This window comes from Aneurinibacillus sp. REN35 (genome assembly GCF_041379945.2).
Classification (GTDB): Bacteria; Bacillota; Bacilli; order Aneurinibacillales; family Aneurinibacillaceae; genus Aneurinibacillus.
The window spans coordinates 1-57,671 of the sequence record NZ_JBFTXJ020000006.1 but is presented as its reverse complement, the minus strand read 5'-3'; the positions used below and the strand labels follow the sequence as shown (position 1 = coordinate 57,671).

Here is a 57,671-nt window from a genome sequence, read left to right as displayed (position 1 = left end):
CGCTTCTGTACTTCTAGTGCCTGCTTCTGACGGTGCAAGCTAATCGCGATGACTAATTGGTTTTTCCAAAGCGGGACCGTCGTAAGGATGGACGACTGGATTTTCTCGACAAGCACCTGATTGTTGTTCTGTACAAGCCGGATTTGCGGAGCCGATTGTATCGTTACCGTACGGGTCAGTACCAGATCATGGATCTTTTTCTCCAGGCGATTAATAAGCTGCCCCATATCATTGAGTTCCTGTACATCCGCAGGGTCCTGCGACATCTCCGCCTTTCGCTGTAGCTTGGGCAGCACCTCTCTTTCCAGTTCCGCAAGCTTCATCTGTCCTGCCGCAATATATAAGTCAAGCTGATGCACGAATTCCCGATTTTTCTCATATAACGTGTCCAATAGAGAAACATCCTTCAGCAGTTGAATATTCGCCTTATCCAATTGCCGTGTAATGGACTCGATTTGTGTACCCATTTTTTCATATTGCGCCAAGAATTTTTTACCCGACTTCATAAAAGAACCGAGCACAGGAACCTTGGATAGGAAGCTTCCTTTCTTGCCTGAGAGCGTATCCGTGTCCACTTCTTTTACCTTAAGCATCAATTCAGTCAAAGCCTGTCCGACTTCACCGCTATCCTTGGCACGTACGTGATCAAGCACCGTATCAGAAAAGCGGGAAATCTCTCCCTGCAACCCTACACCATATTGGAGAATCGATCCGCTGTCTTTTACTTCGATCTGTTTAGCGATCTCTTGAATCCTCTTCTGATCTTCTTCCGGCAGCTTCGTAATATCTGTGCTCTCTAGCTTCTGCACCGGCGTCTCAGTCAATGAAAGCGGGTCTGAAGTCAAGCGATTGTTCGATGAGGTATCCATACATGTCGCCTCCTATATAAAAGTACAAATAACTGTTGCGCTGCTGTATGAGATGTGAACCAAATATCCTATTTTAGCTTTGTTATTATAAACGAAGCCATGTAAAAAAAGTTTCTTTTTCTACCTAAGTATATACCAAAAACTCAACCATTTACGCAAAAAAGCTGGGATTTCCCAGCTTCTCTACATTAATATGGGTGATAAAATTCATTGAGCATGACAGCAGCCGCAGCACGAGTAAGACTTCCCTTCGGATCAAAGCGGCCATTTGGGAGTCCTGACATGATTCCTTCTTTCACTACAGCGCCTACTAATCCCGGATTTTTAATGGAATCAGTATCACTGAAAAATAGACCTTCCTTATCAGGCGTAAGCTTTAAGGCACGTGCAACCATAATGGCAGCATCCTCCCTCGTAATGGCTTGCTGTCCGATAAAACGCTGCCCATAATACTCATTAGGATAAACAATCCGGTTCTGTACGGCAGCAGCAATATACGGAGCGGACCAATGCGTCGCCGCTATATCTCTAAAGCCCGTAGTTCCAGTATCAACAGGAATTTTAAGAGCGGAGACGAGCATTACTGTAAATTCTTCTCTACTCACCTGTTTTCTAGGAAGAAACGTACCATCGCTAAACCCCTGCACAACACCATAGGAAGCAAGTCGTTCAATTGCAGATTGCGCCCAGTGTCCCTGCACATCGGAAAATGACGCCGCTATACTTGGATTGTAGGAAGGAGCCGGTGGATATACAGTCGGCAGCCAGACTGAAGATGGCGTATCAGAATGCGTTAGTGAGAACGTTTGAATATATTTATTGTCGATATATAAGGAGTACGTCCGATTGTAATCCAAGTTATAAAAGCTCACTCTTTTCTCACTTGTCCACTTCTCTTCTACCTGGCTATCCCCACGCTTGATTACCGCTTTAACCGAACCGCTTGTTCCTTTCCATGTAACTTCTACAGAGCGGTTTGCCGTGTTTTTATTAATGGAAACATCGGACGCTTTGCTTGTCGTTTCCGTCCGAAATGCAGTCATATAGCGTCCGTCAATATAGACAGAGTATTGTGTGTCTGTCGAAAGATCGGTAAAGGTAGCGCTTCGATTCGCCCACTTGCCTTTTGTGTATCCGCTGTTATTCGGTTTTACCTCTACATATACGTTACTAGACGTCCCGCTCCAGGACATCTCGACTGATGTATCATCTTTATCGTCAATCGTAAAATTGCGGACGTATCTGTAATTATCATCTCTATCGTCATAATAATACCAGCGCCCATTGTAATAATATCCATCCTCATAGTAATAGCGATCATCATAATAATAATCGTCATAGTAATAGCGATTGTATCGATAGTCATTATAACGATCTCCACGTGTCCGGAATATAGCCACTGATTCCCCGCCAAAATACACCTCATACTCTGTATCAGATTTTAATCCAGAGACAGACACGTTACGATTTGTAACTTCTTTGTTGTATATAATCTCATTATTGCTGCGCTTTTTAATCTCCACACGTACTGTGTCCGCTGTACCCCGCCATTGGAATTCCGCCGCCGTATCCGTTAAACGGGTAAACCGTAAATCATGTACCTCGTCCATAGCAGCCGCATAAACTACCGCTTTAGAAAATGTGTTTGGTGCAATGGTCCCGAATATAGAACAACCTAGGGACACCACCATGAAGCCTGCGATCATTTTTTTCTTATTCATGTTCTCCCCCTATTTCTTTTCACCCTCTATATGATAAAAAGATGCCTTATGTACGTATGTATATTGTATTATATCGGAGAAAAAACATGGAAAAAAAAGAGGTATTTATACAAAACTATCTCTCTACTCCTGCGTCCATTTATATAGAAGAAAATCGTAAGGAAACGAGACAGACATGTAACCCTAACTGCCTACCTGTTTTGTTTGCTGCAACAAGGGAGAGAAGAAGATGAAAAGAATCACACTGCTCTTATTCGCCTTTCTGCTGGCGATTGGCACCTCTATTCTGCCTAATCAGGCAAAGGCGAGCGAATTCCGCTTAGGAAACGAAGTGTTTCTCGAAAAATACGCCTCATTACTTGATGGCAAGCGAGTGGGATTGATTACGAATCAGACCGGCGTTAACAGCAAAGGTATCAGCACCATCACAGTACTCTCGACATATCCGAATGCTTCATTGACTGCGCTGTACAGCCCGGAGCATGGCATTGATGGCAAAGCTAAAGCTGGAGCGTATGTAGAGTCAAGCATGCACCCAACCCTACATATTCCGATTTACAGCCTGTACGGCAAGACTAGAATGCCCTCTGCAAGCATGCTTGCAAACATCGATGTACTGGTCTTTGACATGCAGGATATCGGTGCCAGGTCCTATACGTATATGTCCACCTTGAATTACGCTATGAAAGCGGCTAAGCAAAATCAAAAACCTATCATTGTATTGGATCGACCAAATCCACTGGGCGGACTTATTGTGGACGGGCCTGTACTTGAAGACAAATATAAAACGTTTGTTGGGGTAGACAACCTGCCGATGACCCATGGCATGACAGCAGGCGAGTTGGCACAATTCTTTAACCGGCTTATCGGTGCCAAGCTGCATGTGATTCCAATGGAAGGCTATACGCGAAGCATGATTTATCAGGATACCGGATTACGTTGGGTGCAGAGTTCTCCGCTTATGCCCAATCTTCAATCTGTATTCGGCTATAATGCCACCGGACTTGGCGAAGGAACCGGAATTTTCCAAGCTGATGCATTTACGTGGATCGGTGGCAAAGGAATCAATTCACAAAAATACGCTGCTCTACTAAATAAAGCAAAGCTGCCAGGCGTTACCTTCCTTCCCGAGAAGCGCGGATCTGCAGGCGGAGTTCGGCTAAAAATTACAAATTACCGTACATTCAATCCTGCAAAAACGGGCATCTATGCTCTAGCCTATGCCCGTTCGCTGAACAAGTTCAAAGTGCCGAAGAGCGGTAAATCAATCGTTATGTTCGATAAGATTATGGGTACGAACAAAATCGGACTTTATCTATCCCAAGGCCTCAGCCCACAACAAATCGAAGCCAAATATGCTTTGCAGCTTTCCAAATTTAAACAAGAGCGAAAGCAATACCTTATCTACCAATAAACGTACTCAACAAAAAAGAGGAGCCGGATCTGGCTCCTCTTTTCTATACAAACCACTATACATCTATAGGGCAAAATACTGATCAATACGTTCTTCGCTCAAGCGATTGCCGACAATAAATGTACCGAATTCACCGAAGCGTGCACTCGCTTCATCAAAACGCATCTCATATACGAGCTTTTTGAACACAACCGGATCATCAGCGAATAATGTAACGCCCCATTCCCAATCGTCAAAGCCAACAGAACCTGTGATAATCTGTGTCACCCGTCCTGCATAGCTGCGGCCAATCATTCCGTGGCTGCGCATCATACCGCGACGCTCTTCCATCGACAGCATGTACCAGTTATCATTACCTTCACGCTTCTTATTCATCGGATAGAAGCATACATGCTTTGTCTTCGGCAGAGCCGGCTTTAAGCGTGCCTGAATGGCTGGATCTTCTTCTGGATTCTCAGCCTGTGACATGTAGCTGCTCAGCTCCACAACAGAAACATACGAATAATCTTGCAGTGTATACATCGCAAACAATGTCTTATTGAATTCAGTTTCCACCGCTTCAAGCTCTTCTAACGTCGGGCGCAGGTGCATAAAGGCAATATCAGCTTTATGTCCAACAACGGTAAAGACAGTGCTGCTTCCCTGCTTATTTGCTTCTACATCAGCCCACTTATTCATAAATCCATGCAGTTCTTCTAATGCTTGCTTGCGCTCCGCTTCCGGTGCGCTTGTCCATGCAGTCCAGTCGATAGAACGGAAATCGTGCAGGGCATACCAGCCCTCGAGTGTGCTTACTGCTTCACTCACAATTCGTCAACTCCTTATCGTTGCATTAAATATGTACTTCATTCTGCTATCATCCACCATTATAGCAAAAACTACAATGAAAAATCATATCACTTGTGAATTCCACACGAAACATACCGGGTAAGCATCATATCGCTTTCTTCTGCTTCCCAAAATACCAATGCAGCAGATGCAGACCGATAATACAAGCTGTCAGCCAAACACCGCCAATCGTAAACCCTGCGATCACATCACTTGCATAGTGCACACCAAGATAGATGCGACTGCAACCAATGGCAATGGCAAAGACCACAAGACATATTGGCGCAACCCAACGCCACATACCGCGCTTTCTGAGATAATACCAAGCTAAATAGGCAAGCATGCCATAAAAGATAAAGGAGACCATCGCATGCCCGCTCGGAAAGCTATAGCCTTCTGCGGTAACTAAATGCTCAAAGCTCGGACGGTCGCGGCGGAACAGCATTTTCAGACCATAATTAAACAAGCCTCCACCACCAAGCGCCAATGCTAACATCAGCACTTCAATACGCTGTCTGTGCCAAATCAAGATGCCCGCAACCAAAGCAAAAATAACGATAAGCGCGGGAGCTGCACCCATATCCGTTAAGAAAATAACATCTGCCGTAAACGAGTCGCTATGAAGACGATGAAACAAATCATAAGCGGCCCGGTCAAACCAATCAATTTCCTTCTCTAGAACCTCATCAATAATCATTGCCGAAACAAACAGCAGCAATAATGAAAGAATAAACCCGGCTAGAAGAATGGTACCAATTTTGCTAGATGGTCGAAATCTATGAAAAAGCTGATATAAAATACTCCTCACCTCTCCCTTTATGATCTGCTCTCTATAAACTTACTTGATAATTTTTTTATCGACTGCAGTCTTCGCTTTCTCCGCTTCAGCAAGCTTTCTAACAAAGGTTCCGAATAATTGTGTTGCTTGATTTACCCCTGACGTCGGCGCATCCTCTATAAGCACGGCAATCGCGTAACGCGGCTTCTCGCGTGGAATATAACCGACAAACCATTGATTGTTCCGAGGTTTTGCATCAACAACCGTCTGTGCAGTCCCGCTTTTACCTGCCGCCTTCCATGGCAGGTCTTTTAACATCATTGCTGTACCGTCTTCCACTACATCTTCCATAAATCTACGCAGTATCTGTGCTGTTACAGGCGAAATATCAGCACCGTCAAGCGGACGGTCTTCAAAGCGGTAAAACGTCGTTCCGTTCTGATAATTAATAGACTGGACGGCACGTACCTTTTGTTTACGGCCATCTCCTGCAATTACTGCCGCCATATTCGCTGCTTGAAGCGGGGTTAATTGCACGTCCCGCTGCCCAATACCTGTCTGAATCAAAATGCCTTCATCATTCTTCGGGAGATTATGAGCAAACACGCGTCCTTTTTCTTCGCCATCCAATTGTCTAAAAGTACCCAACTTATAAAAAGGGTATTTCTCCCATCCGATTTGCTGATTTAAACCCATTTGTACCGCATATTCCTGCAGCTTTTGCGCGCCGACTTTTTTGGCTACCTCAGCAAAGGTAATATTGCATGACTCCGCGAATGCTTCCTCAAACGTAACCTCCCCATGTCCACCTTCTTTCCAGCAGGAAAAGCCGTATTTGCCCAGCTTTCCTTGGCAGGTAAAACGATCGTCCGGCTTTACCACTCCCTCTTCAAGCGCTGCCGCTGCTACTACAATTTTAAAGATAGAACCTGGTACTGCCTGTTTAATCGCCCGATTCTTCCAGCTAGTAGAAGTAGCATCTGAGTGTTCTCGTGCAAGATTAGGGCGCGATACCATCGATAACACGTCACGTGATGCGACATCTAATACAACCGCTGCACCTTTTTTTATAGCATGTTCGTCAAATGCCGCTTCTATTTGTGCCTGTATACTGGCATCAATCGTCGTCATTAACGTAAGGGGATAAAAAGAATTTTCCGCTTCATGAAGCCGTACGTCAAGTCCATTCAGCGGATTTCCGCGGCCATCTACGAAATAAGACACGGATTTTTCTCCTACACCGGAGAGAAATGGCTGAAAGGACCGCTCAAGACCCAGCACGCCCACCTTGCTTGTGGAACGAAGCAATCCGGCATCAAGATCATCCCGATACTTCTCTTCGATCAGCTTTGCATTTTGTCCAATAAAGCCTACAATATGGCGAGCCAGCCCACTCTTCGGGTAACGTGTGGTTACTGGGAGCGCAACGACGCCGGCAATTTTTAACCCCTCAATCTGACGCGTCTGATCTTCATGCAGAGCGACCACTTCTCCGTTCCTATCTCGCCAGAACCCGGCTTGTTTTGCATTTTCAAGCAAGTGGTGGGTTTCCTCTTTTGTAATACCCAGTATCTCACTTAGTCTACCTATTTTTTCGTTATCACCAAGCGAATAACGAACCAGAGGAAAAATCGCTAAGCCCGTTTGTTCCTCCCCGGTTAGCGGTACACCGTTTCGGTCATATATCATCCCACGCCCGGTATCAAGCACAATCTTCTCCCTTCGCTGTGCTACAGAGCGTTCGATTAGATCTACTTTATGTGGTGAAAAAGAACGCGTATCAATAACCTGAATCCAGGCAAGACGCGTAATCATTCCTGTATACAAAAACGTGAACAGCAAGAGAACGACAAACATCCGGCGCTTCTTTCGATTTTGCGGCATCACGCACGCCCCTTCCAAGTAATCGACTATTTTTTCAGTCTTTCCTTGAACAAAAGGGGATAAACATATAAGCGCCAGCCCCGAATAAAGAGACTGGCGCTTGTAGTTACAGCGACTGTAGAACGGTGTTAATTTTCGTAGTAAGCAAATCTATCGCTACGCGATTCTGTCCGCCTTCCGGAACAATAATATCAGCATAACGCTTGGTTGGCTCGATAAACTGCATATGCATCGGCCGCACAACGGTTAAATACTGCTCGACAACCGACTCAATCGTACGTCCGCGGTCCGCGATGTCGCGCAGCATCCGACGGATGATCCGCACATCAGCATCTGTATCAACGAACACTTTAATATCCATCCGGTCACGCAACCTCGCATCTTCAAGAATGAGAATGCCTTCGAGAATGATGACATCTTTAGGCTCGACGTATACCGTATCTGCTGAACGAGTATGCAATGTATAATCATACACAGGCTTTTTGACTGCTTTATGAGCACGCAAACTATCCAACTGTTCGATCAGAAGATCATTATCAAACGCAAGCGGATGGTCATAATTTGTCTGTACCCTCTCTGCCATTGTTAAATGGGATTGGTCTTTGTAATAAGCATCCTGTTCTATCATGACAACGCTCATATTCTCAAACTGGCGGTAAATCTCACGGGCTACCGTCGTCTTGCCCGAGCCGGTACCACCTGCCACGCCAATAATAATGGGTGCTGTCATCGATTATTTTTTCTCCTTACGCATCATATCATGAGTTGCAACCGGATGATCCATGCGCACTTTCACAATCTGCATCGCATGCGGTGCAGACATAATCGGTTCGTCTTTTTCGTTCCACATCTCCGTTACGGTCTGTGCAAAACGTGAAATCGTCGGGCCGAAGAATTCAACCGTATCACCTATGCTAAACTTATTGCGCTGCTGGAGTGTTGCAATGCGGGACGCTTCATCATAATCAAGTACCAGACCGGCAAAATTATATTCCGGCATATCTTCATTTTCACCGTATAGCTGATCCTGCTCTGTCGGTACACCGTAGAAAAATCCAGTCGTCAATGAACGGTGAGACGCTTTGCGGATTTCTTCCATCCATTCTGGATTCAGCTTATAATTCTCAGGGTCCGCAAAATAAGCATCAATCGCACGACGGTACTGATTGGTTACTGTTGCAACATAGTGAATGCTTTTCATGCGTCCTTCGATTTTGAAGCTGTCCACACCTGCTTCAATCATATCCGGTAGGAAGCCAAGCATGCACATATCTTTGGAGCTCATCGTAAACTGCGGGTCCTGCTCACCGAACATAGGGAGTGATTTTTTGCCGATCTGCTCAAGCGATCCCTCGCTCTGCGGCAGTTCTTCAAACATATCGTACTGCCAGCGACAGGATTGCGAACATCCGCCGCGGTTGGAGTCACGAGCAGTAAAGTGATTGGATAGCACACAGCGTCCAGAATATGAGATGCACATCGCTCCGTGGATAAACGCTTCAATCTCAATATCTACATGCTTTTTGATTTCACGTATCTCACGTACGGATACTTCACGCGCAAGCACAACACGGCTTACCCCTTCTTCTTTCCAGAATTGAACAGTCTGCCAGTTTGTTGTGGAAGCCTGGGTGCTTAGATGCAGCTCTAAGTCCGGTGCCGCCTGCTTCGTTCGTTCGATAAGCGCCGGGTCCGCAACAATAATGGCATCGATTCCAGAGCGATACAGATTGCGCATGAAGTCATCCACTTGGTGCAAGTCTTCATTATGGGCAATAATGTTCGTGGCCACAAATACTTTGGAACCATGCGCATGAGCAAATTCGGTCGCTTCCTTCATCTCATCAAATGAAAAATTATCCGCATTGGCACGCAGGCCCAAACTTTGTCCTCCGATATACACCGCATCCGCACCGTAACGAACGGCGAATTTTAGCTTCTCAAGATTCCCTGCAGGAGCGAGAACTTCCGGCTTCTGCAGCAGCGGGCCGCGCGGTGTTATGATCTTCTTATTCGAAATGACGTTTGTCTCCGTCATAATAAATCACCTCATTAATAAACTTGCTCTTTAAAGAAGAAACCAGTGGTCAGTTCGCGAGAAGAAGGCTGGATAGCGTCAAGCTCTTGTCGCAATCCCCCTACAATCTCTTGGAACTCATCCGGGTTCTCAGCATATGCATCAATAGCCCGACGATAAATGGCCACTACTTTTGTATTGTACTCGCTATCCTTCATGATGCCTTCGATTTTAAAGCTGTCAATCTCTGCATCCATCAGCTCATCTAGATATTCTAGAATACAGATATCTTCCGCACTCATAATATGTGTGCCATTGCGGTCTTCAAAGATCGGATACTGGAGATCTTCTCGTTTCTCTTCCGTTATGAACAGCTTACGATCCATGCTTGCAGGTACTGCTTCTTTGTCTGTAAATTTCTCATAGTTTGTCACAAGGTCACGGCGAGAATGGAAAATACATGTGATGCCATGCACTTGTACCTGAATTTCTACCTCTGCATTCTCCTTGATTTCCACAATCGCATCCATATTCAGCTCACGGGCGACAAAAGCGCGTGTCGCGCCTTTTCTGCCCCAATAATTAATCGTTTCGTAATTGGTTGTGAGTACTTCTGCATTCCAATGCAGCGGTACCTGCAAATCAATCTGACGCGCGGCCATAACAACGGCTGTATCACCAAATACAATCCCATCTACTTCCGCGGCTTCAAGCGCCTTTAGATACGCAGGAAGACCCTTGAGATCATCATTATGAAACAGCGCATTTACTGATACATATACTTTGGCACCTCGTGCGTGCGCCAATTCTACCGCCTGGCGGATCTCGTCCAATTCAAAGTTACCCGCCACTCGCAGACCGTATTGTTCATGTCCGATGCTTATCGCATCGGCTCCGGCTTCGATAACCTGCACCAGCTCATCTAAATCAGCAGCCGTACAGAGCAATTCCGGTTTTTTCACGTTACTTCCCTCCGTTTTACACATAACGCCAGTCCGTCGCCGATCGAGACAAACGATGTCTCAAACGCCGGATGTTCCGCTAAAAATTGATTGAACGCGCGCAGCTTCACAATCATGCTGCGCTTGTTCTTTGGTATGTCCTCTTCGGCCACCATGCCGCGAAAAAACACATTATCACAAATTAACAGCCCGCCCTCTGCAAGATATGGAGCATATTGCTCAAAGAACACATGGTACTGACCTTTGGCTGCATCCAAAAATATACAGTCAAATGTATACTCTCCGGCTAAGCCGTCTCGTGCATCCTGATGCAGTACCGTAATCCGGTCGCTTACACCCGCTTCCACAAAATTGCGTCTCGCACGCGCAACCATCTCTTCTGAAATCTCAATTGATGTAATATGCGCATCGGGCGCTGCCTCAGCAAGCCAGATCGTAGAGTAGCCGATGGCCATGCCTACCTCTAGAATCCGCTTCGGCTTATGCATCGCAACTACGAAGCGAAGCAGCTGAGCGCTCGGAAGCTGAATGATCGGAATATGTTCCGCTTCCGCCTCCCGCTCCATCCGCGAAAGCAGCTCAGAACGCGCAGGGACTAGCGACTCCATATAACGTACAATATGGTCTGAGGTTATCATTTTATTTACACCTCGTTATTTTCTCATAAACTTCTCTATAATAGCACACTCATAGTGCAAAATCTATTTTTGATTCGTCTTGCTCTTATTGATGTTTTTCAAATGATCTTGATAGGTCGCCGCAAAATAATGCTGTCCGGTTCCATCCTTCTTCGTTACATAGAACAAATAGTCATGCTTCTCAGCATTGGCAACCGCGTGCAGCGCAGCTTCTCCCGGGCTTGCAATCGGCCCTGGCGGAAGTCCCTTTACTTTGTACGTATTGTATGGGCTATCCTGCTGTAGATCACTATGCATCACACGTTCCTTTTGTTTATCGAATAAATATTGCACGGTAGCATCTGCCTGCAGCGGCATCTGCTGAGCAATTCGATTGTAATACACACCGGCTACTTTCTGGCGTTCATCATCTGATCGTACTTCGCGCTCTACAATCGATGCCAGCGTAACAGCCTGATGCTTCGTTAGCGTATGCTGCTTGACCTTTGCATCCCAACTCTCATCCCACACTTTTTCGAAGCGCTCAAGCATTCTCTCAATGATCTGGTGCTCGGTCGTACCTTTTTTAAACTCGTACGTATCAGGGAAGAGGTAACCTTCAAGACGGTACTTAATCCGCTTATCCTGCGGAATGCTTTTAACAATTTCCTGCGGAAACTTCCCGTTGTTCACTTCCTGCAAAAACGTATCCTTTTTCCCCAATCCTTTTTGTTCGAGGCGTGCAGCAATCTGCACTACTGTATACCCTTCTGGAATGGTGACGGTAATCGTATCCTTATACACATCCCCTTCCGCCATTTTTTTAACCATCTCATCAATGGACTGTCCTGATGCAAGTTGATATTTACCCGCTTTGATGTCTGATCCGCTCCCCTTCATTTTTACATAAATGGAGAATAGACGCGCATCCTTAATCAGCTTGTTTTCTTCTAGGATCTGTCCCACTTTGCTTATGGATGAATTTGGCGGAATCTCAACAACCTTTGCCTGCCCACTTTCCGATTCAATCGGCTGTAGACCATTCCATACGTAATAAGCTGCACCGCCGATACCAAGTGCAAAAATCAGCAAAACAATAAACATAAACGTAATGGTCTTTCGTACAACGCTTCCTTTCTCATTCAGCATTCTTTCCCTACTCTCCTTTTGTCTACCGCTTTCCATCGATTTATTATACAACATTCCCTGTAGAAGGTGGATTGAAAAAAGAAGGCAGCCTAACGAAAAGCCGCTCTAGCAGAGCGGCTTAGTCGGTGTACTTATTCTTTTTGTGTAGTAATATTATCTAAAATTTTTCTGAAAATATGAATGATCGTCTCAATCTCTTCTTCTGACAATACACTGTAGCACTTTTGCATCGCCTTTTTTTTCTTTTCGTGTAAATCTCGAACAAACTCTTCCCCCTTTTCCGTAAGGACAAGGAGGACAATGCGCCGATCCGCATCCGCCCGTCTTCGCTCTACATATCCATGCAAGACAAGCTTGTCTGCTAACGCCGAGATAGAAGGAAGCGTGATCTCCATCCGATGAGCTAAATCCGAAATTTTCTGCGGCCCATCGACGCTCAATACTGCCAATATAAAAGCATGAGATCCTCTAATCTGACACGATGTATTCCGCTCAAACTGCTTTGAAGTTTCAGCCGCTACTTTTCTCGTCAGTTCCTGGAAAAGATTGCTAAGCACTAACAAATGCTGTTCCTCACTCATTATGCTCCCCCTCTTACACCACACGCCTACTGTAGGGCAGTGCCTGGTTCATCCGTGCGTGCTGGGGCAGGGAGTGCAATTCTCTCTTTAACCTTTTGTACCTGTTTTTTATCTTTTCGCACGTCACGCAAGAATACACTTAGCACTAGAGCTATCACCGAAAACCCGGTTGCCCAGAAGAACGCGTCATTAATTCCCATCACGGAAGCTTCTTTGCTAAGCTGTCCTAAAAGCAGTATGGTTGCTGCTTCCTGTGCCTGTGTTCCCTGCATTCCTGTAACGCCAGCTACAGACGTAGTGAACGATTGGAAAGATTGACTGAAAGAAGGGTCCATGATGTTGGCCTGTTCACTTAGTTTTCCTACATGAAAAGTAGTACGCATACTAAAAATGGTCGTAACGATACTAATCCCCATCGAGCCTGAAATCTGCCGTAAGGTATTCGACATGGCTGTACCGTGGCTGTTTTTATCCTGCGGAAGCTGATTCATCCCTGCAGTCATAATCGGCATCATCAAAAGAGCCATCCCAAACGAGCGAATCATATTAATAACAAGAATATGATTGTAGCTTGTATCAAGTGTCAGTCGTGAGAATTCATACGTAGTCACCGCTGTGATCAACATACCAACAATGGCCAGGGGACGTGGTCCCACTCTGTCAAATAAAGTTCCGGAGATGGGAGACATGATCCCCATGATCAGCGCACCCGGCAGCATAAGCAAGCCGGACTGAAGCGGTGTAAAGCCCCGCAAATTCTGTAAGTAAATCGGCAGCAGGAACATGCCCGCATACATCGCAATCGTTAAGACGATGCTAATAATATTCGAGAGTGTGAACATATCGTATTTGAAGACACGAAGATCAAGCATCGGATGGTCGGAACGCAGCTGAAGCATCGTAAATACCCCCAGCATAATAACACCAAACACCAGATTCGCGATAACAACCGGACTAGACCATCCGACCGTACCTGCTTCACTTAATCCATACAATAACGTTCCAACACCTAGGATGGATGTAATGGCTCCCCATACATCAAGCTTTGCGGTCTGATCTTTTCTCGTATCGCGCAGCAGAATGAACGAAAGAACAATCACCAGCACACCTAGTGGAACCATACCGTAAAACATAATACGCCAGCTATAATTCTGGATAACCCAGCCAGATAATGTTGGACCGACGGCTGGTGCGAACATCATACCAAGTCCAAAAATCCCCATTCCTTTCCCCCGAATTTCGGGAGGGAAGATTGAGAGAATAATCGTCATCACAAGCGGCATCATAATACCGCCGCCAACCGCCTGAATTAAACGACCAATCAGAATGACAGAAAACGATGGCGCGATACCACAGACAAGCGAGCCAATGGTAAAGAACAGCATGGCCGCCAAAAAAAGGCGTCGCGTTCCAAAGCGCTCAATCAAAAACGCGGATAATGGAATCAAAGCTCCGTTCACCAGCATATATCCTGTCAACAACCATTGTGCAGTCGTCGCCTCTACACCAAACTCATTAATGAGATGCGGAATGGCTACGTTCAATAGTGTTTGATTCAAGATGGCAAGAAATAACCCGAGCATCAATACAGAAAGCAAAGGGATGTGCTGTGCCATCCCCGGACGTGAGGTCCGTTCATTTTCTACTTCCATACGACAAGACCTCCTTTCTTCAATATCACATTTTACTTATGGATCTTTACCGTTGCATTCATCCCCGGAACAATCCCTGCTGGGAGATTATCCACAGAAATTTTGACGGGAATTCGCTGTACAACCTTCGTATAATCTCCGCTCGCGTTCTGCGTAGGCATAATCGAGAATAAAGAATTGGTTGCATATCCGACTGTTTCTACTTTCCCTGTAAACGTCGTATTCGTATCGGCATCAACGATGATATCCACGTCATAGCCTGCTTTTACATCTGCAATATCGGTTTCTTCAATGTTTGCCCGAACGTACAATTTATTCATATCCACCACTTGAGCTAACGGCTGTCCCGGGGTGACCATCTGCCCTTTGATTGCTGTGCTTTGTACAACTGTGCCGCTAACCGGTGTCGTAATAGAGGCGACTTGGTTGCCTGTGGTTACTTTGCCGATTGCCTGGTTCTGATCAATCGTACTGCCTTCTGTACCCTGCCACTCTGTTAACTTACCGGCAGACATAGAAGATACCGGCACTACATCTCCTGTTACGGTTGCATCATCGGTTGTGACATAATTCGTTGACTCATAATAGTAATAGTATCCGCCAATGCCCAAAGCAGCGATAACTAGCACAATGACAATATTGGTAAGTAAATAACGTGTTTTTCCCATGCTGTTGTTCTCCTTTTCCTAACTCGTTTACTTATGGATTTTTATGGTCGCATTCATACCTAGCGCCACATACTTGCTATTAAAATCCTCCACCGTAATTTTTACGGGAACCCTTTCGACTTGCTTGGACTGCTTGCTATTCCCTTGCTGGTTCATAGCACTCTGTGCTGTCAGGAATTTGCCAGCCGTCCCTCCAATCTGTGCGACCTTTCCCTTAAATTTAGAACCTGGATACGCATCTAGGTACACATCTACATTTTTATTGACCGTAACGTCTCGAATGTGATCCTCATCAATATAGGCCACGATATGCGGCTTGGATACATCCGCAATCATGGCTAAGATCTGCCCCTGCTGTACCATTTGTTTTGCTATTGCATGGGTCTCTAGGACGGTTCCCGTGATCGGAGAAGTAATCTCTTCTTTTCTGTTAGCCGCCTGAGACGTACCGGCTGCTCCTTGCTGTCCCTGAACATTTGATTGCACAGCGGTACTCTTCTGGTTTGCATCAGCAGATAAGCTTTCCATCTCAATTCCGAGAATATCTCCTTGTTGCACCTGGCTTCCCGTACGTACCGACCATTCTATAAGATGACCTGTAGAAGGAGGAGCAATGGTGACTGTATCTGCGGCTAGGCGCGCATTATCTGTAGTGACATAATTCATGCGATCTATGATATAGTACGCAGCACCGCCTACGATACCAAGAACACAAATAACACTTACCGCAACCATGAAAAAACGCTTCATGCTCTTTTTCTCCTTGTCCGTAATTTTTATTTCTGCCGCTTAGCTTCAACCCTCCTTATGAAACCAGGGAGAAACTTCAGTTAGTTAATTAGTTTATTTAATTAGTTTAACTAACTATTATTTATATTAATGTTTTGTAGGCAAAATGTATAGCAGGAAAAATGGTCTATTTTCGATCACGATAATGCACCTATAAATTAAAATAAGCAGCCCATCTCAGAAAAGAGATGGGCTGCTTATCGTTCATACATATAAACCATATAGACTAAATGCTTTATCTATAATGGTTATTTTCCTTTATGCCTGTGCTTGGTTTGTATCCAGCCACACGCTAAATGTATCCACCGCTTCATCCCACTCATTCTCTGATTCAATAAGTGTAAGCAATGGAGCACCTTCCGCGAGCGAATACTTAAACAGGTAAGGATGCGGATCAGCGGAATCGAGCGGGATAAGCACTGCATACGTCTGTCCCGCTACGTCTATCTCGGTTAGTACGCGGTATTGTTCCATACGAGCTAGCCCGACATCATACCATTCCACTTCGTTTCCCCATGAATTCCGCAGATGGTACACTTCCAAGAATTAGTTTTCCTCTTTGTCCAATTCGTTCATCAGTGTCTCAAATGTGGCTTCTACCTGCTCCCATTCCTGCTCATCTTCAATCGGCTGGAGCGTATCCGTACCTTCATAACGCAAGAATTCTACTTCATATTCCTCTTCATCTTCTTGCTCTGCCGGTACAAGGCAGAGATACGTGCGGTCTTCAATCTCGAAGATGTACATCACCAGATACTCATAATCCTGGTTTGACTCTTCATCTGTAATTGTAATATATTCGCCAACTTCGATTCCTACATTTTCTAAATCCATGCGCATAGCCTCCTATTTCTTGGCATCGAGATAATTCTGTAAAATAATAATCGCTGCCGTCTTATCAATAACCTGCTTTCTTTTCTTGCGACTAACATCGGCAGATATTAACATCTTCTCTGCCGCCATTGTCGTTAGACGCTCATCCCATAATATTACGGGAAGATGCGAACGATTATGCAGATATTCTGCAAAAGCCTGGCATAATTCACCTCGAGGCCCAATCGTACCGTTCATGTTTTTAGGGAGCCCGACAATAATTTCCCCGACATCGTACTGTTTTATGAGTTCTTCGATGCGAAGATAATCTTTTTTCTTGCCTTCCCTGCGGATGGTCTCAATTCCTTGCGCTGTCCAACCGAGTTCATCGCTGATTGCGACGCCGATGGTTTTATCCCCGACATCGAGTCCCATTTTACGCATATATTCTCTCCTAATCGTATCCGCACGACGCACCTCTTCTTTGTTAAAGAAGAGGCAGCATGCGTTAGGAATTCTTCATCGCACTACCGATTTGAGCGAAGATATGAACGAACAAGCTCCTCGATTAACTCGTCGCGCTCTAGCTTGCGGATAAGCGTACGCGCATTGTTATGGCGCGGAATATAAGCCGGATCGCCGGAGATTAAATATCCGACGATTTGATTAATGGGATTATAGCCTTTCTCCTCAAGTGCTCCATACACCTGAAGCAAGACCTCCCTGGCTTCGACTTCCACCTCATCCTGCTTAAAATTGAACTTCATGGTATGATCCATGGAACTCACTGCCTAGCACCTCTTTCAAAGGATCTTCTTCCTTTTCATATTCGCCCCAAACTATCGAATTCCTTTTTTCAAAGCTGTACTACATCTGCTCGCTAACCCAATCCTTCACAAATTCAAGCGCTTCAGGAAGCTGTGCTGGGTTTTTTCCACCTGCCTGTGCCATGTCAGGGCGACCACCGCCGCCGCCGCCGCAACGTGCTGCTACTTCTTTTACCGCTTTACCCGCATGAAGGCCTTGTTTAACAAGATCAGCCGTTACTCCAGCAACAATATTTACTTTATCGTCTTTTACAGAACCAAGTACGACGATACCTGAGCCAAGCTTTGCTTTCAGCTCATCTACCATTGTACGTAAATTATCCATATCGACACCATTTACTTTTGCTGCAAGCACTTTAACCCCTTTAACGTCTGCAACCTGATCGGTAAGCGAAGATGCTTCAAGATTGCTTAGCTTCGCGCGCAGCGATTCGTTCTCACGCTCCATTGCTTTCATCTCGCCACGCAGCGACTCAATCCGCTGTGGTACATTAGCGATGTTTGTTTTCAATTCATCTGCCACAGACTTAAGCGTCTGCAATTGTTTATTTAAATACTCGTATGCCATGCGGCCTGTCACAGCCTCGATCCGGCGCGTACCCGCTCCGATACCCGCTTCGCTTACAATTTTGAGCAGGCCGATCTCAGCGGTATTGTTTACATGACAGCCACCGCACAGCTCTAAGCTATAATCGCCAACCTGTACGACGCGTACTTCATCACCATACTTCTCACCAAACAGTGCCATCGCACCCATTGCTTTTGCTTCTGTTAGCGACTTGCGCGTAATGTTTACGTCAATATTACGCCAGATTTGCTCATTTACATTTTTCTCGATCTGCTCGAGCTCTTCTGTCGTAACCGCGCCAAAGTGAGAGAAGTCAAAGCGAAGGCGATCTGGCGCAACCAGAGAACCTGCCTGATTTACGTGTGTACCTAGTACATCTTTTAGGGCGCGGTGCAAAAGGTGCGTTGCCGTATGGTTCTTAATAATATCAGCACGTGAAGCACGATCTACGACCGCTTCTACCGTGTCGCCTACCTTTAATGTGCCTCGTTCTACCAGAACCGTATGCACATTTTGTCCATTGGGACCTTTTTGTGTATCCTGTACTTTTGCTTCTACCTCACCGGAACGAATCTGCCCTTTATCCGCCACCTGGCCGCCGGACTCAGCGTAGAACGGTGTTCGATCAAGGATAATCTGGCATTCCGTACCAGCGCCTACCATATCAACCGCCTGTTTTTCATGCACAATCGCAGCAACCTTGGCACTGATTACAAGTTCATTGTAGCCGACGAATTCGCTCTTCACTTTAATATCGCCAAGCGCACCACCCTGCACCTGCATGCTATCCTCGTCCTGGCGAGCGGCACGAGCACGGGCGCGCTGCTCTTCCATCGCTGTGTCGAAGCCTTCGCGGTCTACAGTCATCCCTTGTTCAGCCGCGAAATCTTCTGTTAAATCAAACGGGAAACCGTACGTATCATACAGCTTGAACGCTTCCGGTCCACCAATTTGCGTCTGGCCTTCTTTCTTTGCCGCTTCTACCATCTGCTCAAGAATATGAAGTCCATCATTGAGCGTCTCATGGAAGCGCTCTTCCTCATTCTTAATGACGCGCTCAATGAACTCGCGCTTTTCCAGCACTTCCGGATAATATGCTTTCATTACCTCACCAACAACCGGTGTCAGCGTATATAGGAACGACTTATCAATGCCCAGTACCTTCCCATAGCGAACAGCACGACGCAGCAGACGGCGAATGACATAGCCGCGACCTTCATTGGATGGAAGCGCACCGTCTCCAATCGCAAAGACAACGGTACGGGAATGGTCAGCAATAACTTTTAACGCTACATCTTTTTCTTTTGATTCACCATACTTCACACCTGCAATATGGCAGGTTGCTTCTATGATCGGGAATAGAAGATCCGTCTCAAAATTATTCTCCACGTCTTGAATAACAGAAGCCATGCGTTCTAGCCCCATGCCGGTATCAATGTTTTTCTTCGGAAGCGGCGTATACGATCCATCTGGATTATGGTTGTACTGTGAGAATACAAGGTTCCAAATCTCAAGATAGCGTTCGTTTTCTCCGCCTGGGTACAATTCCGGATCACTTGGATCGTTACCGTACTTCTCGCCGCGATCATAGAAAATTTCGCTGTTCGGACCGCATGGACCCTCACCAATATCCCAGAAGTTCCCTTCTAAACGAATGATGCGCTCATCAGGAATGCCTACTTTCTTATTCCAAATCTCATACGCTTCATCATCTTCCGGATGAATTGTAATGGATAGCTTCTCTGCTTCAAAGCCGATCCACTCTGGGCTCGTTAAGAATTCCCATGCCCATACAATCGCTTCTTCCTTAAAATAATCTCCGATCGAGAAATTCCCCAGCATCTCAAAAAAAGTATGATGGCGTGCAGTTTTTCCGACATTTTCAATATCGTTTGTACGAATGGATTTTTGTGAGTTGGTAATACGCGGATTTTCCGGAATAACACGGCCGTCAAAATATTTCTTTAAGGTCGCAACCCCGCTGTTGATCCAGAGCAGCGAAGCATCATCAATTGGGATGAGCGGCGCACTCGGTTCGATGCGATGACCTTTGCTGACGAAGAAATCCAGATACTTTTGACGAATTTCAGCAGCTGACATATGTTTCATTTTGAACTTACCCCCATATGAAAATATAAAGAAAGCTAAAAAAGCTCTCAATCCCAGAATTTCTTCAGGGACGAGAGCTTGTCTTCTCACGCGGTACCACCCTGCTTATCCGCTGCTCATGAGGCAGACGGATCGCCTTGTTTTACGGATAACGGGCGATTGAATAAAGCCCGGCAGGGTTCTGATCATCCTGCTCTCAGGAGTAGCATTCGACGGCTCTTCTTGTGAAGATTCTCTCAACCTTGGAATCTTCTCTCTGTACAAGGGCATCCACCTACTTATTCCTTCAACGAATTAGCAATCATGGAATTGTTTACAGCATTATTTATTATACAGATTCACCATCTTCGCTGTCAATTAACCCTCATCCTGCCATTCTGTTTTTCTTACGGTATGAATCATAATGTGCTGCAAAACTACTTTAAGGCTTGCCACAAGCGGAACCGCAAGAATGAGACCCACGATTCCTGCAATCTCTCCTCCAATCATTACAGAGACAATAATCAAGAGCGGATGCATGTGCAGGGACTTCCCTACAATGAACGGGGCCACAATATTGCTCTCAAGCACTTGGATAACCGCATTAACAATTAAAGCATAGAGCGCAACCTTCCAGGATATTGTAAGGGCGAATAAAATAGCTGGAGCCGCACCGAATACAGGACCGATGTATGGAATAATATTTGTAATCGCCACAAAGGCGGCAAAAACAATCGCGTAAGGTAAACCAATAAAGAAATACCCCGCATAAGCCAGTGTACCGATCACCCCACACACGATCAACTGACAGCGCACATAATGGCCAAGAGCTGTATCAATGTCATGCAGCATCCGCCGTACCGTCGGACGGTGCTGGTGTGGTACAAGGAGCAGCGCACCGTTCTGCATTGGCTTCATGTCCTTTAACATATAAAACACAATGAACGGAATCAATAATACAAGCAGAATTTTCTCCACCCAGCTATCCATGCCTGTAAACAAACCATTCACATACTGTGTCATTGCCAACTCCATCTGCTGAATGCTCGCCGAAAGTCCCCCGTGAAGCGAAAAGGGAGTTCGTGCCTGCTGAATGCGCATCTGTCCGATCCAGCTTCTGTATGTACCCATTAACTCCGGGAACTTGTCTGACAGTTCTTTGTACTCTCGCATGAGAATCGGACCCGCATTAATGACGATGAAAAGGAGAAATAGAAAAAATAGCGTGTAGATTAGAAACACTGCCAGCCCACGCGGAAAATGCCGCTCTGTCAAAAAGGTAACCACAGGGTTTAGCAAATACGCAATAATTAACGCGAAAAAGAACGGTGTCAGTACTTTTTTTATAATCTCAATAGCTCCAATAAAAAAGACGCCTACTTTGCCGAGTAAAAATATAATCGACAGCACTAACAGCACAACCACCATAAAATACAGCCAGTTTGTTCGTGTAATCTTCTCCATCTGCTTCACTTCCGCTCGCTATAGCATTTGTAGTTGTAGTATGCGCGAAAAGAGACATTGCATTTATGGAAGCGGTGATAACTGGCGTTGTTTTTTCGATATTTTCCTTCCTTTTTAACCAAAATTTTATAATCTATTAACATTTCTCCAAAAATCCATCTGTATGATAAAAACATACTAGTTCGCAAGTTCCTAAAAAAAAGGGGATTGAAAATGTTTATAACACATGAGCAGGGCTATCGAATCATCTCTCTTACAGGCGAGATTCATTATGGAAATTCACGCATGATCTCTAAGGAGCTACTCTCCTACATCCATGCAGACCATGACCGCTATATTCTCGATGTCTCCCGCTTGACAAGCATAGACAGTACAGGGCTTGCCATCCTGTTTTCTTTCAGTAAGAAATGCCACACTGAAAATAAAGAAAGTGTGCTGGTTGCAGGTGCGGCTCCTTGGTATAAATTGCTCCACTACTCCAAGCTTGACCGCGTACTGCGCGTCTATCCAGATGTTTTATCTGCAATTACAGCGTGCGAAGAAGAATATAATATGAACGCCTCGATCCTTGAGTACTAAAGCAGGGAACATATGAGAAAACAACTGACACTTCAGAGACGGCTGATGCTGTTATTAACGGTAGTAATTATCGGAGCGTTTGCTACCCTCTATTTTTTTGTGGACCGCAGTGTAAGCGGATCATTACGAGAAGCTGCGCTGCGCAGCATGGATCAGGCTTCTGCTGAAGCGGCTCTTCTGGTCAGCAAGGATCTTTCGGATAAGCAGCGCTCTTTATTCCAACTGGCACAATTTCCGATTGTCAAAGCGATTGATACAAGACCTGATCAGGCATTTGAAGCCGGCCGCTTCTTAACTTCCATCACACGCAACCAACCGGAATATGAAGCGGTGTATGTAGCGCTTCCAAACGGCAGAATCATCGCCGGCTCAAACGGGTATCTCATCGGGAAAACATTTCCTGAACAGCAGGTGCTTGATGCTGCTCTTCAGTCCGGCAAAAGTACGATTAGCGATCTTCTTACTGATCAAGACGGCAAAGCTCTCTTCTATCTGGTAGAGCCAATTAACGGGGGCAGGAGCCTGCTTGTAGCTGCGATGAAGCTTGATGCTATCGGAACACATATCGCGCAGGTAAAAATCGGACAAACCGGTTATGCTTATCTTATCAACGCACAGGGATTGGTTCTTGCCCATCCGGTGAAAAAATACATAGCCGCACTGAAAATTACGGATCACCCGTTCGGCGCCTCCATGCTGCACACAAAAAAAGGACAGATGGAATATACTTTTGATGGAAAGGACAAGCTTATGTCCTTTCACCCTGTTCAACAAACAGGATGGATTGTTGCGGCCACCATCGAAAGCGATGAAGCCTACGCAGCGATCTGGCATACTCGCTATGTCATTCTTGGCATCTCTTGCATTTCTTTTCTTATTCTTATTACCATTCTCTCTGTTCTTATGAAGCGTACGCTCGTACGGCCTATTCAGCATGTACAGGAGAATTTTGAACGGGCGGCACAGGGAGACTTAACTACGCGAGTGCGCGTAGAGCGGGAGGACGAGCTCGGTCAGTTGGCGCACGGTTTTAACCAAATGACAGAGGATTTACGCAGCCTGGTCGGCACAACACAGCGTTCCGCTGAAGAAGTGTCTTCTACTGCCGAACAGCTCACCGCTAAGGCGGAGGAGACAGAAACCGCCGCTTCCCAGGTCGCCGCTACAATTCAATACATTACACAAAATATCGGTGAGCAGGCACGGACCCTCTCGCTTGTCCATCAAGAAATGAATGAAGCACATCAAAAAGTTGATGCAACAACCTCAGCCGCTTCACAAGCGCTTACTGTAGCAAAAGAGACAAGACAAGCGGCCAAGGAAGGAATGGAAGCTGTCAGTAAAGCCATTCACCATCTAGATACTGTTGCACAAACAGTGATCTTCGCGACAGAAACTGTGCAGAAGCTGGGGAAGCGTTCCGAAGAAATCGGTAGCATCGTTCACGTCATCTCTGCTATCTCCGATCAAACGAATCTGCTTGCACTTAATGCTGCTATCGAAGCGGCCCGAGCAGGCCAACAGGGCAGGGGATTTGCTGTTGTGGCAGATGAAGTGCGCAAGCTTGCGGAGGAATCGGCACAGGCAGCGAGTGAAATCGTTAGTCTTGTAGAACACGTGCAGAGCGAGACAGCCGTAACGGTTCGGTCCATGGAAATGAATGTAGAACAGGTACAGCAGCAGATCGCAATGGTGCATCAAGGCGGACATGCGCTTGAGAATATTGTTAGCAAAACCGAACAAACAAAAGAGGAGATGGAGAGAATCGATACGATGCAGGAAGAAATTCAGTCTTTAGTCAAAAATCTACATGAGCGCATTCGATTTATTGCTGCGGTCAGCCAAGAAACATCAGGCGGCCTGACTGAAGTTGCGGCTTCTGTACAGGAGCAAAGCCTAGCCATAGAAGAGATGTCCTATAATATTGACACCCTCTCTCAGCTTGCCTCCAAAACGCACCAAGAGACGCTCGCATTTAAAATATCATAAAAAAGCAAAAAGGCAGCCAACCGGGTCACCCGGCGGCTGCCTGACAATTCTTATTGTATGTGTTCCATTCTTTTCTAACGCGCCATACGACGCAGCATCCGACTGCCAAATCCGACTATATAGCGCGTAGGGATCTTTTGCATACCTGTAAAGCCTATCGTACGAAATACACGTCTGCCTAATCGAGCAGCTCGATCTGCACGGCTTGGTTTTGACCGCATCATGCGAACGAGACCAAATGCAGCCATAATGACTGCTCCTATCCAAAACGAACGCATCACGCATCCATCTCCTTACATATTGGTCTCAAATGGCGGTGGGCAATCGTCAAAAAATAAATCGTTCAGTGAATGAAGCGTTCCATCCTCTTCTACCTGAAAGACAGAGGATACTTTATTTCCTGAAGCCGTAAATTCAATGCAGCAGTTCCAGCAATAATATTGATTGGTACCGATCTTACCGATGTCTTTTGACTGGCAGTTCAGGCAATTTGTCATTGCTTCTTCCTCCCTGTAAGCGGAGAGGTCATCTTCACTCCTCTACGGAGACAATGACCGCATCTTCACCCATTTTTAGACGTTCAGTGCCATGAACGATGGTACGGCCGTCCACAATGTCCGACAACAATCCGTTAGATAGCTCATACCCTACTATCTTGCCCGATTCCACTTGAAAGTAAACATCTTCCACAAACCCCAACTGTTTACCTTCTGAGGTGACAAACGTCTTACCTTGAATCGGAGCGGCACCTGTCTGAATGCTTGTCCATCCGGGGGGAAGAGATGACGCATATACAATGGCCTGCCGTTCGGCTATCGCTACACAATCTGTACCAATTGCATGCACTGCTTCTGCTGGCACATATTGGCCGTCCTTAAGAAAGCTGCGCTCTCCAAGCAGAACAGCCACCAGTTTGTTTTGCGCATCGAATAGAAGGTCCTGGACATAGCCCACCTCATTGCCCTGTTCCAGTTCGATAACGGGAAGTCCAATGACGTCGCGTACCCGTTGCATGGACGCTCATCTCCTTCCATACCTTCTAGTATGGAGCAAACCATTCCGGCTATGCAGACGAATGATACCAGCCTTCCCTTATTCCGTCTTGTTCATCTCAGTCAGCGCATTCTGTGCCAGAATATGGCCTGGATTAATCTCCAGTGCTTTCTCGAACTGCCGCTTGGCTTCCTCCATCTGTTCTAAAAAGGCATACGCGACGCCGAGATTATACAGCGCATCGTCATGCTCCGGCTCAAGCTCAAGCGTTTGTAGAAAGACTTCTTGTGCTTCTTCAATTTTTCCCATACGCGCATAGGACATCCCTTTATTAAAATGCGCCTCCACATCACCGGGCTCTTCCTGCAAGCACGCATCAAAATGCTCGATCGCCTTCTCCAGCTTTTCGCTCTGCATATAGGACATCGCAATCATAAACTCCAGATCATGATGCTTCATTCCTTTATCCTTCGCCTTTTCAAACGAAACGCGGGCAGACTCATAATTTCCGATATTAAAATAGGAATTGCCCATTCCATAGTAGGCCAAAGCGAGCCCGGAATCCAGGTCAATCGCGCGGGAAAACCACTGCACCGCATCATTTTCATGGCCGGTCGCCGCTAGAATGTTGCCAACATTACAGTATGGCTCTGCATATGTATTATCCTCTGTAATCGCCTTCTCAAACAACTTGAGTGCTTCCTCAAAATGTCCCTGTGCCAGTTCCTGTAATCCTAAGTCATTATATTCTTCCGCTGTTTTTCTCAAGCGTACGCCCCCTTTTCCTAAACCCTGTTGAACTTTCTTTTACTATACCAGAAAATCAGCGCCGACAGCAGAAAATTACGGATAAACCCAACGGCTTATCCACCTGCAACACACGATGCAAAAAGAAGAGGCAAGATGGCGAACACGTCCCCATCTTGCCTCCTGATTCGTTATTCTATTCTTGACTTCGTGTGAGAATGTGGGCGATACGCTCCGCCGCTTCCTGTACTTGCGCTTCATCATTTCCGTAGCCGAAGCTGAAGCGAATGGCTGATACGAGCCGCTCCTGCGGCAGATTCATCGCTGTCAGTACATGCGAAATCTCAAGCGAGCCAGAGGTGCATGCCGACCCGCTCGCACCTGCAACCCCTACAAGATCAAGATGCATCAGCATCGCATCCGTCTTGATCTGCGGAAAGCTCACATTAAGAATATGAGGCATATAAAACTCAGGATGACCGTTTAGTACGTACTGTATTTTCTGCTCATCCCACACACGAAGCATGGCTGTACGCAGCTTCATATACTCTGCCCGCCTCGCCTCGCGCGTCTTCATAGCGATCTCAACAGCACGGGCAAATCCAGCGATACCAGGTACATTCTCCGTACCGGCGCGGCGCTTTTTCTCCTGATTGCCCCCATGCATGCGGGAAGCAATTTTGATCCCACGGCGTACGTATAACGCACCTATTCCCTTTGGTCCATTGATTTTGTGTGCCGATACAGACAATAAGTCAATATGCAGACGCTTCACATCGATCTCTTCAATGCCAAATGCTTGCACCGCGTCTGTATGGAAATACACCTGATGCTCCATAGCCAGCTTACCAATTTTGCCGACACGCTGCAGTGTACCTACCTCGTTATTGCCGAACATGATGCTAATTAAAACGGTATCCGGTCGAATAGCCTGCTCCACATCTTCAACAGCTACTCGCCCCATCTCGTCTACGGGCAGATATGTCACTTCGTAACCAAGCGCTTCTAGATATTCACATGTATGCAGCACAGCATGATGCTCAATCTGACTTGTAATGATGTGCTTACCCTTCTCCTTATTCGCCTCCATCACACCAATCAATGCCATATTATCCGCTTCTGTACCGCCGCTGGTAAAAATAATTTCGCCCGGTGCGGCATTAATGGCACGGGCAATCACTGTCCGGGCATCATCTACCACATGCCTTGTCCGCTGACCGAAGCGATGCATGCTTGAAGGATTGCCATGCGCATCCCGATAATACGGAAGCATCGCTTCCAATACGTCTGGATGTACGGGTGTTGTCGCTGCGTGATCTAAGTAAATTTCCTGCATGATCTTTCTGCTCCTTGCCGTTCATAAAGTGTTAAATGTAAAACATATACGAATCAGGTTTTCCTTCATCCTTATACGAGATTAAATCCTGTAATGTAGTCGAATCCAATACTTCGCTAATGCTGTCACGAATACGCATCCACAAATCCCGCTTCGCAGGATCTTCTTCCTCTTCAAACTCCACCGGACTGATCGGACCTTCTAATACGCGAATTACATCACCCGCTGTAATCTCTTCAGGCAAACGAGCCAAAATATAACCGCCGTATGCGCCGCGAATGCTTTTTACGAGTCCTGCATTACGCAATGGTGCTACAAGCTGCTCTAGATAATGTTCCGATAAATCATGCTTCTGTGCAATCGCTTTAAGCGACATCTGGCCCTCGCCGTACCGATTCGCCAGCTCCATCATAATCGTCAGACCGTAGCGGCCTTTGGTTGATATTTTCACATAGATCCCCTCACCTTTTTACTTTTCTTTCCGTATCGTCTGCAAATAATCCTTCATATGTCGTTCGTACCCAATTTCTTTTGGAGCATAGAAGGTAGTCTTCACACCTTCTGGCAAATACACCTGTTCCACATACGAATTCGGATAATTATGCGGATAGAGGTATCCCTCACCATGTCCAAGTTTTTCCGCTCCCTTATAGCTCTGATCACGCAGATGCATAGGCACAGATCCATGCCCTTTTTGCCGGACATAGCGCAGCGCTTCATTTATACCGACATATGCCGCATTACTCTTTGGCGCGGAAGCAAGATAGGTGGTAGCGTGTGCCAGTGGAATGCGTCCTTCCGGCATCCCGACAAGCTCCAATGCTTGAAAAGCGGACACGGCTACTTGCAGCGCACGTGGATCTCCGTTTCCTATGTCTTCGGAGGCGGAAATAATAAGACGACGGGCAATGAAGCGCGGATCTTCGCCAGCATCAATCATACGCGCCAGCCAATACAGCGCGGCATCCGGGTCTGACCCGCGGATCGACTTAATATAGGCAGAAGCCGTATCGTAATGGTTGTCTCCTGTTTTATCGTACCGAACGGCTCGCCGCTGAATGGAGTCGACCGCTATCTCAAGCGTAATATGCACTTCACCCTTTTTATTTCTCGGCGTTGTGGCAACCGCAAGCTCCAATGCATTCAGCAGACGGCGGCTGTCCCCTTCCGCATAATGAATAAGGTGGCTTCTTGCCTCCTCATCTAAAACGATGGGAAGCTCACCATAGCCCCGCTCCTTATCCTGCAGTACACGATTCACCACTTCAACCAGATCTTCCTCGCTTAACGCCTGCAGTTGGAACAATTGAGAGCGAGAGAGAAGAGCCGCATTCACTTCAAAGAATGGGTTCTCAGTCGTGGCACCAATCAGACGTATCGTTCCATCTTCTACATAAGGAAGCAATGCGTCCTGCTGTGACTTATTAAAGCGGTGAATCTCATCTACGAACAGCGTTGTTCCCTGATCATGCATATCACGGCGGCCTTTCGCCTCTTCTACTACCCGTCTTATATCAGCTACTCCTGCTGTCACCGCATTGATGTCGGTAAAATGCGTTTTCGTCGTACGAGCAATGATCCTAGCAAGCGTCGTCTTTCCTGTACCCGGTGGGCCGTAGAATAGTAAGGAAGAAATACGATCCGCTTCAATCGCGCGGCGCAATAACTTCCCTTGACCAAGAATATGCTTCTGACCAGCAAATTCATCGAGCGTGCGCGGACGCATCCGATCAGCCAACGGCTGGTGCTTACTCTGCCCGCGCTCTTTTTCTTCTTCATGTGTGTAGGAGAACAAATCCATCTATCGTCCCCTCCTTATTTCCGTACAAGTTCCTAAATCCTACTAAATTATAGTAAAAGAATAAGCATAAGTAAAGGACACCGACTAATGCGGTATCCTTACTTTCTTTTGCACTGTTTTTATTCGTCGCGCACCACTTCAATGCCCGCTTTATCCAGCATATCACGCACGATCACGCTTGTCATAATCAGTCCAGCAACCGACGGTACAAATGCTACGCTAGCCGGAGGACGCGTGGCTTTGCGAATCGGTGAATCTGGATTCTGAACAACTTCCTGCAGCACTTCTTCACGCGCCAGGATAGGGGCTTCTGTGGAATACACTACTTTAATGCCTTTTTTAATGCCCTGCTTGCGCAATTCGCGGCGCAATACTTTAGCGATCGGGTCATATGATGTATCGAACAAATCCGCTACTTGAAAACGGGTCGGATCGAGCTTATTAGCCGCACCCATGCTGCTGATCAAAGGAATTCCCCGCTCACGGCATTGCAGAATAAGATGGAGCTTTGCCGAAATCGTATCCATCGCATCCGCCACGTAATCCAGCTTATGCTCAAAGAGCTGTTCATACGTTTCTTCATTGTAAAACATCTTAAGCGTGACAACTTCACACTCTGGATTGATGGTTGCAATCCGCTGCTTCATAATTTCTACCTTCTGCTGCCCGACCGTATCAAGCGTAGCTGGCAGCTGACGGTTGCAATTCGTAATATCCACATCATCTTTATCAATCAGTATGAGTTTACCGACGCCTGTCCGCGCCAGTGATTCAACAGTGAATGAGCCGACACCGCCTACGCCAAGCACAGCGACTGTACTGTTCTTAAACAGTTCGATTCCCTCGCGGCCCACCGCAAGTTCCGTACGTGAGAATTGGTGAAGCATAGAAATCTCCTTTTCGTTTTAAAATTTTCCTTCATAACAATTAATTTTCTATGAAGTCGCAGAAAAAAGCAAGAATAGCTAAGAGCGTCCTTGTTTTACACAGTACACACCAAAAAAGCCCACAGAAACAATGTTCTGTGGGCTTTATGTCTTCTGCATAATAAGAAAGAGTAAGAACCCCGAGGATGCCGTGATGCCAGTGTTTTGAACCTGCTCGCGCAGGTGGGAGTTCTACTCGACACTTTGCAGGTCCGCTCTAGGTAGGGCGGCTTCTGCGCCGCGGCGAGACTCGAATTCCCGTTTTGTTAGTGTTGGTACAAAACAAACGGTCTCTCACGTACATCGCAGGGCTCTTAAACTTACCGTGGTTTTATAGTACACAATTTTGAAAACGATTTCAAGAGGTACATTCGACCCAAATTTTACTAATAATTACCAAGTTACTTATTTCTCGTCCGCTTTCTTGGCCACCACTGTACGAATCGATAGCTCTTCTAATTGTTTCGTATCCACCGGACTTGGCGCATTCGTCATAATATCACGCGCGCTGGCTGTTTTCGGGAAGGCGATCGTATCGCGCAGGCTGCTGCGACCGGCAAGAATCATAATAATGCGGTCTAGGCCAAATGCAATACCGCCATGCGGAGGCGTACCGTATTCGAATGCGTCAAGCAGGAAACCGAATTTTTCCTGTGCTTCTTCCTGACTGAAGCCAAGTGCTTTAAACATTTTCTCCTGTACATCACGCTTATAAATACGCATGCTGCCGCCACCGATTTCAAATCCGTTCAGCACCATATCGTACGCCTGAGCACGGATTTGGCCCGGATCGGTATCAAACAGATGCACATCTTCCGGACGCGGACGGGTAAACGGATGATGCAGCGCTACATAACGCTTCGCATCCTCATCCCACTCAAGCAGCGGGAAGTCTACTACCCATGCGAACGCAAATTTGCTTTCGTCGATAAGTCCAAGCTCCTTACCGAACTTCAAGCGCAGCGCACCCAACGAATCAGCTACCACTTTTGGCTTATCCGCTACGAATAGCAACAAGTCGTTATTTTGTACCTGCATGCGGTCTTTAATGGTTGCAATTTCTTCTTCCGTAAAGAATTTAGCGATTGGACCTTTAATTTCATCGTCCTTAAATGCCATCCACGCAAGACCCTTTGCACCGTAACGACCCGCAAATTTCATCAGTTCATCCACATCTTTGCGTGAATAATACGCGCAGCCTTTTACGTTGATGCCTTTTACCTGGCCGCCTTTTTTCATGATGCTGTTAAATACCTGGAAGCCGCAGCTCTCAGCAACATCACCGATATCTACAAGCTCCATGCCAAAGCGCAGGTCTGGTTTATCCGAGCCATAGCGGTTCATTGCATCCGCATATGTTAAGCGTTGGAACGGTGTCTCAACCTCTACATTCAGCACTTCTTTGCATACTTTTGCCATCATTTCTTCCATCATGGCAAGCAGCTCTTCCATGTTTAAGAAGGAGGTCTCAATATCGACCTGTGTAAATTCAGGCTGACGATCCGCACGCAGGTCTTCATCACGGAAGCAGCGTACAATTTGGAAGTAGCGCTCATATCCGGCAACCATCAACAGCTGTTTGAAGATCTGCGGGGATTGCGGAAGCGCAAAGAACTCACCCGGGTTTACACGGCTTGGCACCAAATAATCACGCGCGCCTTCCGGTGTGCTCTTTGTAAGCATCGGTGTCTCAATCTCAAGGAAGCTGCGGGTATCTAAATAATCGCGGAACAGCTTCGTTACCTTATGACGCAACTCCATTGTACGGTACATCTCAGGACGGCGCAGGTCTAAGTAACGGTATTTCAAACGCACTTGCTCATCTACATCAATGTCATCTTCGATAAAGAACGGCGGAGTCTTGGCCTGGTTAATGATCTCGATCTCACTTACCTGCACTTCAATCTCACCGGTCAACATATTTGGATTGATTGTTTCCGCATCGCGCTCTACTACTTTTCCTTTGACGCTGATTACGTATTCTGTCCGCACTTTATCGCCGATGGCATGTGCCTCTCCATTAATCTCCGGGTTGAATACAACCTGTACAAGGCCTGTACGGTCACGCAGGTCAACGAAGATAACACCTCCTAAGTCCCGGCGCTTCTGCACCCAACCGTTTAATGTCACCTCGCTGCCGACGTCAAATTTGCGGAGTGTGCCGCAAAATACACTACGTTGTTGGAATTCCATCTCGTCTCCTGCCTTCCTTACTTGTCTTTTTGAATGATTGTTTGAATGTGCTGTGCTACTTGTTCAAATGCTACTTCCTGCTGCTCTCCAGTCTCCATGTCTTTCAACATCGCTATGCCGCGCGCCAGTTCATCCTCACCGATAATAGCCACTGTCTTTGCCTGCAGGCGATCGGCCGCCTTCAGCTGTGCCTTCATTTTCCGTCCCAGAAAATCAAGATCGGCCGCCAGCCCCTGCTGACGGAGCTGATCAAGAAGCAGGAACGCTCTCTCCTGCGTGTCTTCTCCCATACCCACAATAAAACAATCCAGTTCGTGTGCAATCGGAAGCTTGATCCCTTGTGTCTTCAAAGCCAGCAGTACACGCTCAATGCTCATCGCAAATCCGATCCCCGGCATGTCATTGCCGCCCATTTCTTTTACGAGACCATTATAGCGTCCGCCGCCACAAATCGTACTGACAGCGCCAATCCCGCGCTCCATAATTTCAAATGCCGTATGCGTATAATAATCAAGTCCACGCACGAGGTTAGGATTCACTTCATAGGCAATACCCAGATCATCCAGATGCTTCTTCACTTTTGTAAAAAATGTGCTTGACTCTTCATTCAGATAATCAAGAATCACAGGGGCAGTCTTCATTAATTCCTTATCTGCATCCTTCTTACAGTCCAGAATACGCAGCGGATTGCGTTCTAGGCGCGATTGGCAATCGGAGCAGAACTCATGAATGTGCGGCTTAAAGTGATTCACAAGCGCATCCCTATGTGCCTGACGGCTTTCTGCATCACCCAAGCTGTTCAACTCAACATGTAGATTAGTCAATCCCAACTCTTCATAGAAACGCATCGCAAGTGCGATGGTCTCCGCATCAATCGTCGGGCTGTTGCTGCCGATCGCTTCGATGCCAAACTGCGTAAACTGGCGCATCCGGCCAGCCTGCGGACGTTCATAGCGGAACATCGGTCCGATATAATACAGCTTCGTCGGCTGCTGCGGCAAGCCGAACATTTTGTTTTCAACATAGGAGCGTACAGTAGAAGCTGTGCCTTCAGGACGCAGTGTAATGCTTCGGCCGCCACGGTCTTCGAACGTATACATCTCCTTCTCTACAATATCCGTTGTCTCACCAACACCGCGATGAAACAGCTCCGTATGTTCAAAAATCGGTGTGCGGATCTCTAAATAATTATAGCGGCGGCAGATATCGCGCGCCTTGTCCTCAATATACTGCCACAGCTCAATCTCGCCGGGCAGAACATCAGCTGTCCCTCGTGGAACTTGGATCATGTTCGGGCCTCCTAATATGTGAGAGTAGTTTCAAAACTCCATCCGCAAAGCGGGAGTCTATACAATTAAAAAATCTCCCGCCACTGACACAGTTGTCAGGGACGAGAGATTGGTTCGCAATTCCCGTGGTACCACCCTAATTGGATATAAGTATCCCACTCATAAGCTCCGTAACGTGGAGAATACGCCGTGTGTTTCCACCGGTCTTCCGGGTTGTCTTTCATCAAGAGCCGTCGAGAATGCTTCCAGCCTGTGGCATTCCTCTCTGTACGCAGTACTTCCTGACTACTTTGTTCCCTTCATCAGATCGCTTTTCATTTGTCGCAATTGTTTTTAATAGTACTGGTTTCGACAAAGAATGTCAAGAGATTACATTAAAGGTGCAAAAACTCTGCTCAGTTTCTCATCCTATAGCTTCTGTGCTGAGAAAAGCTCCTGTAGCGTATCAATTTTAGCTTGGGTGTAGTGCTTATAGTTATCATTATATGCTTTTGGTTCTTTCGGATTAGCAAAGCGCGAGATGTTGCCCGTAACAGGATGGACCCACTTGCTTGCGGCACCGCAGCCAAGCCCAATAATCGACTGCACCTCTTCCATAATCATAATGTTGTAGAGACTTTCCTGTCCCGGCTTAGCGTATCCGACGTTCTCCAGGTTGCCAAGAATATTCTTCTGACGATAGAGATAATACGGTACATATCCCTGCACCTTCGTCCATTCTTCCGCCCGTTTCATCATCTCTTCAATCTCCTGACGAGTAGCTACACGATATTTGTCCTTGTTGCGCGTCATCTCTGATGCACGCTTAAAGGATAAGGTATGCACCGTTACGGATTCAGGCATTAACTTCTCTGTTTCCCGTAGCGTGTAATCAAACTCTGCAACCCCTTCTCCCGGCAGACCTATGATTAAGTCCATATTGATATTATTCATACCAGCCTCACGCGCCAGATGGAACTTATCAATTGTCTCCTGGACGGTATGATGACGTCCGATCGCTTTTAGTGTCTCTTCTATATAGGATTGCGGATTGATGCTGATCCGGTCGATGTTCCACTTAGTAAGCACAGCCAGCTTCTCTGGTGTGATGGTGTCGGGACGTCCAGCTTCGACTGTAATCTCCCGCACACGATCCATATGTGGGAAGGATGTATACATCTCTTCATACAGCATATCCATTTCTTCGGCTGTAATACTCGTAGGTGTGCCGCCGCCAAAATAAATGGTCGTAATGCCGATACGATTCTCCTTCAGCCAACGACCAATCTCTCGCATTTCATGATGAAGGCCACCAAGGAAGGAGTCAACAGAACCCTGCTTCCCATTAATCGCATACGCCGGGAATGTACAATACGCACATTTCGTCGGACAAAAAGGAATGCCGATGTACAGACTTACTTCATGGCGCACATCATATAAATCAGGTACCATGGCAAGCTGGCGGTCGATAATTTGCTGCATCAACTCCACCTTCTCGCTGCGAATCATATACTCTTCCCGTAGTTCTTGGTGTGCCTGCTCCATCGGAATTTTCTGCTGCATTTTGCGATGCAGAAGCTTCGTTGGGCGGATGCCTGTAAGAATACCCCACGGTTGCTCCATACCCGTATACTTCTCGAGCACTTCTAACAGGGGATGGCTGACGATCCGCTTGGCCTGCTTACGCCACTCCTTGTCTGTCTGCTCACATGAAACGCTTCTGCAATATGTAGCTTCATATGTGCGGTCGCCTCGCGTTTCTATCAAGCGCGCATACGCGCGAAGCTCCCGCTCTCCTTCCAAGCTAAGTTCAATGACGAGATCGGCGTCTGTCCGCTGTTCAAAATAAACGTTTATTTCTTCAAAAAACAGACGAATAATATGTTCTAGGGATCGGTGAAATTTCTCACCCATGTCCGTCACTTGTATAATCATGAGATAACCCCTTTGTTTAGCATGTTTCGTTACGAGTGTAGCCGAGTGGTGATGACGGGTCAAGCACAATTCCATTTCCACTCTTGCACAGATTTTGTTACTATATAAAGAAAAGCCCCGTAGGACAAGGCCGTTCAGAAGGAGTAGTGTCGATGGAAAAGCTGATGTTTCTAACGAAATTCTTTCGCTCGCCAAAAAATATCGGAAGTGTAACTCCCAGTTCCCGTTTCCTCGCTAAAGCGATGGTCAAGCCTATCGATTGGCGTTCTGCTAAGCATGTGGCGGAATTAGGCGCGGGAACAGGCGTATTCACTAAATATATTGATCAACTGCGTACCCCGGATTGCAAGGTCGTCGTCTTCGAGCAAGACTCGAGCATGCGCCGTCGCCTTGAACATCTATATCCGGAACTGTATTACTATCATGATGCCCGCAATATCACATCGGCGATGCAGCAATATGAAATCAATCAATTCGATTATATTATTTCGGGGTTACCGTTTACAAACTTCTCGCAGGAGCTGCGCGATACTATTATGGACGAAGTGGAACGCTCATTGAAGCCGGGTGGCGTATTTGTAGCTTTCCAGTTCTCATTACAGATGAAAAAGCAGTTCTCTGATCGCTTTGACAATGTGAGTCTGGAGTTTGTGCCAATGAATGTGCTGCCAGCATTCGTATATTACTGCAAGAAAATGAAATAAACAAAAATCCCAGTTCCGCTATTCTATACAGCAGCGCTGGGATTTTTTATTGATACGCATACATGCTACGCTTTGCTCTCCACAATCAATGTGACCGGTCCATCGTTGACTAATGCCACATCCATCATCGCACCAAATACACCGGTTGCAACTGTAAGCCCTCGCTCACGCAGCTTCTCATTAAAGAAATCATACAGCGGCTCTGCCTGCTCAGGCCGGGCCGCATCCACAAAGCTCGGGCGTCGGCCCTTACGCGTATCACCATACAACGTAAACTGGGATACAGAAAGGATGGAGCCTCCTACGTCAACCACCGAATGATTCATCTTGCCGCTCTCATCTTCAAAAATGCGCAGGTTGGCAATTTTCTCAGCTACATATTCCGCATCATCTTTCGTATCTCCATGCGTAATTCCGACCAATAATACGAGACCGGAATCAATGCTTCCGGTTATTTGACTAGACACTGTAACAGAGGCTTGTTTTGAACGTTGAACAACGACTCGCACAATACGACAACCCTTTCTACGTATTCATCACACGACGCACAGAATACACATCGCGAATCTTCTTGATTCGCTCTACTACCTTGTGCAGGTGATCGAGATTCTGAATGGAGATGGTCATGTTAATTTTTGCCACGCGGTTCTTATCAGATTTACCAGATACAGCCGTAATATTCGTCTTCGTATCAGCCACCGTCGCCAGTACCTCATTAAGCAATCCGCTGCGGTCATGACCGGTAATTTCAATATCAACATTATATTCGTGCTTCAAATCCGCATCCCATTCAACAGGGATAAGACGGGCTTTATCTTCTTCACTACAGGATTGTAAGTTCAAGCAGTCCTGCCGATGAATGGAGACACCTCGACCGCGCGTAATGAAGCCGACGATATCATCTCCTGGAACTGGATTACAGCAGCGGGAGAAACGAATCAACAGGTTATCGACACCGCGGACACTAACCCCCTGATCAGGTCGTTTACGGCGTGGAGGCTCCTGCTTGATCTCGGTAATATTAGACTGCATCTCTTCGCGTTCTTTACGAAGTCTGTCAGTGAGGCGCGTTGCAATCTGGGCGCCAGTAATACCACCGTAACCTACCGCAGCAAACATATCTTCTTCACCCTGGAAGTTGAATTTATTTGCCACTTCCTGCATATTCTCTGCGGTCATGACTTCCTTCGGTTCGAAGTTATTACGACGCAGTTCACTCTCTATCGTCTCGCGGCCCTTAGCTACATTCTCTTCCCGTTTCTCTTTCTTGAACCATTGCTTGATCTTATTGCGAGCATGAGAGGACTTGGTAATCTTCAGCCAATCCCGACTCGGACCATAGCTATGCTTGGATGTAAGCACCTCGATAATATCGCCCGTCTTCAGTTGATGATCAAGCGGCACAATCTTGCCATTCACCTTCGCTCCAATCGTCCGATTGCCAACTTCTGAGTGAATACGATAGGCAAAATCAAGCGGCACCGAACCCTTCGGCAGTTCAATGACATCGCCTGTTGGTGTGAAGACGAACACCAAATCCGCAAATAAATCCATCTTCAGCGATTCCATGAACTCCTGAGCATCTTTAGTATCCTGCTGCCATTCAAGAATTTCACGGAACCATGACAGCTTGGTCTCAAAACTCTCGCCATCGCCGACCTTTGTTCCTTCTTTATATGCCCAGTGTGCCGCAATCCCGTACTCGGCGATTCGATGCATCTCCGCCGTACGAATTTGCACTTCCAACGGTTCTCCATTCGGCCCGATTACAGTCGTATGAAGGGACTGATACATATTTGCTTTTGGCATAGCAATATAGTCTTTGAAGCGTCCGGGCATCGGTTTCCACAGCGTGTGCACGATACCTAACGCCGCATAACAATCACGAATGTCATCTACAATAATCCGAACTGCCAGCAAATCATAAATTTCGTTAAATTCTTTATTCTGCTTTACCATCTTGCGATAGATGCTATAAATATGTTTCGGGCGTCCGGAAATCTCAGCCTTGATCTGGATCTCCTGCAATTTCTCCTGCACGGTATCAATGACACTATCAATGAAATTCTCCCGCTCTGCCCGCTTCTTCTTCATTAAGTTAACGATGCGATAGTACTGCTGTGGATTGATATATCTAAGACCTGTATCTTCCATTTCCCATTTGATCGAGGCAATTCCAAGTCTATGTGCAAGCGGGGCAAAAATCTCAAGCGTCTCATCCGAGATTTGTCGCTGCTTTGCTTCTGAGAGGTGCTTGAGCGTCCGCATATTGTGCAGCCGATCAGCCAGTTTAATCAGCATCACACGCAAATCTTTCGCCATCGCCAGAAACATTTTGCGGTGATTCTCTGCCTGCTGCTGTTCTTTTGATTTGAATTTAATCCGGCCCAGCTTCGTAACTCCTTCAACAAGGTTAGCTACTTCCGTACCGAACTCCTGTGTAATCTCTTCACTCGTCACTTCCGTATCTTCAACAACATCATGCATAAATGCGGCTGCTACAGTGACCGCGTCCATCTGTAAATCAATGAGAATGCCGGCGACAGCGATTGGATGAATGATATACGGCTCTCCTGATTTCCGTACTTGTCCATCGTGGGCGCTGCGCGCAAACTCATACGCCCGAAGGAGAAATTCGATATCCTTCTCCGGCAGATACCTCTTCGCTTTTTCTACAACCTGATCGATTGCGTTCTCAATCGCCGTTTCGGTACTCATGACACTATCTCCTTTGCCACTCCTCTAGAATATTATCCTTTATTATGTGTGAATTACAAACGAAAGTAAAGAGGGAGCACCCCAATATGAAATGCACAAAATACAAAAAATCCTCCCCGTATGGACGACGAGAAGGATTGTAATCTGCTTAGTATTGAACAAGCGTAAAAATATTTTGATCTTCACCTAATTTGTCACGGCCATTCAAATACGTAAGCTCGATAAGGAATGCCAGACCAACAATTTCACCACCAAGCTTTTTCACCAGATCAATTGTTGTGTTGATCGTGCCGCCTGTTGCAAGCAGATCGTCAGCAATCAATACGCGCTGTCCCGGCTCAATAGCATCCTTATGCATAGCCAGCGCATCCTTTCCATACTCAAGCGAATACTCCGCCTGAATGGTCTCATATGGAAGCTTGCCTTTTTTGCGTACCGGCGCAAAGCCCACACCCAACTGCACAGCAAGCGGACAGCCGATGACAAATCCTCGCGCTTCTGGTCCAACGATAATATCCGGCTTCTGCTCTCGGGCAAATTCCGCCATCTGATCAATCGCTGCCCGATATGCAGGACCATCTGCAAGCAATGTAGTAATATCCTTAAAACGAATGCCATCCTGTGGATAATCCAGAATGACTCGGATCTTCTCTTTAAAATCCATGATACATCTTCTCCTTTATTTGGGCGCCTGTCAGCATATGCTGCTTTAAAAACGCTCGCAATGATTGATATGAGGAATACAATAGCTCCGTCTCAAGCTCAAGTGCTTCCTTCTGCCGTTGATAAACATCCGATTCTGTCAGATCACGCTTCGCTGTTGTTTGGGAGAGAAGATAACTCTGCGCTTCCTTCTTCAGAAAACCAAGATCGTAAAACACTTCGAGAATAAACAGTACAGATGATGGCGTTAGTTTTTTAGCTTGGGCAAGCAGTGGAATGTCCTTTTTGGCAAGCGACTTATGCTGATATACAGTCTTATATACATCTTTAAACTGTTCGCGAGAAGGAAGAGACGGCAGTGCATGAGGGTCCTCTCCGAACAAGCAATACAGACGTTCAAGCTCTGGCTGCTCTTGAAGCACACGTTCAAGCTCTTGATGCGATCTAGGCAAATCATATAGAACAAGCTGACGCGTATCTGATTTCGGCTCCGTGTGCAGCATGCGCCACGTCGATGACCGCTGCTCCAACTCACGCTGTCCTTGAGAGCGAAATGCTACAATCCGCGCTGGCGCCTCACTATCTAAGCCCGTAAGCTTTTCCATCTTGTTGCGTACACCGCGCCAGTCAAATACTTGTAGGCCAGGAACCGCGATATCTTTAAGAACAAACTGAGCCTTGCGCTGATTATTCCACTCGTTTACACCCAATTCACCTACGATATTCGCTTCATCACGCAGGGATAAATTTGCTGCAACATCAGCCATCTTAAAACCGATGCCATCCAATGATACACCATCCTGACGAAAATGACATTTAATGTGGTTTTCATCCTTGCCAATGATGCGCAGGTTAGTAATTTCCACACCTTCAATTAGAATTTTCGGGCTTGGATTTCCCAAGCCGAACGGTGCCATCTTCTCCAACTGCTCGATCGTTCCCAAATTGGCATCCGCTAGCGTGCATACTGCATCCACCCGTGTAATCGGAATATAATCATCGTCGCTCAGCCACTCTGCTGCCAATTCATTCAAACGCTGACGCAGCACCGCTACATCGCTTTCAGCAAGCGTCATGCCGGCTGCCATCGGATGTCCCCCGTAATGAGGAAGAATATCCTCACACGTCGTTAATGCTTCATACATGTTAAAGCCTGCAATACTCCGCGCAGAACCTTTTGCCTTACCGTGTTCTGCCTGTATGCTTAACACGATGGTCGGGCGGTAGAATCTCTCTACCAGACGGGAAGCAACAATCCCGATTACCCCTTCATTCCATCCTTCTTTGGCTACTACCAGCACTTTCGTTTCTTCTTCCGGCATAGAAAGCACCAGCTGCTCGGCTTCTGCGGCAATCGCTTCCACCAGCTCCTGGCGCTCCTTGTTCAGCTCATCTAATTCCCATGCATGCTGCTCGGCTTCCTCGGGATCGCTTGTAATAAACATTTTTACAGCGCGGTCCGCCGTCTCCAGGCGTCCGGTCGCATTGATACGCGGCCCCATCCCAAACCCGATATGGTAGGCCGAGACCTTGCCTTCGATGCCGCACACTTTTTTCATCGCCTGTACTCCCGGATTTACCGAATGCTCAAGCGCCTGCAGTCCAAGCTTCGCAATCAGTCGATTCTCGTCTTCTAACGAGACAAGATCAGCAATCGTACCGATGGCCGCGATTTCCAATAAATGATGCGGCAGCTCACCTAAGAGCGCATGGGCGAATTTAAAAGCGACTCCGGCACCGGCCAGCATCTTAAACGGATACGGGCAGCCCGGCTTCTTCGGATTAACCACCGCATACGCATCCGGCAGCGTAGCGGGAGGTTCATGGTGATCGGTAATGATAAGATCAAGGCCAATCTCTTTCGCCATCTCCGCTTCTTTTACAGCACTGATGCCGGTATCTACCGTAATCACAACAGAAAAACCATTCTCCGCAGCCTTAACCAAGGCACCTTCATTCAAGCCGTACCCTTCCTTAAAACGATTGGGAATATAGTATTGAAAGGTTGCGCCAGCCATGCGCAGCGTATGGATCATGATGCTTGTGCTCGTCACACCATCCGCATCATAATCACCATAGATAAGGATGGGCTCTCCATCCGTAATAGCTTGTCTTATACGTGCTACGGCCGTATCCATTCCATCAAGGAGGAACGGATCGTAGAAATCCTGTATACTGCCGCCTAGAAACTTCTCTGCTGCTTCCTGTGTTTCAATGCCACGCCCAACAAGCAGTTGGGCAAGCAGCGGTGAAATATGTAATTGCTGCTGCAACTGCAGCGCAAGTTCCTGATCCACCTCTTCTATCTTCCAGCGGGTCTTCGATTTTACCAAAGTTTTCTCCCACCTCTCCTTAAACACTTGTTCATTATACTAGAGAGGGGAAAAAACGGGCAACTGTTGTTTAGTGCAAAATCGGACCTTCCGGCTCGGTTGCATCCGTTCTCTGAGGTGGCGGATAAAAAAGCTCCGCTTCTTTTGAGCGGCCATACGGATTGACATGCACGAACACATTTTGCACGTTAGAAAAACGCTCCATTAATGCTTTTTTCACCTGCTTGCCGATCCGGTGTCCTTCTTCGACAGTCTGTTCGGCAGCAACGCCGATTTTGACATCGACAATCACATAATGACCATGCTCGCGCGCCAACAGCTCGTTAACCTCCAACACACCAGGCACCAACTGCACGGTCTCCCTTAACTCACTGCTCTTCTCTTCATTCCATACAACATCTAACGTACTGTGAATCGATTCACGCAGCATCCGATACGCCATACGAATAACTAAGCCAGAGACAAATACGCCGGCAATCGGATCAAGATATACAAGCAAAGGAAAACCAAGCCGTTGTCCAAGAATGGCGCCACCGATACCGATCAGCGCAGCAAATGAGGAATACACATCAGAACGATGCTCCCATGCGTTGGCAATAATCGCTTGGCTATTCAGCTCCTTACCGACACGATACTTATAGCGAAACATCCATTCCTTAATTCCCATCGAAATGACGGCAGCATATACGGCCAGCATACCCGGAGCTGCTAGCGGAGCAAAAAACGCACGAAAGGTGGCATACCCCATTTCAAGCCCTACCGCAAACAAAATGATCGACACGATAATCGCAGAAATCGGTTCCGCCTTACCATGACCATACGGATGCTCAGGGTCCGGCGGAATCTGTGACGCCTTTAATCCAAGCAGTACCGCGGCTGAACCGACAATATCAGAAGCCGAATGAATCGCATCTGCTAGCAAGGCTTTACTATTGGCAGCAAACCCTACTACCGCCTTGCCTACAGCCAGAAGAAGGTTACCGATAATTCCTACCCAGGCGGCAAACCGCGCTTTAGAAAACCGCTCGTCCTGCATATGCATATGCCGACACTCCTTTATACTCTTTTATGCGCGAAAAAACCGCGGGCCACCCCGCGGTTTTTTCTCATTTGCTTATAGTATGGCTTCCTTACGCTTCATTATTAGCAGGCGCCAATTTTTTCTTTTTCAAATCTCGTTCTCTCCACGATACCCAAATCTGACTCGCAATGAAAATCGAGGAATACGCCCCAAAGATAAGGCCGATAATCAATGCTAACGTAAAGTGGCGGATGCTTTCTCCTCCGAAAATATAGAGAGCCACCGCACAAATGACTACGGTTAATACCGTATTGATAGAACGCGCCAGTGTCTGGCTAATACTGTAGTTAACCACATCCTCTACGTCCTGCACGGTCTTGAGCTTCGCGTGTTTCAAATTGTCACGGATACGGTCGAAGATAATGATGTTATCGTGAATCGAGTACCCGACAATTGTTAGAATGGCCGCAATAAACGTCAATTCCACTTCAATTTGAAAAATGCTAAACAGCGTAATGACAAGAAATACGTTGTGCAAAAGCGCAAGAATAGACGAGATGGCAAAACGGAACTCAAACCGGATGGTGATATAGATGACGATACCGATCGAAGCAATCATAACGGAATAGAGCGCTGATTGCGCCAATTCCTTACTAATGATCGGATTGACCGTACTTTCCTGTAAGGATACATCTTTACCATACTTATCATGCATTGCCTTTGTCAGCTTGGCAATCTCATCCTTATGGATGGGCTCTGCAAATTGAATAACGGCAATATCCTTCTTATCACCTGCGGTCGTTACGCTCCCCGCATGCAACCCTATCTTGTCCACACTCTGTCTTACATCGTCCTCACTAAATGTTTTTCCGATCTGTACTTGTACGCGTGTTCCGCTTTTAAAATCAACACCAAGGTTGAGACCAATCGTAAGCAAAGAGATAATCCCTGCAATGATGAGTAAGGCGGACACGATAAAATATTTTTTTCTGTGTTTAACAAAGTCAAATTTGTACTCATTGAATTTATAATTCACGGATGTCACGCTCCTTTACCCCGTAATAGCTGGGCTTGTTGAACAGATTGGAGCGCACGGCGAGATTCATCAAGAAACGAGATCCTGCCACTGCCGTAAGCATACTCACAAGAATACTTAATATAAGAATAACCGCAAAGCCGCGGATTGCGCTCGAACCGAAATAGAACAATACGATTGCACCAATAATACTTGTAACGTTGGCGTCAAGGATTGTACTTAACGAGCGTTTTGAACCCGCTCGCAGCGCGGAAAGGTATGATTTACCGCTTCGCAGCTCTTCCTTAATCCGCTCGTACATAATGATATTGGCATCCACCGCCATCCCGATCCCCAGAATGAAGGCCGCAATCCCCGGCAGCGTAAGTGTAGCTCCCATAAGGTTTTGCAGTAGAAGAAGTAAATAAACATACGCAACCAGCGTAATGCAAGCGATCACGCCCGGCATACGATAATAGATAATCATGAAGATCAATACTATAATCGTACCGATAACTCCGGCTTCAACCCCGCTCTTAAGCGCTTCTTGTCCCAATTTCGCCCCAACGCTTGTGGAGAACACTTCTTTCATTTTGACCGGAAGCGAACCTGCGTTCAATAATGCCGCAAGCTCCTTCGCTTCTTGAATGTCCTTCTGTCCGTCAATCTGAGCTGTTCCACTTGGAATCACCTGTTGAATTACAGGTGCGGTAATCATCTCTTCATCTAGGAAAATCGCCATCTGCTGGCCAACATACTGCTGCGTTACGGAAGCGAATTTCTTCGGATCCTTAAACTGCAGTGTAACGACCGGCTGATTTGTTTGCTGATCCAGCACGCCCTGGGCGCCATTTTCGGCCAAGTCGTTTCCGTTCATCAGCACTTTTCCATTCATATCGCGGAAGGTCAAATTGGCAGGCTTTCCAATTAAATCCCGCGCTTTTTGTTGATCCGTTACACCGGCCAGACGTACGCGAATCCGATCCTCACCTTCTACCTGAATCTCAGGCTCGGTAATTCCTAATTTGTTGATCCGCTTATCCAGCGCCTCACTAGCGTCCTTCAGCGTTTTGCTTGTTACCTTTTGTTTCGCGTCTAAAGGTGATACTTCATACAATATTTCAAACCCCCCGCGCAAATCCAGCCCAAGGGTCGTGCTCATCGCTACCTTTTTCCCAGTCAAAGCAACCGTACCGAACACAACGGCCGTAATGACAAGGAGGGCAACAAGGCGATTCCACTTAATCATCTCCTGTACTTCCTCCTTTTCCAACCAATACTTTACTATTATAGCTACTCCTATTTTTCACTGTCAATTTTCTATTCAATAGGAATTTTAAACAGTGTCTACAGGCTATCCCCATCTTCTATTCTTCATAAATGAGTATAAACATAAAAAAGACGAGCGCATCCATCTTCCATTATGCAACCCGTCTTCTTTTACGCATCATAAAAAGATTTGTTTCATGAAATGGAGTAAATTCATTATTTCTTCCTATTTTAATCAACCGGTATCTCAGATTGATTCATTCTTGTATGCACGCATCGTCATCCAATTCATCCAGCGGCCCGGCTTTAACGACAAAATATCATTAACCGCCTTGTGCAGTGGAGGCATTTCCTTATATCTCTCCGAAACGCACGCCCACACCTCTTCTGGCGCGGCCTCATAACCGAGCATAGCAAGCTCTTGGGCTTTAATTTCACATACATATGTCAGCTGCTCGTCTAGCGTATCTTTTCGCATTCTTGCAAAGCCCCCTGTCTGCGTGATTTTCAGGCATGTTTGACCTATGTACATGCATATGCTGTCAACAAATATGCATGGGAAAAGAGAGGACGTATCATGACAAAACAAACATTCATGAAAGGAACACTTATTCTTATTCTTGCCGGTCTTATTGTAAAGGTACTCGGCTTCATTAACCGTGTCATGCTGGCCCGCATTATCGGTGCCGAAGGACTTGGCCTCTATCAGATGGCCGTTCCTACCTTTGTCTTGATTATCTCGCTTGCCACATTCGGTCTAAATGTCTCGGTATCCAAGCTGGTGGCAGAAGCGGACGCCCAAGGTAAGAGCGATCAGGTACGCACTATCTTACAGATGTCGCTGCTCATCGTCTCCGTTCTTAGCCTTTTGTTTACAGCACTTATGATTGTCGGTGCTTCCGTCATCTCCCGCTATTTCCTAACTGATGAGCGGGCCTTTTATCCGCTCATCGCCATCGCACCGATTGTGCCAATTATCGCTATCTCTTCCGTGCTGCGGGGATATTTCCAAGGCAAGCAGAATATGACGCCTACTGCTAGTTCACAAGTCGTAGAACAGGTTATCCGTATGTTTACCGTCATTATTCTCGCCTCATGGCTTATGCCACGCGGTGTAGAATATGCAGCGGCAGGTGCGATGGTTGGCGTCGTTATCGGTGAAGGCTTCGGTATGGTAAGCCTGCTTATTCAATTTCGCAGGCAGCGTCTGCCAAAGCTTTTGAAGCGGCGCAGCTTTGTCAATTTATTTAACCGCAACAAAGAAACCTTTCGCAGCCTGCTCGATATCTCTATTCCTGTCACAACGAGCCGGATCGTCTCTTCACTCACGTTTTTTGTCGAACCGATCATCGTTGCACAGAGCCTTTTGCTTGCCGGAATATCCGCCAGCACAGCTACCAGTTTTTACGGGCAGTTGGCCGGAATGGCGATCCCTCTGCTCATCTTTCCGACATTCATTACGTATTCGCTCTCAGTTTCCCTCGTTCCTGCCGTAGCGGAAGCGGCCGCACAGAAAAATGACAAGCTTATTTACCGGCGCATCTATCAATCCATACGCCTCTCCCTCGTTATTGGCGCCCCCTGTGCCGTTCTGCTCTATATTTTTGCTGAACCGCTGGCCAATCTTTTATATCACGATGAAAAGGTAGGGCATTTCTTAAAGTTAATGGCCCCCTACTCTATTTTTCTATATTTCCAGGCTCCTCTGCAGGCTGCTCTGCAAGGGCTTGATCATGCAGGTGTAGCCATGCGCAATACAATTATCGGCGCCCTGTTGAAGACCGCTGCGATCTTCCTGCTCGCATCACGCCCTGAAATCGGGGTTGACGGCGTCGTTCTTTCCGTGAACATTAGCATATTGTCCGTTACGCTGCTGCACTTCTTCAGTGTTAGCAAAGTTACCGGTTTTACAATCGAAATTAAAGACATCGCTAAGGTTATCGCAAGCGTAACACTAGCCGGTTATGCCGCACTGCACATGACCCAGTATTGGTCGCACTATACCGAGCTTCCGCAAGCGATGATGCTAGGTACATGCCTATCGCTTATTATTTATATGCTGCTGCTCATCTGGCTTCGTATATTAGGCAAGCAGGACGTACAGCGCATTCCATGGATCGGAGCTGCGCTTGCTCACTTCCTGCCTAAACGCTAACGCGTACACATTCATAGCCAGCGTTTCCGCTTAAAATAAAGCAGCATCATGCCAACAACAAAAAACAAGATCGCTACCATTGCCCAGAAACTGTACGGTGCATCTTCTCCAGGCAACGGGACATTCATCCCCATCAGCCCAGTAATAAACGTAAGCGGCATCATGATGGTCGAGATGATGGTCAAAATGCGCATCGTCTCGGTCGTCTTCGCACTTACGATGGAGTAATATGTATCGAGGGCTCCGTTTACGAGATCACGGAACGTCTCAGTCGAATCGGCAATACGCTCCAAATGGTCAACCAGATCGATATAGAACGGTATATTCTCCTCGTTAATCTCAAATAGCATCACGCCATTTACCGTGGCAAAAATACGCTTTTGAGGAAGAATGACGCGCCGAATAAGAATAATTGTACGCTTCAGTGCAAGGAATTCCTCCGTAATTTCTTTCATCTGGTGCTCGTAGATCTCGTCTTCTAATTCGTCAATCCGCACACTGATTCTATCCATAATCGGAAAATACTCGTCCGTGATACCGTCCACAATCGAATACAAGAGAAAATCTGGCCCACGATTCATATATTTCTTGCTCTGTAAGCTGACAGCCGCAATGCGTCCAATGGAGGGCAGCGGACGCTTATGAATGGTAACAATGTAATTCACACCTAGAAATACATTCAATTCAAGCGTCGTAATCTCATTGTCGCTCTCTTCATTGTAGCGCAGCGCATGAATCACGAAGAAGTGATAGTCTTCATAGTCATCAACCTTTGCACGCGGGCTGACATGCAGACAGTCTTCAATCGCCAACGGGTGAAAATTAAAGAGATCAGCGACGTACTGCAGCTCATCGTTTCCCACGTCATACAGATCAATCCATAACAGGTCTTCCGGCGACCGAAGAAATGTATGCGTTTCATCGAGATCGACATCGTGCTGCATGGTTTGCTTGGAATGGTTATAGAAATACGTTTTAATCATACCTTCTCACCCTCCTTCTGGCGAATGATCAAGCAGCTGGGCTCATGCCGTATCTGTCATCTCTCATCATACGAGAAAATAGGCCGCCTTTCAAACGGAAAACGCCATCCCCCCTCTTCTTAGCAGGCATAATTTGTCCCTCCGCTACATAGGATGTACAAAACTTTTTGCGAGGTGTGAACTATGTTGAAGTTAGGTGAAATCAAGCTTCCTATGCTGGCCGGATTTATCTATACGTTCGTCATCGTATTCCTTGGTGCTATTATCACGTCGCTTCTGCTTGCTTTTACAGAAACACGGGAGACATCCCTTCCTTCTGCCGTATACAGTATAAATGGATTGGCGCTGTTCGTTGGGGGATTTGTCTCCGGAAAGCGGGGCGGCGAGAAGGGATGGTACTATGGCGGCATGACCGGCATTTTGTATTTCCTGTTTGTCCTCCTGCTGAGCTTCCTTGGCTTTGACGCCAAGCTTGGAATGGGCCACCTCTATTCTCTTCTATTCGCATTTCTTGTGGCTGCATTCGGTGGGATCATCGGTGTGAATTTATCAAAAAAATAAGTTCAACTCCTCCTGTGAATCGCAAAAAAAGAAAGCGGGCTGCACATTGCTTCCCGCTTTCTTTTTGTTCTCTACTCTTCTTTATTTGTGACAGCCGGCTGTTTTTGCACGGTTTCGCCCACAACGGATTGAACCGACATTTTTTCAAATGTTAGCTTCTGTCCGCCAGCATTCACTACAATTGTATTGTTCTCTTCATTAATCAGATCAATGGTGCCGTGCAGACCACCGATCGTTACAATACGATCGCCTTTTTTCAAAGCCGCCATCATAGCATTACGCTGTTTTTGACGCTTTTGATTCGGACGAATCAATAAGAAATAAAAGATAGCAAACATAACTACCCATAACAAAACTTGCTGCATACCTGCGCTCATGATATTCCTCCTTTTTTATATACATATATTCTTGCCAGTTCATATCTTTTCTTAAAACCTCTAAGAGCTTCTTTAAGAAAAAACGGGAGAACCAGCAGGATTCCCCTTACTTAGAAGCCGCGTGTTTCCGTAATGCCATACCGAGCAAAAAATTCATTACGGAAGTCTCCAAGCCTGTCTTCCATAATGGCCTGACGCACTTGTTCCATCATCTTCACCAGGAAATGCAGGTTATGATACGTTGTCAGCCGTACGCCGAGGATTTCATCACAGCGAATCAGATGGCGGATATACGCTCTCGTATAATTACGGCATGTATAGCAATCACAATTCGGATCAAGCGGGCTGAAATCGCGTGCATACTTGGCGTTGCGAATGACTAGACGTCCCTGACTCGTCATGCATGTCCCATTGCGAGCAATCCGTGTTGGAAGGACGCAGTCGAACATATCAATACCGCGAATGGCTCCTTCAATCAACGCATCCGGTGAGCCTACGCCCATCAAATAACGAGGCTTATTCGCCGGAAGCAGTGGAACCGTATAGTCTAGCACTTCATACATCAGCGGATGCGGCTCTCCTACACTTAATCCCCCGATCGCATAGCCCGGAAAATCAAGCGAAGTCAGATCCCGTGCGCTTTGTTCACGTAATTCACGATACATACCACCCTGTACGATGCCGAACAATGCTTGATCATGCGAGCGCTTATGTGCCTTCAGACAGCGTTCTGCCCAACGGGTTGTTCGCTCCATTGACGGCTTCACATACTCCGGCTCTGCCGGATACGGTGCACATTCATCGAAAGCCATAATGATGTCGGCCCCTAATGCGTTCTGAATCTCCATTGCCTTCTCCGGACTGATGAACAGCTTCTCACCGCTTAAGTGAGAGCGGAAAGACACTCCTTCCTCATCAATCTGCCGCAGGTTGCTTAAGCTAAACACCTGAAACCCGCCGCTATCCGTCAGAATCGCCCGATCCCAATTCATGAACGAATGAAGGCCGCCCGCCTCAGCTACCAGTTCGTGTCCAGGACGGAGAAACAGATGATATGTATTGCTCAAAATGATTTGAGCATTCATCTCCTTCAGTTCTTCCGGTGTCATCGTCTTCACGGTTGCCAGCGTCCCCACAGGCATAAATACCGGCGTATCGATGATGCCGTGCGGCGTATGCAGCTTGCCAATCCTTGCCCCGGTTTGCTTGCATGTCTTAATTAATTCATAGCGTACTGCCACGATTGATATCCTCCTAGCCTCTTACAAAATAAGCATGGCGTCGCCAAAGCTGAAAAACCGGTATTCCTCTCGGACGGCTTCTTCATAGGCACGCAAAATGTGATCCTTACCAGCCAATGCGCTTACCAGCATGACAAGCGTTGACTTTGGCAGATGAAAATTCGTCACCAGACCATCGATTACACTAAATTCATAGCCCGGATAGATAAAAATATCCGTCCAGCCTTCCTCTGCAACCAGTGTACCTTTGTGCTTTTGGCCGATCGTCTCCAGCGTACGGCAGGAAGTGGTTCCTACGGCTATAATACGGCCGCCGTTCGCTTTGGTTTCATTAATTATACGGGCATTTTCTTCTGTAAGAGAATAAAATTCGCTGTGCATCTGATGTTCTTCTAGCGTCTCAGCCATCACCGGACGAAATGTACCAAGTCCAACATGAAGCGTGAGAAAGGCCAGACGCACGCCCATCGTCTTCAATTCCTCAAGGTACTCTTCTGTGAAATGCAGACCTGCCGTCGGAGCGGCGGCCGATCCGCGATGCTTCGCATATACGGTCTGGTAGCGCTCACTATCTTCAAGCTGCGCTTTAATATATGGCGGAAGCGGCATTTCACCCAAACGATCCAACAGTTCATGGAAGATACCTTCATATTCAAACCGTACAATACGACCACCTACCTCGGTGCTGTCTTCACACTCCCCAACAAGGATTCCATCACCGAAGATGATCCGTGTTCCCGGCTTAATCCGCTTACCCGGGCGTACAAGCGTCTCCCAACGGTCTTCACCAACAGGTTTTAGCAACAGCACTTCGATATGTGCACCTGTGCCTTCCTTCACGCCAAAAAGCCGGGCAGGAATAACCCTCGTGTCATTGAGCACGAGCGTATCGCCGGCTTTTACGTATTGTTTTAGGTCGGTAAATGTACGATGTTCTACAGCCCCGGTGTGTTTATGCAAAACAAGCAGGCGAGAGCCCGTCCGATCCGCAAGCGGATTCTGTGCAATAAGCGACTCCGGTAAATAGAAATCAAAATCATTGACGTTCAATGTCTATCCCTCAACTTTACATTCAGTCATCAGTATAACGCTCTTTATCATACCGATTTTTCCCCTCTCATGCAAGAAATAGACATAAGTTTCATCGGTTAATTGCCAGATCCATATCCCTGACTTATTTGTGCTGGATCATAGTAGAAAGCCAGAATATCCCGGTAGGACTTTCCTTCTTTGGCCATCTGCTGTGCGCCCCACTGACTCATACCAACGCCATGACCCCACCCTTTTCCGCTAAATACGACAGAGGTAGGTGCGGCCTGATTCACTGTTCCTGCTCCTGCAGACGGATTAGCCACCTTCTTCTGTGTCGCTCCTTGGATGACAAAATTTGATGCAGTCGAAGATGAAGTCGAGCCATTGGAGACATACAGACTGCCCGTATCCTTTTGCGTTGTGGATGAACCGTTATATACAGACACCACATCACCACTCGGTGTCGGCACAATCGCACCGTCATTCACTTTTACGGTATAAAGAGCGCTTTTTAAGCCTAATACCGTACGAGCGCTTTCCTTGGACAAATTCTGTACGCCTTTATCGCCTTCAATCACCAAATTCGCCACACGCCCCGAAGCGTATGTTTGCTTCAATTCTACCTTTTTAATCGCACCGACAGCAGGCGTACGGTTTTTCAGTTTATCCTGTATCTGCGCAATGGTCAGTGTCTGCTGCCAGCTTCGATCCGGTGTGCCGCTGCGAGCGTCATATGGATCGGGCTTTGCTTGAAGATACGGTGTTCCCTTTGAGCTTTGCCATACGTTCTCCGGTGCTTCGGTATAGCCGCCATTGCTTGAACTGTAGAGCGCCTCAATGAGACCGCCATTGTATGAGAGCACTTCGCCCCGCGTCTCCTCGACAGCCTGATTGGAATTGTCCTTTTCATTTTTAATTCCTTTGTATGCTTGGTATTGCACGGTATCATTAATATACCCATTACCCGGTTTTGTCTTCATATGACGAACAGCATAAGTGCGCGCCGCAACCGCTTGTGCCTTCAGTGCTTCTCTGTCCCATGAAGCAGGCATCTCGCTTGGCACAACACCCTTAAGATAGCTTTCCATTCCAACTACGTTAATAGGGACAATCCGGGGCTGCACTCCTTTATATCCAATCTGGAACTCTATCGAACCGCGGTATGAAGAGACTTCTCTTCCTTCTATTTTTATTGTAGAACTACCCGTAGGCAGCGTGGGTGTCACAGTAAGTGTACTCAATCCTTGAACGAGCGGCAGAACGCCTATTTGTCCCGGTTGTTGATAGAGACTGAGCGTCCCATTCTCTACTTGTATGAAATATTTTTGTCCGGCAAGCAGCACAAGCGACGGTTGTCCTTCTATCATATAGCTCCCATTCACCGTAAAGGCCACCGTCTGCAGCGCTTCTTGAGAGCCCGAGGCAAATGGCGCTGTCAATTCTACACGAACAGGCATTTCTTCCTCCGCCCCTGCCTGATTGCCGAAGGGCAGCAGTAAGCCGAGGCCTAGCATAATAGGCAGTACTTTCCCCAATTTCATTCTCTATCAACCTTTCTCCGTCTATAATTTCTGTATGTGTATGTACATTCTACCAGAAATCTTATCTATATTTTCCAACTCTATGATAATTAGACGAATAAAAGGGCAAAAGGTCGCAGATTAAATACGCTTACATGTGCAAGTGCGGATTGCGCGTCTCCATACCTGCCGTATTCGCAGCAAACTCTTCTGTTTCTTCAGGAAGAAGCTGTGAGAACTCAATCTGCTCAGCATCTGCTCTGATCACATCCACAGCACGGAGAAACAAATCCTGTACGGAAAGAGAGAGACCAAGCAGTTCCGATAACGAAGCGACTGTTACAGAGTTCACGTCAGGATACTGATCCCCTGGCCGGGCGGCTCTATCATAAAAGTCCCGCACGAGCGCAGCACGGCCACTCCCGCTCCCCTCCACCAGAAGAAAAGCCTGTACCGCCACGGCCCCACGACGTCTGCGCTGGGCCAACCCGCCGAATTTACGACCGCCAATGGCGACATCAAAATCACCCGGACAGTATGACCCCACTACTTCACCGGTTTCTACCTTTACACCGTATGGAGCAAGCATACGCTCAATAAATTCCACCATCGCCCGATATCCCGCATGAATATCTGTAAACGCATCCTCTGTAGGCAGAATAAGCGAGAGATTCAATACACCTTCATCAAGCACAACTGCCGCGCCACCAGAATTCCGCACAATAGGTACGTATCCACGCTCTTGCAAATAGGCAAGTCCGTCCTCGATCCGTGTCAGCCTGTAATCAACATTGCCCAGAACGACGTTATGATGGTGCACCCAGGCGCGCAGCACAGCCGGGCTTTTCTTCATATGGACCGATGTACATAAGGTATCGTCCATCGCAAAAGAATATAAGGCGTGAAAGGATGGGTGTGTTTTTGTCTGATCGATGATCCGCCAAGTTTGTTGACCGAACAGGCTTTGTTTTTTTTCCATGGTCATTCTCCTTCTTCATATGTACACTATCTACCTTTTCAATTGCTACAAAAAAACCCAGGAGGTATCGTTCCACCCCCCAGGCTCTACACTGTTAGCGAAAAAAACGGAACAAGTAGAATAAAAGCGAAAGCACAACACTTACGATAATACTTGTCATTAAAGGAAAGTAAAAGCGGAAATTCTCCTTCTCCACGACAATATCCCCCGGCAGGCGTCCCAGATTCAAGAAGCGTCCACCTACCTGCCAGATCAGACCGATCACCACAAGGATGACGCCGCCAATAATAAGCATCTTCGCTACCGGATTCATGTGCCAGGCACCTCCCTACCGAAATAATGATATGCATGGGGTGTGACGACACGGCCGCGCGGCGTACGCTGCAGAAATCCAATCTGCATTAAATACGGCTCACATACATCCTCAATCGTCGTGGCTTCTTCACTAACAGTAGCTGACAGTGTATCGAGTCCAACCGGTCCACCTGCAAATGTGTCCATAATAGAGAGCAGCAGCTTATGATCAATCTCGTCTAATCCCATGCGGTCAACTTGAATCCGCTCTAGGGCTTCACAGGCTAGCTCTCCTGTAATCACACCGTCTCCCCGAACCTGGGCAAAGTCCCGCACACGCTTCAACAGGCGATTTGCAATCCGTGGGGTACCGCGAGAACGGCGTGCAATCTCCTCGGCCCCTTCGCCCCGGATCTCAACGTCGAACAGTTCGGCCGCCCGCATCACGATATACGTTAGCTGATCTGTCGTATAATATTCAAGCCTGCTCACCACACCAAAACGGTCACGCAGCGGGGCGGACAGCATCCCGGCTCGCGTTGTCGCACCCACCAGTGTAAACGGGGGCAGATCAAGCCGAACTGATTTAGCACCTGGTCCTTTGCCGATTACAATATCAAGCGCGAAGTCCTCCATCGCCGGATACAGCACCTCTTCCACACTACGCGGAAGGCGATGAATCTCGTCAATAAACAATACATCTCCCGGCGCGAGTGCGGTTAGGATCGCCGCAAGATCTCCCGGTCGCTCAATGGCAGGGCCGGATGTTGTGCGCAGATTAACCTCCAATTCATTGGCAATAATCATGGAAAGGGTGGTTTTACCAAGACCGGGCGGTCCGTACAACAGCACATGGTCGAGAGCTTCACCGCGAAGCTTGGCCGCTTCGATAAATATTTTTAGATTTTCTTTAATTTGATCCTGACCAATGTATTCTGCCAAATAACGGGGTCTGAGGCTGAATTCCATATTATACTCCTCCATGTCATGCGCATGGCCGGAAATCATTCGCTCCTCCATCATACTCCCCCCTTACGTTGTTAAAAATAGTTGCAGTGCACGCTTAACGATCTTATCCGTAGAAGCAAGGTCCGCTCCTTCCTTCTCCAACTTCTTCATTATCTTTTGAATCTCCCCCTGACTGTAACCAAGCGCTGTGAGAGCCAATGTCGCTTCCTGCTTCGGCTCTTCAAAAGCATGAAACAATGTTAATTCGTCTTCTTCGGCAGGCGCAGGCTCCCCTGACACCTGTATCGCTTCTCTCTCGCGAATCGGCAGCGCCTTGAGCTTATCTTTGAGATCAAGAATGATCCGCTGCGCCGTCTTCTTCCCGACACCTGGAAAACGTGTGAGAAATTCGATATTCTCCTGCGTTACCGCCGCAATAATCTGCTCAGGCGTACCTGCTGAAATCATCGCCAGCGCTCCCTTTGGTCCAATCCCGGATACATCAAGCATCTTGCGGAATAAATCACGCTCATTGCGTGTGGAAAATCCGTATAGATGAGCCGCATCCTCCCTTACATAATGATGGGTATAGATGCGAACTTCACTCTTCTCGCCTTCCCTGTATTGAAACGGATTACCCGTAAATATCCGATAGCCTACACCATGCGATGCCACAACGATGCAATCAGCTTCCACATAGACGATATGCCCTTCAATAAAATCAATCATTCCCAGTTCCTCCTGATCCTACAACAGCCTTTATCTCTTTATTGTACACCATATTGAAAAACGCGAACATACATTTCAATCTTTTCTCGCATATGAACAAAACGGAGCGCTTTGCTTCGCTCCGTTTTTCATCACACTTATTTCAATTGTACCGCTGTTTCCTTTTCATCACCTGAGAATTCACTATAGGTGGAGATAATCGAATTGTACTCTGCGGCATCCGTAATCCGAATACCTTTACGCAAAATCTTCATCTCATCCACAGGCAAGCTTGATTCCAGCTTCTCTGTATTTAATTGAAAAAACGTCTGAATCACCTTGCCATTCTCCGGCACACCATCAAACAATGTTAATTCTCCGTTTTCACTTAAGCCAAAGTATGCATGTTCCTTGCAGTAAGGAGAGAGATCATTAAGTTTTTTCTCAAACGTATACACATTGCGTTGACGCGAGACAAAAGTCCAATCCTGATAACGCATAAGCAGCTCATCTGATGAAGCGACTGTCTCCTTCTTGATTTCCTCTTCTGACTCTCCGCATAAATACACGCGTTTTAATACGACATCAACCGCCTGGGCCGCCGCTTCATTCCCTTTTAGTGTCTCAATTGCAGTATATAAATACCAGATGCTAGACACCGCTACAGTAAAGAATAGAATCGCTAAAGCCCCCAGGGTCCTCCAATGCTTTGGAAGCGGCTTTCGAATCATACGCATCCCTTCTTTGCCAAAATAAACATTTACTTCCTATCATTCCCTGTGCAAAGAATTTTTATACGTGATATCCACCTACCCGTAGCAAATTGCCCACCCATGCATATGATGTACAGTAATTTTTCTTAGAAGGGATGGTCCAACACATGAAAATCCATATCGTCAAAAAGGGAGACACACTATGGAAGATCGCCCAAAAATATAATGTTGATTTCGAGACACTAAAAAAAGCGAATGCACATATCAAAAATCCGGATAAAATCTCACCAGGTATGAAAGTAAAAGTGCCAACAACCGGCATACCGTTGAAGAATGAAGAAAGTGCTACGGGGATACCGAACAAGGAAATGCCTGTGAAGGAAATGCCGAAAGAAATGCCCATGCAGCCTAAACCGCCTACCGCTCCTCTCGTACCAAAAGCTGCACCCGAATCTCCTGAATTAAATATGATGATGGAGATGGATATGGACATTAATATCCAGATGCCGCCGATGCCAGCAAAAGAAGTACCCGCCAAAGAAAAACCTGCGCCAGCACCAATGCCAAGCCCAGCACCGATCCAGCCACAAGCGAAGCCTACGCCAAAGCCAACACCAATGCCGGAAACAAAACCAGCACCGCCGAAAACAGAGGTAAAACCGATCATGCCACCAAAAGGAATGCCGAAAGAAAAACCAACAGCACCAATACAAATCACACCGTCTCCTATGCCGCAGATGCCGATTATGCCGCCTATGATGCCTACTATGCCTGTTGCGCCGTATTCACCAATGCCATACTGCCCACCGGCTAAAGATTCCTGTCATGAGAGCAGCTTCTGTTCCTCATCAATGGAAACGTCATACATGATGCATATGCCAATACAGCAGCCCATGCCTAATATGCAGATGCCCATGATGCCTACAATGCCTGAGATGCAGGCGCAGCAACCCATGCCTAATATGCAGATGCCTATGATGC

The 57,671-nt window shown here is 46.8% G+C and carries 56 protein-coding genes, 1 other RNA gene and 1 other annotated feature (1 of these 58 running past the window's edge); of the genes, 7 read left to right on the top strand and 50 right to left on the bottom strand.

Annotated elements, in window-relative coordinates; translation table 11 throughout:
* Nucleotides 1–869: the 5' portion of a toxic anion resistance protein gene (locus AB3351_RS12795; protein WP_371147527.1), read on the bottom strand. The gene continues 274 nt to the left of window position 1, outside the view; the window shows 869 of its 1,143 coding nt (coding positions 1–869); it begins with the start codon at nt 867–869; its stop codon lies off the left edge, out of view.
* A gap of 188 nt (nt 870–1,057) precedes the next feature.
* Nucleotides 1,058–2,590, bottom strand: a complete 1,533-nt coding sequence (locus tag AB3351_RS12790; RefSeq protein ID WP_371147526.1) for an S-layer homology domain-containing protein — start codon at nt 2,588–2,590, stop codon at nt 1,058–1,060.
* A 229-nt stretch (nt 2,591–2,819) separates the two neighbouring features.
* On the opposite strand from AB3351_RS12790, the gene AB3351_RS12785 reads away from it, so the two are divergent.
* On the top strand, nt 2,820–4,004 hold the full coding sequence (locus AB3351_RS12785) for a DUF1343 domain-containing protein (RefSeq protein WP_371147525.1): 1,185 nt from the start codon (nt 2,820–2,822) through the stop codon (nt 4,002–4,004).
* A gap of 63 nt (nt 4,005–4,067) precedes the next feature.
* Here AB3351_RS12785 and hemQ read toward each other — a convergent pair whose 3' ends face one another.
* The 18 genes from hemQ to AB3351_RS12695 form a co-directional block, all read right to left on the bottom strand.
* Entirely contained in the window at nt 4,068–4,811 is a 744-nt protein-coding gene (hemQ, locus tag AB3351_RS12780; protein ID WP_371147524.1) for a hydrogen peroxide-dependent heme synthase, read from the bottom strand.
* A gap of 127 nt (nt 4,812–4,938) precedes the next feature.
* Entirely contained in the window at nt 4,939–5,640 is a 702-nt protein-coding gene (locus AB3351_RS12775; RefSeq protein ID WP_371147523.1) for a phosphatase PAP2 family protein, read from the bottom strand.
* Between the two features lie 30 nt (nt 5,641–5,670).
* Complete coding sequence (locus tag AB3351_RS12770) at nt 5,671–7,494, bottom strand: peptidoglycan D,D-transpeptidase FtsI family protein (protein WP_371147522.1); 1,824 nt, start codon at nt 7,492–7,494, stop codon at nt 5,671–5,673.
* 106 nt (nt 7,495–7,600) lie between these two features.
* On the bottom strand, nt 7,601–8,224 hold the full coding sequence (gene udk, locus AB3351_RS12765; protein ID WP_371147521.1) for a uridine kinase: 624 nt from the start codon (nt 8,222–8,224) through the stop codon (nt 7,601–7,603).
* A 3-nt stretch (nt 8,225–8,227) separates the two neighbouring features.
* On the bottom strand, nt 8,228–9,532 hold the full coding sequence (locus AB3351_RS12760; RefSeq protein ID WP_371147520.1) for a peptidase U32 family protein: 1,305 nt from the start codon (nt 9,530–9,532) through the stop codon (nt 8,228–8,230).
* A 14-nt stretch (nt 9,533–9,546) separates the two neighbouring features.
* Entirely contained in the window at nt 9,547–10,473 is a 927-nt protein-coding gene (locus tag AB3351_RS12755; protein ID WP_371147519.1) for a peptidase U32 family protein, read from the bottom strand.
* On the bottom strand, nt 10,470–11,111 hold the full coding sequence (locus tag AB3351_RS12750; RefSeq protein ID WP_371147518.1) for an O-methyltransferase: 642 nt from the start codon (nt 11,109–11,111) through the stop codon (nt 10,470–10,472). Before AB3351_RS12750 ends, AB3351_RS12755 begins: the two co-directional genes overlap by 4 nt.
* A gap of 63 nt (nt 11,112–11,174) precedes the next feature.
* A complete protein-coding gene (mltG, locus tag AB3351_RS12745) occupies nt 11,175–12,239 on the bottom strand; it encodes an endolytic transglycosylase MltG (protein ID WP_371147517.1) in 1,065 nt (354 codons plus the stop codon).
* Between the two features lie 131 nt (nt 12,240–12,370).
* Nucleotides 12,371–12,820, bottom strand: coding sequence for a MarR family winged helix-turn-helix transcriptional regulator (locus AB3351_RS12740; protein ID WP_371147516.1), 450 nt, complete (start codon nt 12,818–12,820; stop codon nt 12,371–12,373).
* Nucleotides 12,821–12,846: 26 nt separating this feature from the next.
* Nucleotides 12,847–14,472 carry a DHA2 family efflux MFS transporter permease subunit gene (locus AB3351_RS12735; protein WP_371147515.1) on the bottom strand — a complete coding sequence of 542 codons (1,626 nt, stop codon included), beginning with the start codon at nt 14,470–14,472 and terminating at the stop codon, nt 12,847–12,849.
* Between the two features lie 32 nt (nt 14,473–14,504).
* On the bottom strand, nt 14,505–15,140 hold the full coding sequence (locus AB3351_RS12730) for an HlyD family efflux transporter periplasmic adaptor subunit (RefSeq protein WP_371147514.1): 636 nt from the start codon (nt 15,138–15,140) through the stop codon (nt 14,505–14,507).
* A gap of 27 nt (nt 15,141–15,167) precedes the next feature.
* Complete coding sequence (locus tag AB3351_RS12725; protein ID WP_371147513.1) at nt 15,168–15,890, bottom strand: HlyD family secretion protein; 723 nt, start codon at nt 15,888–15,890, stop codon at nt 15,168–15,170.
* A gap of 297 nt (nt 15,891–16,187) precedes the next feature.
* The gene (locus tag AB3351_RS12720) at nt 16,188–16,466 is read right to left on the bottom strand and encodes a DUF1292 domain-containing protein (RefSeq protein ID WP_371147739.1); all 279 of its coding nucleotides are present in this window, start codon (nt 16,464–16,466) and stop codon (nt 16,188–16,190) included.
* A 9-nt stretch (nt 16,467–16,475) separates the two neighbouring features.
* The gene (locus tag AB3351_RS12715) at nt 16,476–16,763 is read right to left on the bottom strand and encodes a DUF1292 domain-containing protein (RefSeq protein WP_371147512.1); all 288 of its coding nucleotides are present in this window, start codon (nt 16,761–16,763) and stop codon (nt 16,476–16,478) included.
* Between the two features lie 12 nt (nt 16,764–16,775).
* Entirely contained in the window at nt 16,776–17,186 is a 411-nt protein-coding gene (ruvX, locus tag AB3351_RS12710; RefSeq protein ID WP_371147511.1) for a Holliday junction resolvase RuvX, read from the bottom strand.
* Between the two features lie 83 nt (nt 17,187–17,269).
* Nucleotides 17,270–17,530 carry an IreB family regulatory phosphoprotein gene (locus AB3351_RS12705; protein WP_371147510.1) on the bottom strand — a complete coding sequence of 87 codons (261 nt, stop codon included), beginning with the start codon at nt 17,528–17,530 and terminating at the stop codon, nt 17,270–17,272.
* 79 nt (nt 17,531–17,609) lie between these two features.
* Nucleotides 17,610–20,246 carry an alanine--tRNA ligase gene (gene alaS / locus AB3351_RS12700; protein WP_371147509.1) on the bottom strand — a complete coding sequence of 879 codons (2,637 nt, stop codon included), beginning with the start codon at nt 20,244–20,246 and terminating at the stop codon, nt 17,610–17,612.
* Between the two features lie 357 nt (nt 20,247–20,603).
* Complete coding sequence (locus tag AB3351_RS12695) at nt 20,604–21,689, bottom strand: AI-2E family transporter (RefSeq protein ID WP_371147508.1); 1,086 nt, start codon at nt 21,687–21,689, stop codon at nt 20,604–20,606.
* 213 nt (nt 21,690–21,902) lie between these two features.
* Between AB3351_RS12695 and AB3351_RS12690 the strand changes: the two genes are divergently transcribed.
* Both AB3351_RS12690 and AB3351_RS12685 read left to right on the top strand, forming a co-directional pair.
* Nucleotides 21,903–22,268: an STAS domain-containing protein gene (locus AB3351_RS12690; RefSeq protein ID WP_371147507.1), complete on the top strand. Its 366-nt coding sequence runs from the start codon at nt 21,903–21,905 to the stop codon at nt 22,266–22,268.
* Nucleotides 22,269–22,280: 12 nt separating this feature from the next.
* The gene (locus tag AB3351_RS12685) at nt 22,281–24,257 is read left to right on the top strand and encodes a methyl-accepting chemotaxis protein (protein WP_371147506.1); all 1,977 of its coding nucleotides are present in this window, start codon (nt 22,281–22,283) and stop codon (nt 24,255–24,257) included.
* Between the two features lie 74 nt (nt 24,258–24,331).
* Here AB3351_RS12685 and AB3351_RS12680 read toward each other — a convergent pair whose 3' ends face one another.
* The 12 genes from AB3351_RS12680 to AB3351_RS12625 all read right to left on the bottom strand — a co-directional run bounded on the left by AB3351_RS12680 (nt 24,332) and on the right by AB3351_RS12625 (nt 35,456).
* Nucleotides 24,332–24,538: a hypothetical protein gene (locus tag AB3351_RS12680; protein WP_371147505.1), complete on the bottom strand. Its 207-nt coding sequence runs from the start codon at nt 24,536–24,538 to the stop codon at nt 24,332–24,334.
* Between the two features lie 12 nt (nt 24,539–24,550).
* Entirely contained in the window at nt 24,551–24,754 is a 204-nt protein-coding gene (locus AB3351_RS12675) for a hypothetical protein (protein WP_206247267.1), read from the bottom strand.
* Nucleotides 24,755–24,788: 34 nt separating this feature from the next.
* Complete coding sequence (locus AB3351_RS12670) at nt 24,789–25,271, bottom strand: PRC-barrel domain-containing protein (protein ID WP_371147504.1); 483 nt, start codon at nt 25,269–25,271, stop codon at nt 24,789–24,791.
* Nucleotides 25,272–25,349: 78 nt separating this feature from the next.
* Entirely contained in the window at nt 25,350–26,018 is a 669-nt protein-coding gene (locus AB3351_RS12665; protein ID WP_371147503.1) for a tetratricopeptide repeat protein, read from the bottom strand.
* 175 nt (nt 26,019–26,193) lie between these two features.
* The gene (locus AB3351_RS12660) at nt 26,194–27,333 is read right to left on the bottom strand and encodes a cysteine desulfurase family protein (RefSeq protein WP_371147502.1); all 1,140 of its coding nucleotides are present in this window, start codon (nt 27,331–27,333) and stop codon (nt 26,194–26,196) included.
* A gap of 31 nt (nt 27,334–27,364) precedes the next feature.
* Nucleotides 27,365–27,784 (bottom strand): cysteine metabolism transcriptional regulator CymR, encoded by a 420-nt coding sequence (cymR, locus tag AB3351_RS12655; RefSeq protein WP_206247271.1) that lies wholly within the window; start codon nt 27,782–27,784, stop codon nt 27,365–27,367.
* An 18-nt stretch (nt 27,785–27,802) separates the two neighbouring features.
* On the bottom strand, nt 27,803–29,134 hold the full coding sequence (locus tag AB3351_RS12650) for an AAA family ATPase (protein WP_371147501.1): 1,332 nt from the start codon (nt 29,132–29,134) through the stop codon (nt 27,803–27,805).
* Between the two features lie 119 nt (nt 29,135–29,253).
* A complete protein-coding gene (locus AB3351_RS12645) occupies nt 29,254–30,021 on the bottom strand; it encodes a tRNA threonylcarbamoyladenosine dehydratase (RefSeq protein ID WP_371147500.1) in 768 nt (255 codons plus the stop codon).
* 172 nt (nt 30,022–30,193) lie between these two features.
* A non-coding RNA gene (gene ssrS / locus AB3351_RS12640) (6S RNA) lies at nt 30,194–30,375 on the bottom strand.
* A gap of 90 nt (nt 30,376–30,465) precedes the next feature.
* On the bottom strand, nt 30,466–32,253 hold the full coding sequence (aspS, locus tag AB3351_RS12635) for an aspartate--tRNA ligase (RefSeq protein WP_371147499.1): 1,788 nt from the start codon (nt 32,251–32,253) through the stop codon (nt 30,466–30,468).
* Between the two features lie 17 nt (nt 32,254–32,270).
* Nucleotides 32,271–33,542 carry a histidine--tRNA ligase gene (gene hisS, locus AB3351_RS12630; RefSeq protein ID WP_371147498.1) on the bottom strand — a complete coding sequence of 424 codons (1,272 nt, stop codon included), beginning with the start codon at nt 33,540–33,542 and terminating at the stop codon, nt 32,271–32,273.
* 94 nt (nt 33,543–33,636) lie between these two features.
* Nucleotides 33,637–33,854: a binding site (T-box leader), on the bottom strand.
* Nucleotides 33,855–33,950: 96 nt separating this feature from the next.
* Entirely contained in the window at nt 33,951–35,456 is a 1,506-nt protein-coding gene (locus AB3351_RS12625) for a coproporphyrinogen III oxidase (protein ID WP_371147497.1), read from the bottom strand.
* A 152-nt stretch (nt 35,457–35,608) separates the two neighbouring features.
* Between AB3351_RS12625 and AB3351_RS12620 the strand changes: the two genes are divergently transcribed.
* Nucleotides 35,609–36,160 carry a class I SAM-dependent methyltransferase gene (locus AB3351_RS12620; RefSeq protein WP_371147496.1) on the top strand — a complete coding sequence of 184 codons (552 nt, stop codon included), beginning with the start codon at nt 35,609–35,611 and terminating at the stop codon, nt 36,158–36,160.
* Nucleotides 36,161–36,225: 65 nt separating this feature from the next.
* Here the strand turns inward: AB3351_RS12620 and dtd are convergent, their stop codons facing one another.
* From dtd to AB3351_RS12580, 8 genes are all read right to left on the bottom strand, one after another.
* Nucleotides 36,226–36,669 (bottom strand): D-aminoacyl-tRNA deacylase, encoded by a 444-nt coding sequence (dtd, locus tag AB3351_RS12615; protein WP_371147495.1) that lies wholly within the window; start codon nt 36,667–36,669, stop codon nt 36,226–36,228.
* 16 nt (nt 36,670–36,685) lie between these two features.
* Entirely contained in the window at nt 36,686–38,878 is a 2,193-nt protein-coding gene (locus tag AB3351_RS12610) for a RelA/SpoT family protein (protein ID WP_371147494.1), read from the bottom strand.
* Between the two features lie 148 nt (nt 38,879–39,026).
* Nucleotides 39,027–39,542: an adenine phosphoribosyltransferase gene (locus AB3351_RS12605; protein ID WP_371147493.1), complete on the bottom strand. Its 516-nt coding sequence runs from the start codon at nt 39,540–39,542 to the stop codon at nt 39,027–39,029.
* A complete protein-coding gene (recJ, locus tag AB3351_RS12600; RefSeq protein WP_371147492.1) occupies nt 39,532–41,874 on the bottom strand; it encodes a single-stranded-DNA-specific exonuclease RecJ in 2,343 nt (780 codons plus the stop codon). The genes AB3351_RS12605 and recJ overlap by 11 nt, the downstream gene beginning before the upstream one ends.
* 70 nt (nt 41,875–41,944) lie before the next feature.
* Nucleotides 41,945–42,910: a cation diffusion facilitator family transporter gene (locus AB3351_RS12595; protein WP_371147738.1), complete on the bottom strand. Its 966-nt coding sequence runs from the start codon at nt 42,908–42,910 to the stop codon at nt 41,945–41,947.
* Nucleotides 42,911–43,004: 94 nt separating this feature from the next.
* Entirely contained in the window at nt 43,005–43,931 is a 927-nt protein-coding gene (gene secF, locus AB3351_RS12590; RefSeq protein ID WP_371147491.1) for a protein translocase subunit SecF, read from the bottom strand.
* Complete coding sequence (gene secD, locus AB3351_RS12585) at nt 43,921–45,159, bottom strand: protein translocase subunit SecD (RefSeq protein WP_371147490.1); 1,239 nt, start codon at nt 45,157–45,159, stop codon at nt 43,921–43,923. Before secD ends, secF begins: the two co-directional genes overlap by 11 nt.
* Nucleotides 45,160–45,426: 267 nt before the next feature.
* Entirely contained in the window at nt 45,427–45,657 is a 231-nt protein-coding gene (locus AB3351_RS12580) for a post-transcriptional regulator (protein ID WP_371147489.1), read from the bottom strand.
* A gap of 99 nt (nt 45,658–45,756) precedes the next feature.
* Between AB3351_RS12580 and spoVB the strand changes: the two genes are divergently transcribed.
* Nucleotides 45,757–47,334, top strand: a complete 1,578-nt coding sequence (gene spoVB / locus AB3351_RS12575) for a stage V sporulation protein B (RefSeq protein WP_371147488.1) — start codon at nt 45,757–45,759, stop codon at nt 47,332–47,334.
* Nucleotides 47,335–47,345: 11 nt separating this feature from the next.
* Here the strand turns inward: spoVB and corA are convergent, their stop codons facing one another.
* A complete protein-coding gene (gene corA / locus AB3351_RS12570) occupies nt 47,346–48,317 on the bottom strand; it encodes a magnesium/cobalt transporter CorA (RefSeq protein WP_371147487.1) in 972 nt (323 codons plus the stop codon).
* Nucleotides 48,318–48,500: 183 nt separating this feature from the next.
* On the opposite strand from corA, the gene AB3351_RS12565 reads away from it, so the two are divergent.
* The gene (locus tag AB3351_RS12565; protein WP_371147486.1) at nt 48,501–48,878 is read left to right on the top strand and encodes a TIGR04086 family membrane protein; all 378 of its coding nucleotides are present in this window, start codon (nt 48,501–48,503) and stop codon (nt 48,876–48,878) included.
* 71 nt (nt 48,879–48,949) lie between these two features.
* Here AB3351_RS12565 and yajC read toward each other — a convergent pair whose 3' ends face one another.
* The 9 genes from yajC to AB3351_RS12520 form a co-directional block, all read right to left on the bottom strand.
* The gene (yajC, locus tag AB3351_RS12560) at nt 48,950–49,255 is read right to left on the bottom strand and encodes a preprotein translocase subunit YajC (RefSeq protein WP_371147485.1); all 306 of its coding nucleotides are present in this window, start codon (nt 49,253–49,255) and stop codon (nt 48,950–48,952) included.
* Between the two features lie 110 nt (nt 49,256–49,365).
* Nucleotides 49,366–50,496 (bottom strand): tRNA guanosine(34) transglycosylase Tgt, encoded by a 1,131-nt coding sequence (gene tgt / locus AB3351_RS12555; protein ID WP_371147484.1) that lies wholly within the window; start codon nt 50,494–50,496, stop codon nt 49,366–49,368.
* Nucleotides 50,497–50,517: 21 nt separating this feature from the next.
* Nucleotides 50,518–51,546, bottom strand: a complete 1,029-nt coding sequence (gene queA, locus AB3351_RS12550) for a tRNA preQ1(34) S-adenosylmethionine ribosyltransferase-isomerase QueA (RefSeq protein ID WP_371147483.1) — start codon at nt 51,544–51,546, stop codon at nt 50,518–50,520.
* A gap of 98 nt (nt 51,547–51,644) precedes the next feature.
* Nucleotides 51,645–53,069 (bottom strand): SpoIID/LytB domain-containing protein, encoded by a 1,425-nt coding sequence (locus AB3351_RS12545; protein WP_371147482.1) that lies wholly within the window; start codon nt 53,067–53,069, stop codon nt 51,645–51,647.
* Between the two features lie 130 nt (nt 53,070–53,199).
* Nucleotides 53,200–54,027, bottom strand: a complete 828-nt coding sequence (locus tag AB3351_RS12540; protein WP_371147481.1) for a lipoate--protein ligase family protein — start codon at nt 54,025–54,027, stop codon at nt 53,200–53,202.
* Nucleotides 54,028–54,121: 94 nt separating this feature from the next.
* Nucleotides 54,122–54,340 carry a DUF2905 domain-containing protein gene (locus AB3351_RS12535; protein WP_371147480.1) on the bottom strand — a complete coding sequence of 73 codons (219 nt, stop codon included), beginning with the start codon at nt 54,338–54,340 and terminating at the stop codon, nt 54,122–54,124.
* Entirely contained in the window at nt 54,337–55,341 is a 1,005-nt protein-coding gene (gene ruvB, locus AB3351_RS12530) for a Holliday junction branch migration DNA helicase RuvB (protein ID WP_371147737.1), read from the bottom strand. The genes AB3351_RS12535 and ruvB overlap by 4 nt, the downstream gene beginning before the upstream one ends.
* A gap of 12 nt (nt 55,342–55,353) precedes the next feature.
* Nucleotides 55,354–55,998, bottom strand: coding sequence for a Holliday junction branch migration protein RuvA (gene ruvA / locus AB3351_RS12525; protein WP_371147479.1), 645 nt, complete (start codon nt 55,996–55,998; stop codon nt 55,354–55,356).
* Between the two features lie 137 nt (nt 55,999–56,135).
* Complete coding sequence (locus AB3351_RS12520) at nt 56,136–56,708, bottom strand: BofC C-terminal domain-containing protein (RefSeq protein ID WP_371147478.1); 573 nt, start codon at nt 56,706–56,708, stop codon at nt 56,136–56,138.
* Between the two features lie 149 nt (nt 56,709–56,857).
* Between AB3351_RS12520 and AB3351_RS12515 the strand changes: the two genes are divergently transcribed.
* A partial coding sequence (locus AB3351_RS12515; RefSeq protein ID WP_371147477.1) for a LysM peptidoglycan-binding domain-containing protein occupies nt 56,858–57,671 on the top strand: 814 nt, incomplete at its 3' end.

What these genes read in the sequence shown, in the direction of transcription:
- AB3351_RS12790 (WP_371147526.1), bottom strand. Translation starts at nt 2,590, where the DNA reads ATGAATAAGAAAAAAATGATCGCAGGCTTCATGGTGGTGTCCCTAGGT.
- AB3351_RS12785 (WP_371147525.1), top strand. Translation starts at nt 2,820, where the DNA reads ATGAAAAGAATCACACTGCTCTTATTCGCCTTTCTGCTGGCGATTGGC.
- AB3351_RS12770 (WP_371147522.1), bottom strand. Translation starts at nt 7,494, where the DNA reads ATGCCGCAAAATCGAAAGAAGCGCCGGATGTTTGTCGTTCTCTTGCTG.
- udk (WP_371147521.1), bottom strand. Translation starts at nt 8,224, where the DNA reads ATGACAGCACCCATTATTATTGGCGTGGCAGGTGGTACCGGCTCGGGC.
- AB3351_RS12760 (WP_371147520.1), bottom strand. Translation starts at nt 9,532, where the DNA reads ATGACGGAGACAAACGTCATTTCGAATAAGAAGATCATAACACCGCGC.
- AB3351_RS12750 (WP_371147518.1), bottom strand. Translation starts at nt 11,111, where the DNA reads ATGATAACCTCAGACCATATTGTACGTTATATGGAGTCGCTAGTCCCT.
- mltG (WP_371147517.1), bottom strand. Translation starts at nt 12,239, where the DNA reads ATGCTGAATGAGAAAGGAAGCGTTGTACGAAAGACCATTACGTTTATG.
- AB3351_RS12740 (WP_371147516.1), bottom strand. Translation starts at nt 12,820, where the DNA reads ATGAGTGAGGAACAGCATTTGTTAGTGCTTAGCAATCTTTTCCAGGAA.
- AB3351_RS12735 (WP_371147515.1), bottom strand. Translation starts at nt 14,472, where the DNA reads ATGGAAGTAGAAAATGAACGGACCTCACGTCCGGGGATGGCACAGCAC.
- AB3351_RS12730 (WP_371147514.1), bottom strand. Translation starts at nt 15,140, where the DNA reads ATGGGAAAAACACGTTATTTACTTACCAATATTGTCATTGTGCTAGTT.
- AB3351_RS12725 (WP_371147513.1), bottom strand. Translation starts at nt 15,890, where the DNA reads ATGAAGCGTTTTTTCATGGTTGCGGTAAGTGTTATTTGTGTTCTTGGT.
- AB3351_RS12715 (WP_371147512.1), bottom strand. Translation starts at nt 16,763, where the DNA reads ATGGATTTAGAAAATGTAGGAATCGAAGTTGGCGAATATATTACAATT.
- ruvX (WP_371147511.1), bottom strand. Translation starts at nt 17,186, where the DNA reads ATGCGTAAAATGGGACTCGATGTCGGGGATAAAACCATCGGCGTCGCA.
- alaS (WP_371147509.1), bottom strand. Translation starts at nt 20,246, where the DNA reads ATGAAACATATGTCAGCTGCTGAAATTCGTCAAAAGTATCTGGATTTC.
- AB3351_RS12695 (WP_371147508.1), bottom strand. Translation starts at nt 21,689, where the DNA reads ATGGAGAAGATTACACGAACAAACTGGCTGTATTTTATGGTGGTTGTG.
- AB3351_RS12690 (WP_371147507.1), top strand. Translation starts at nt 21,903, where the DNA reads ATGTTTATAACACATGAGCAGGGCTATCGAATCATCTCTCTTACAGGC.
- AB3351_RS12685 (WP_371147506.1), top strand. Translation starts at nt 22,281, where the DNA reads ATGAGAAAACAACTGACACTTCAGAGACGGCTGATGCTGTTATTAACG.
- AB3351_RS12675 (WP_206247267.1), bottom strand. Translation starts at nt 24,754, where the DNA reads ATGACAAATTGCCTGAACTGCCAGTCAAAAGACATCGGTAAGATCGGT.
- AB3351_RS12670 (WP_371147504.1), bottom strand. Translation starts at nt 25,271, where the DNA reads ATGCAACGGGTACGCGACGTCATTGGACTTCCCGTTATCGAACTGGAA.
- AB3351_RS12660 (WP_371147502.1), bottom strand. Translation starts at nt 27,333, where the DNA reads ATGCAGGAAATTTACTTAGATCACGCAGCGACAACACCCGTACATCCA.
- AB3351_RS12650 (WP_371147501.1), bottom strand. Translation starts at nt 29,134, where the DNA reads ATGGATTTGTTCTCCTACACACATGAAGAAGAAAAAGAGCGCGGGCAG.
- AB3351_RS12645 (WP_371147500.1), bottom strand. Translation starts at nt 30,021, where the DNA reads ATGCTTCACCAATTCTCACGTACGGAACTTGCGGTGGGCCGCGAGGGA.
- aspS (WP_371147499.1), bottom strand. Translation starts at nt 32,253, where the DNA reads ATGGAATTCCAACAACGTAGTGTATTTTGCGGCACACTCCGCAAATTT.
- hisS (WP_371147498.1), bottom strand. Translation starts at nt 33,542, where the DNA reads ATGATCCAAGTTCCACGAGGGACAGCTGATGTTCTGCCCGGCGAGATT.
- AB3351_RS12625 (WP_371147497.1), bottom strand. Translation starts at nt 35,456, where the DNA reads ATGATTATACAAGTGACGGACATGGGTGAGAAATTTCACCGATCCCTA.
- AB3351_RS12620 (WP_371147496.1), top strand. Translation starts at nt 35,609, where the DNA reads ATGGAAAAGCTGATGTTTCTAACGAAATTCTTTCGCTCGCCAAAAAAT.
- AB3351_RS12610 (WP_371147494.1), bottom strand. Translation starts at nt 38,878, where the DNA reads ATGAGTACCGAAACGGCGATTGAGAACGCAATCGATCAGGTTGTAGAA.
- AB3351_RS12605 (WP_371147493.1), bottom strand. Translation starts at nt 39,542, where the DNA reads ATGGATTTTAAAGAGAAGATCCGAGTCATTCTGGATTATCCACAGGAT.
- AB3351_RS12595 (WP_371147738.1), bottom strand. Translation starts at nt 42,910, where the DNA reads ATGCAGGACGAGCGGTTTTCTAAAGCGCGGTTTGCCGCCTGGGTAGGA.
- secD (WP_371147490.1), bottom strand. Translation starts at nt 45,159, where the DNA reads ATGATTAAGTGGAATCGCCTTGTTGCCCTCCTTGTCATTACGGCCGTT.
- AB3351_RS12580 (WP_371147489.1), bottom strand. Translation starts at nt 45,657, where the DNA reads ATGCGAAAAGATACGCTAGACGAGCAGCTGACATATGTATGTGAAATT.
- spoVB (WP_371147488.1), top strand. Translation starts at nt 45,757, where the DNA reads ATGACAAAACAAACATTCATGAAAGGAACACTTATTCTTATTCTTGCC.
- corA (WP_371147487.1), bottom strand. Translation starts at nt 48,317, where the DNA reads ATGATTAAAACGTATTTCTATAACCATTCCAAGCAAACCATGCAGCAC.
- AB3351_RS12565 (WP_371147486.1), top strand. Translation starts at nt 48,501, where the DNA reads ATGTTGAAGTTAGGTGAAATCAAGCTTCCTATGCTGGCCGGATTTATC.
- yajC (WP_371147485.1), bottom strand. Translation starts at nt 49,255, where the DNA reads ATGAGCGCAGGTATGCAGCAAGTTTTGTTATGGGTAGTTATGTTTGCT.
- AB3351_RS12545 (WP_371147482.1), bottom strand. Translation starts at nt 53,069, where the DNA reads ATGAAATTGGGGAAAGTACTGCCTATTATGCTAGGCCTCGGCTTACTG.
- AB3351_RS12540 (WP_371147481.1), bottom strand. Translation starts at nt 54,027, where the DNA reads ATGGAAAAAAAACAAAGCCTGTTCGGTCAACAAACTTGGCGGATCATC.
- AB3351_RS12535 (WP_371147480.1), bottom strand. Translation starts at nt 54,340, where the DNA reads ATGAATCCGGTAGCGAAGATGCTTATTATTGGCGGCGTCATCCTTGTG.
- ruvB (WP_371147737.1), bottom strand. Translation starts at nt 55,341, where the DNA reads ATGGAGGAGCGAATGATTTCCGGCCATGCGCATGACATGGAGGAGTAT.
- ruvA (WP_371147479.1), bottom strand. Translation starts at nt 55,998, where the DNA reads ATGATTGATTTTATTGAAGGGCATATCGTCTATGTGGAAGCTGATTGC.
- AB3351_RS12520 (WP_371147478.1), bottom strand. Translation starts at nt 56,708, where the DNA reads ATGATTCGAAAGCCGCTTCCAAAGCATTGGAGGACCCTGGGGGCTTTA.